Raw genomic sequence first — 57671 nt, 5'->3', positions numbered from 1 at the left:
GCAATTTTATCAGCAATGTTTCTCACGAACTGAGAACACCTTTGTTTAATATCAAATCTTTTATAGAAACTCTCTATGAGTACGGAGAAGACCTTCAAGAAAGCGAGCGCAGGGAATTTCTGGAAATTGCCAATCGAGAAACCGATCGACTAACTCGTTTAGTTAACGACGTGTTAGACTTGTCCCGACTGGAATCCTGCCGAGTTTATCAGTTGGAAGCTGTTGACCTCCTGCAAGCTGTGGAACAAACCCTGCGGACTTATCAGTTGAATGCTAAGGATAAAGGTATTGAATTAGAGCAAGAAGTTGACCCGTATTTGCCGCCTGCTTTAGGTCATTACGATTTGCTGCTGCAAGTATTTGCCAATTTAGTAGGAAATGCCTTAAAATTTACGCAGTCCGGCGGCAAGGTAGCCATTCGAGCGTATTTGCTAGAGTCGGAGGCGCAGACTCACAAAGACGGCGCAGCCGGGAACCACAACTTGTCACCGGATGCCAAACATTTTCCGGTTGTGCGGATCGAAATTTCTGATACTGGGATTGGCATAGACCCCGAAGACCAACAAGCAATTTTCGATCGCTTTTTCCGGGTAGAAAACCGAGTTCACACTCTCGAAGGAACGGGATTAGGTCTTTCTATTGTCAGAAACATTATTGACAAGCACCACACTAAAATTAATTTAGTTAGCGAAGTTAATGTGGGTACAACTTTTTGGTTTGACTTGGCAGTTTATCAGCCGCAACAAACAGTAGAGATGGAAAATTCTTGGCCAGTGGAAGCAACAGTGGAAACTGAAACAATTTCGAGTCATGTTAAGTAAACAGGACTTATCCACAGCCTTCTACGTAGCGTGTTCTACGGGAAATCCCCCGTGGTTGCCCCTATTCATAGGATGGTTGCGTAAGTTCTGATAAATTAACCCAATTCAACGTCAAGCGCGATGGCTATTAGAACCCAGACTTCTTAAAGAATGCTGGGTTCTGGATGTTCTGTTTTTTTAGGCGTGTCTGCTGAGTTGTCATTGCATTTCAGGGTAAACAGTGCGATCGCACTCAACTCTCCCGTCTCCCGATTAATCAGCCTGACAAAATTCTGGCATCATCAGTGTTGATGATCCTTAGCTGTCGTATCTAAGCTCAATTTTACCGATAAAACTACATAGTAACACCAATAAGTACCAATCGCCAATAATCCCCCTTCTGTCATATTAGTCATTAGTATAAATGTTAATAGATACAAAGCCAAAGCTGACTCTGGAAAATTTTCTTTTATCAGGTACTTTATACCTCTAAATATATTATTAAAAAATGAAAAAATAAACAACAACAATCCGCCCCAACCCAGTTCGCAAAGTATATCAATAAAACCATTGTGGGAGTGGGGTGGCACAAAACCAGATTTAACATCTATAATTCCGTAAGCTGGGTCTTCTAAGCCCCGCCAAGATTGCCAAAATCCTGCCATTCCATAACCAAATATGGGACTGTTGTGATTAATTCTATCAATAATTAAAGGCCAAAAGTTTGTGCGACCCGTTAAAGTCATATCTTTTTTCAAACCATCCACAACAATAGCCTCTAAATTATTTAATACCACAATAGCAATACATATACTGCCCACCAAAAACAACAGAAAGCAGAGAAAAGCCCATTTTACAGGTAATCTTTTTAAGACGGACAAATAAACCCAAAAAGTGATTAATATCACTGTCAGAATTCTACTAGCACCACTACAACCTTTTTGCAATCCTACTAAAGCTATTAGAGTTATAAACAATGATAAGTATCGGTACTTTTTTTCTTTAGCAGCATATAAAATCCATAAAGAAGCAGTGTTAGCCATTTGAAAAGAAAAAGGATTTTTATGGCTTAAAATTCCCGTCCAACAGCCGTCCGACGATGGATTTGTTTGCACGACTCCCCATAAGGCTAATAAACAACTTAGCCATCTCAATAATCCATAAATTTCCAACCAACTATATTGTTTGCCTACATACATAGAAACCAGTGTTATTGCCCACATAGTCAAAATACCCCGATAACTAAGTTCAGGAGTTTGTGACCACAACCCAGATATAGTCATCATCAACAAAAATAAACAGAAAAAACCGTCTCCTAAAATCCATTTGATAGCTACATTAACTAGATTTTTTGTGGTTTTACTCAAGCGGGGAACTAAAATTATAATCATGCCGGAATAAATGGCAAGTTGACTGATAATAGTTGGCGCTGTAGTTTTTAAGTTAGAGAAAATGTTAGGATGGAGTTTTTGAAAAATCATGGGCGTAACTCCAGAGCTACTCGTGATAGTAAAAAAAAGTATGCCCACAAAAATTTTTTCTAATCGGGCAGCAAATTTGTGATGGCGGGCGACTAAAATATAAATAGTTACAAAGGCGATCGCCACCAAACAAAAAAGCATCAACGTAAACATCGGAACCCTTAAAATATCTTTCATCGCTTTACCTTTATCATCAAATTTGTTTTACTACCTATGAAATGGCTTACCCTTCCTGCCTTGCAAGTGCAACTGCTAATGCTGGTACTCACTCTCTCCTACCCTCAAACCAGCCTCGCTCAGTCCCCAGCCCCCACAATTAGCACTAATACTGACTATTATCTAGGTGGTGGAGATAATATTAGAATTGATATCTACGATGTACCCCAGCTTAGTGGGGAGTATCAAATTCCCGCTGGGGGAGCTATTCAAATGCCGATTATTGGTAGTATTTCCCTTCAAGGATTAACTTTAGAACAGGCAGCCCAAGTTATCACTAGAGCTTATGGCCGGATCGTCAAAAGACCTTTAGTTACCATCAGCTTACAAGCTGCCCGCCCGCTCAATATTTGGTTGTCTGGTGAAATAAGTCGTCCTGGCTCATACTTATTGCCCCTAGCTAATGGAGGTGGAACTAAACCGTCAGTTCAGTTTCCCACGCTGCCTCAAGCTTTAGAAAAAGCTGGGGGTATTCGAGCTAGCGCTGATATCCGCCGAGTAATTGTCCGACGTCGGCTCAATGCCAACCAAGAGATAACTATCACTTATAACCTGTGGGATTATTTACAAACTGGTCAGACGAGCCAAGATATCACGTTGCGAGATGGAGATCAAATCTTGGTTCCCCCTCAAGAAACAATTAATTTAGCAGAAACAAATCAACTTAGTGAATCTAATTTTTCTATACCAGCAGATCAACCCCGTACTGTCTCAGTATTCGGAGAGGTAAAGCGTCCCGGTAGATATGTAGCGATTGGTGGTGATACCCAAAATGGTGAAAGAACCAACGGACAGCCGACAATTATTCGTGCTCTACAACTAGCTGGGGGAATCACATCAATCGCCGATATTCGCCAAATCCAACTCCAACGTTATACTAGAAGTGGCAAACAACAAGTTAGAACTATTAACCTCTGGCAATATTTGCAAGAACAAGATACTTCTCAAGATACTATACTACAAGAAGGGGATATCATCTTTGTCCCGACAGCGACGGCGATCGACCCCGGAGAAGTTTCTGTTCTAGCTACTTCTAGCTTTGCTTCCGCGACTGTGCAAGTGAGTATTATCGGAGAAGTCAATACTCCGGGAGCATTGAAATTACCTCCTAATACTACCTTAAATCAAGCAATTATGAGTGCGGGGGGTTTCAGACCAAATCGCGCCAACTCTAGATTTGTGGAACTGATTAGGCTGAATCCTAATGGCACTATATCCCGCTCCCAAATACCAATAAATTTGAATCAGGGAATCGATTCTCAAACCAACCCACTTATTCAAGATAATGACATAATTATAGTGGCACGTTCTAGGACTGCTGTTTGGATAGACAACATTAACACTGTTTTCACACCAGCTAATGATATTATTGGTGGAATTCTCGTTCCCACCAGACTCATAGAGCTACTAAAACTTTTAGTTGATTAGGAATGAAATAACATTTGTCTTATGGATAAGAAACTGTTTTCTTCCCTCAAAAATGACCTTGACGGTCAATATCTGTCTGTTCCCTCCGCTAATTATTTAGCTAGTAGCCCAGAAGATGATGACCAAGTACTTGATATGAATTGGGTACTAGCTGTGCTCAAGCGTCGTGCTCTGGTGATGGTCATAGTATCTGCCGTCATAGCTACTTTGAGTGGTAGTTTCATTCTATGGAATGCCAAAAAAACTATTTCTGAATACCAAGGAAAATTTACGGTTTTAGTAGAACCGATTACGTCTGACGATCAGCTTGCAAAGCTCTTTGTCCAAGCTCAAGACAATAGTTTGGGTATCGCAGAACTGAGCAAAGTGAAATCCTCATCCCAAGAAAATTATTCGGTGGACTATCAAAGCTTAACGCGGGTTTTAAAAAGCCCTGAAGTGTTATTACCATTGTTTAAAAGAGTGCAAACAAAATATCCACGGTTTGATTATAAAAACCTTCTTAACAGCTTGGATGTCCAGCGGATTACTTTTGTACAAGATGGCAAAGAAGTGGGTACTAAACTATTAGAGATTAGTTACCGCGATCGCGACTCTAATCGCATCAAATATGTGTTAGAAGAAACTTTAAAATATTATATGGAATATATGCGCCAAGAGCGCTTAAGAATTAGCACTAAAGGGATTGATTTTATCGAAAAACAAATACCACAACTCCAGCAGAAAGTAGATAAATTACAAAATGAATTACAAGCATTAAGAATTAAGTATAACTTTAATCAGCCAGATGTAGGTAGCCGCCTGCTATCAGATCAGATAAATCACTTGGCTAATATTCGCATAGAAGTGGCAGCACAATCAGCAGAAAGTATGCGTCAATATGAAATATACAAACAACGCTCTGCAAAGGGTGATAATCGTTGGATTGTTGATATTAATCCTAAGTCTTATGAAGGTTTAATGGGAAAAGTAAATGAAATAGAGTCGCAATTAGCTTTAAGCTCTACTCAATTTTATGAAAATAGTCTTCCCATTCAATCTTTGCGGGAAAAGCAGCAAAGTTTGCGGGATTTAATGCAAAGAGAAGCTACATCTGTTCTGTTGCAGATGAAAGCACAAATACAACAGTTAGAAGCTCGCGAGAAGGTGCTAGCTAATAACCAAAAATCTCTGCAAGACAAAATAAATGAAATGCCCCAAGCTCAACGTCGCTATGACGAAATACAATTAGAACTAGAACTAGCTAAAGATAATCTTAAACTGTTCCTAGGTAAACAAAAAACTTTACAACTAGATGCCGGTCAAATTGATAGCGCTTGGAAAATTATAGCTAAACCAGAATTAGTCAGAGATGACAATGGTGCTCTCCATCCTGTAAAAGAAAAACCAACCCGCCGCCACTTAGCGATCTCGATCGTTATTAGCAGTTTACTAGGTATTGCTATAGGTTTCCTAGTAGAAGTTTTAAATACAGTTTTCCATACTCCAGAAGAAATTAAATCAGCAACTAAACGTCCTCTTTTGGGAGTAATTCCGATCGCCAAAGCAATGAAAATTAAATCCCGTAGAGGGGAAAGAGTTTCACCTAAATTTACTAGCGTCAGTTCAACTTCTAACAGTCCAAACTCAAGACGAATAATAGCGTCTAATTACCAAGATTTTCCTTTGATAGAGGCATTTCACTACTTATACACAAATATTCACTTATTGAGTGCTGAACATCCGATAAGTTCTATAACCATCACTTCGACTGTTAGAGGTGAGGGTAAGTCCACTGTAGCAGTTTATTTAGCTAAAACTTCTTCTGCTGTTGGTAAACGAGTATTATTAGTGGATGCTAATCTGCGTTTTCCTCAACTTCACACATACCTTGGGTTAGCAAATATTAAAGGTTTAAGTAATACTTTGACTTCTGATTTAAGCTTAAATGATGCCATCCAGCGATTGCCCGATAACGACAACCTTTTTGTCCTCACTGCTGGTACTATTACCCCCGATCCCATTAAATTACTTTCTTCCAGAAAGATGCACTATTTAATGGAACAATTCCTAGCCTTATTTGATTTAGTAATTTACGATACGCCACCTTTGATAGGTTTAGCTGACGGTCATTTACTAGCTTCTCAAACTGATGGTACAGTGCTGATAGTAAAAATCGAAAAAACCGATCGCGGGATGGTAAGCAAAGCTTTAGATCAACTAAATATAGCCGATTTTAAAGTATTGGGAGTAGTAGCTAATGGGGTTAAAGGACGATAAAATGGAGTTATACAGCCAAAGAAAGAAGTAAAAAGTTGATATCAAACGCCAGATAAATAAATTAACCTAATTAAATGTAAAACGATCGAGCTGTTAGATCCCCGACTTCTTTAAGAAGTCGGGGTGGTAATTATATCAATACTTAAGAAAGAGTCTTTCGAGCACGTTCCGATCGCTCTTCTGCGGTATCCATAACATCCGCCATTTTATCCACCATTTCCCCTGGATAATTTTCTAGTACCCGAGTAGAAAGCGAAATCCGACCCCTACCTTGATCGAGGTCAACCACCAGGGCTTTCAGGGGTTGACCGGGTGCAAAAAGCTTTCCAAGGTTATCAATATATTTTTGGCTGACTTGCTTGATGTGCAGCAAACCGCTAACTCCTTCTAAGTCCACAAACACGCCAAAAGGCTTAATGCTGCTGACTTTTCCTTCCACCAACTGACCGATTTGCAAATCTCTGAAGGCATTCGATTGAGTGGCCATCCGCTGGGAAAGTACGAGTTTTTCTCGATCGCGATCGACCTCCAAAAAATTAACGCTCAAAGATTGACCGATCAGCGATTCTATGTTATCGCGTTCCACTAAGTGCGATCGGGGAATAAAACCGCGCATTCCCTGAACATCTACAGTCACGCCGCCCTTATTCGCCCCAGAAACCCGCACTTGAAGAACTTTTCCAGTTTCCTGCAATTCAATTAAATCTTCCCAAGCTTGCTGAATTTGTAACTGCCGCAGAGACAAAGTAACTTGGCCATCTGCATCTTGTTCGCGGATAATCAAAAAGTCCCGTTCCTCATCCAGCGGAACCACTTCCGACAAATCAGTTACCGTTCTCAAAGCAGCCTCTTCGATCGGCAAAAAAGCCGAAGACTTGCCGCCGATATCAACATACGCGCCGTTTGAGTCGTACTCGAACACTTTGCCGCGCACTACTTGTCCCTTCTGGAACTCGTAATTGTGCTGTTCGAGGGCTTTAGCAAAATCATCCATTGAAAAGGATGGTTTTGCGCTTTGAGAACCTGTAGATTTGGAATTCATGTCAGTTTAGTTGTCAGTTGTCAGTAATTTAGTTGTCACTTGTCAGCAGAAAAAATTTTCCCACTCTCCCCATCTCCCACTCTCTAAGCTGGTTGAAGTTGCTGATGAAATAGCTGCTTCACCTGTATCCACGAATCGGCTGCTGCGGTAGCGTCGTAACTGCCGCGGTGGTCGCAGAAGAAGCCGTGATCGGCATTGTAGCGGAAAATTCGGTGAGAAATATGGTGTTTTTGCAATTCTGCGGCGATTTGGTCAACTTGTTCTAAGGGAATGCTGGAGTCTTGAGTGCCGAAAAAGGCGTAGAGAGTGCCTTTAATGTCTGCTGTGCGGGCGATCGTGGGGGTTCCGCCCCCGGGGGTTAGAGTGGCAATACCTGCGCCGTAGAACGACGCTGTAGCCTTGATTTCGGGCAAAGTAGCGGCGAGGTAGGCGACGTGTCCCCCAAAGCAGAAACCGATGCAGCCAAAACCTTGCTGTTTGACAGAGGGTAGAGTTTTGAGGTAATCGACGGCGGCTTGGATGTCGCCCAGAAGTTCGGAAGCGGTGGTTTGTTCCTTGTATTCTCTGCCGATTTTGATGTCTTCGGGTGTGTAGCCGGTTTCAAAACCAGGGGCTTGACGTTGATAAATGGCTGGGGCGATCGCCACATATCCTTCTTTTGCTATTCTTTCAGTAACTTCGCGGATGTGCGAGTTGACGCCAAAGATTTCTTGAATCACAATAACTGCGGGAAATTGCCCTTCTGCTGCGGGTTGGGCTAGGTAAGCGGCGATTTGCAAATCTCCGTTGGGAACTGTGACGTTAGCTGTGCGAATTTCTGAGTTGGTCATAGCGATTTTTAGTGCAATTTTATTTCATTTGCGAACTAGATTTTTTTTACCGCAGAGGGCGCAGAGGGCGCAGAGAAATAAAAGAGAAGTTTTGGAGAGAGATTGTTGGTATTATACCCAGATTTCGGACTCAATAAACCCGGATCAGTATTTTTTTTCTCAAGCTTTTCTTCTCAAACTTCGCGGAGTTCGCGTCTTCGCGGTTCGTTAAAAATATCTCTATTAGTAACTAATCCTCAAATTTAGGAGAACGCATTACCCGGAAATCTCTGCTTTAAAACAGGCATTACCGGACAAGGTTTTTGCTCCTGCAAATTCTCCGGTTTGTTCCAAGTAAAAGGCCCTTTCTTCTCCGCAGCCATCCACAGCAAGCTTTTTGCTCGCGTCATCGCCACATACAGCAGTCGAAACTCTTCTGCTGTTTTCAAATAACCAGCTTGTTCCCATGCTTCGCCTAGATTTGGTAAAGGATATTTTTCGTGCAAACTTGCTCGAATTTGCGCTCTCGCTACCTCTGCTAAAGTGAAATCTCCTAAAAATCGGGCTTGGGGCAAAACGCGCAAATTTCCGGGGATGGTTTGTTCGTGTAAAAACGGCAAAAATACGCAATCCCAATCTAATCCTTTAGCTTTGTGCATGGTAATAATTGTTAGTTGACCTTTGCTGGTATAGCGTTCTTCTATTTTGTCGTCTGCATCCACAGGTTCAAATCTTTCGGAACTGACAATTTCGCTAAGTACGTCCAAAATATTCCGCATTGAATTGTTGCCGGCTGTTTGGATTGCTACCCGTTCTGCTAATTTGTCGGCGGTGGCTAATTCTGTTTGGTCGTATTGCAGCGCTAAGGCTAAAAATGAGATGATTTGGTAGGGCGGCAGTTCTAAGCTAGCTTGCAGCAAACCGCAGCAAAAATAGCGGCATTTGCGAACGGGGTCTGACTGCTGCGGGTCTAGCGGGCCTGGGTAAAGGAATTGCTCGGGGCTGGTAGCAAAAGCATTGTAGTCTTGTTTGGGGATGAGTTGCCGATCGCTCAAAATTTTTAATGCTGCTTTTAGGTAGTCTGGAGAGTGCGGGCGATCGAGAAATTGCAGCAGTGTTAAGATTTCCCAAGGTACTTGAGAATGTCTGTCCCGTTCTCCCACATCTTCAATTTTAATCCCATATTTGTGCAAATCAAAGCTTAATCCATGTTTGTGAGGATTTTCTAGCACTTCTTTGATAAACTTACCTTGTTTGTTTTCCCGTACCAAAATAGCCATCGATTTCAGATTGTCTAACGGCAATTTTGCACTCTTTTCTCCATCGCTAGCTTCACCGCCTGATTCGATATTGTTGCCATTCTTTCCCAATTCAAACTCTGCCGGTAAAAATTCTTCTACTAACTCAATTACCCGCTTGCCAATTAACTCAACTGTATGGTAAATGTCGCGGGGAGTATGCAATTCTAAGCCTCGACCAATGGGATTCGGATTGGCATTATGCTGCGGGTCATGGCTGGGTACTGGCTTAATAGTTTGGTCGCGAAAAGGCTTTTCATTTTTCGCTAATTCTGAGCCATTGACCCACTGCAAAATAAAGTTAGCGGCATCGATAATTACCTGGGTGCTGCGGCCTGCGCCGTCCATTGTCGCTAACTTATTCTCTACTTCGCACTCATCACAAAATTGGTTAAAATAAATCGGGTCTGCGGGTGTAAAAGTAGAATTAATTGCTTGATTTGGGTCGCCAACTCTGATAAAGTTGGGAGGTAAAGTAGGACGTTCTGGATCGATCGCCAATGTTTCCAAAAGCCGAGTCTGCAAAGGTGTAGAATCTTGAGCTTCGTCCTCGAAAACGGCAAATACTTGCTTTTGCTCGATCGCCCTCGCCCTCGGATTGTCCAACACCCGCAAAGCTGCTAAAATCATCTCGTCGTAATCGATGAATTCCCGACTCCTCAACAAAGCCTGATATTTTTGATATAAACCCCCAGCTACCGCTAAAATCTCATAACCGTCCCCAGTATCAAGAGCGCTCATTTCTAACAACTGTTCGGGCAATAAACCCGAAGATTTTGCCTCGTGAATCACTGTTTTAGCTACCTGCGGCAAAATTTCCGTCCGCAAAACCGATTGTCGCCGCAATCTCTCCGTTTCCTCTCCGTCGAATTGCTGTCCTTCCAACAAAACTTGGTATCGGCGGGGATTTTCCGCAATCCAAAGTTCTACACAGGTGCGAATTAATCGGTGACTTTGAGTGGGAGTAACTAAGGTTGAATTTTCTAAATTTAAACCAGACAAATCGGGATGGCGCATCGCAATATTCAAAGCTAAACCGTGCAAAGTGTGCACCGCAAAGCCGCCTTGAGATAAAGACAATTGGGCCAATCTTTCCCGAATTTTAGCTTTAATATTAGCAGCAGCCGATCGCGTAAATGTCACGACAATTAACTGGCGGCGGCTGTGAAGCCCGTTGCGGGCGATCGCAATTGCCGACGCAGCAGCCATTCCCGTAGACTTCCCGGCCCCGGGAACCGCCGAAACAGCAAGGGGGCCGCCTTGCCAATCCGCCATGTCCTGCTGCCCGGCACGCAAGCTTTCGCGAATTTTAAGGCAAGCTTGTTCTCGCAAAACGGCGGCAAACCCTGATTCTGAAAGCGCTGAGGCTACATCCGGGCGATCGGTATTGGTTGTCGATCGCATAAAATCAGTATCAAATTCATCTGTCATTCGATTTTAGATTTTAGATTTTAGATTTTAGATTAGAAAAATATTGGTCGCGTTGAGCCTTTTCAAACGGTATCAGAAACCGAGTTGCTTTAGTTGCGATCGTATGCGCAGAACCCGAACCGTCAATCGATTTTAGATTTTAGATTTTAGATTAAAGAATTGAATAAAGCGACCCCGCTCAGAAATCCGAGGGCTGGCGATGGGGAGCGAGGAGCTTTTTTCTCGCTCCACGGATGAATCCGGGGACTTGTGACTAAATTGTTTTCGGTCATCGCACCGATATTTATTGGCTTTCATCTGCGTTCATCTGCGTTTGTCTGCGGTTAAAAATCCCAAAGTATTCAACCTCTACCGTTTCCATTTCGGTATCGGCTAAACTAATGCTATCTATTGAAGCTTAAATTGAAACCAGCATAAAATTCAATACCCAAGCCTTTTTTAGAGGAGTCACCCACATGAAAACTCACCTCAAAATCAATTCCCCCCCGCCCAAGACAAACCCAAACTCAGCCAACAACAGCACAATTCGTTTTGCTGTGGCGGTATTCTTAACTTTATCTTCAGCCATTGCTTTGCCTAGCTGCGGAGGAGATGGATCGACCGGCAGCGCTCCACCCGGCGCAGGTTCATCCAGCAGCCGTGAAAACCAAGTTGCCGCATCGGCTCCACCACCCCCACCCGCACCAGCAGCCCAAAGGCCAAAAGCTCCTGCTTCATCAAAAAAAGCAGCAGAAACTCCAGCAACCCGTCCCCAACTGATTAAAAAAGCCCAACTCAGCGTAGTTGTCAAATCTATTGACGCCAGCACTAAATCTGTTACTAATATTGTCGAAAAACAGCAAGGCGATATCTTGGGTTTTCAAAATCAAAAGCCGCCGGATTCGAGTGTCCGCCAAACGGCGTCTGTGGAGATTCGCGTGCCTCAAGAACGTTTAGAAACTACTTTAGACGCTTTGGCAAAACTCGGAACTGTAGAGAACCGTTCTCTGACGGCTGAGGATGTTACCGATCAATTAGTTGACAGCGAGGCTAGGCTGCGGAACCTCCGCAAATCGGAGGAAATGGTGTTAAAAATTATGGAGCGATCGGGCTCTGTCGGCGACGTGCTTAAAGCTGCTCAAGAGTTGAGCAATATTCGGGAGTCGATCGAACGCATTGACGCTCAGTTAAAAAGTTTGCGAAATCAAGTAGCCTATTCAACTATTAGCTTAACTCTAGAAGCAGCAGTATCGGCTCAACAAACTCCGGAACCTTCTCTAGGTTTGCGGGTGCAGGAAACTTGGGGGAAAGCGACCCATTCTGTGGGTGAATTGACGCTCGGTTTGTTTGCTTTGGGTATTTGGCTGCTGGCTTACAGTCCTTATTTGCTGTTAATAGGGGCTGCGGTTTACGGCTTTAATCGATTTAAGAAACAGCATTCTGTTCCGACAATTCAAGAACCGAAACCGCCTCAGTAGTCAGTAATCAGTAGTCAGCAGTCAGTAGTCATTAGTCATTAGTCATTAGTCATTAGTCATCCCACCCACATAAAATTTATGTATTGTGGAACGACCGGAGAACCTGTTCTTAAAACCAACGACAACTGACAACCGTCAACCGTCAACCGTCAACCGTCAACTGACAACTGCCAACTGACTAATCATCAATTTGCCATCCATCTTTGGTATAGTCTTCATCCACAATCTTTTTCGGACGCATCACCAGCACAACTCGCCCCAAAATAGGAATATCTGGGGATTGTTCAAACCAGTACAATTCTAAATTGCCAGCGTTATCGGCGAGGAAATAACTGTCAGCATCCCACTGTCTTTGGGCTCGATCGGCAATAATCAAAACTTCTTCAACTTTGCCTTGCAGCGGTACCGGCAATCTATCGCTCATTTCCAAAACCGCCACCGGATCTTCAGCGTTCAAAATTACCTGCCATCCGGGAATCGCCACCCAAGCTCCGGCTCCGGAAAATTTTACCATTCGGAACGGCTCGATTTCCTCCGGCAAAGGCACTGCCAGCAAATCTGTCGTAGAAAGCGGCAATTTGCCCACAACCGGGACAATTCGGGGCAATTGTTCTTCGGTATCGAGTCGGTAGACGGGCAAGCGGGGCGCTTCCCGTCTCGGAACTACGGTAAAATCGACGAGCAACTGCTCGATTTGCGCCCTAGCGGTTTGGCTGCTAGCTAATTTTAAACCGCGAGCAATGAGGCGCGATCGCTCTTGCAAATCGCTTTTCTGTCTCGCCAATTGCCAGCACTGGTAAGCTACAGCATCCCCTGGAGTGTCTGTGAACCCCTGGGGGAGACTCCCGAAGTGCGAAAACTCCTTGATCGCTTTAGCAACTTGGCGAGCATCGTCAACATCCAAATTGTGTGCTAGCATCAAAGCCGCCGCCCCAGCCCGCTCTACTTGAGAGAGAATCCGAAACTCGTACAAAATATCGCTACCTTTGCGGAGGAAGTGCGATCGAACTTCTTCTGAAGCCCCAGCATTTACCATGCTGGTGTAAACTTGGGCTGCGACACTCACTTGATTTTGCTGAATAGGTTCAAAACCAGTTTCTTCAAAAATCCTTTGAGTGTTGTAACCAGCTTTTAGCAGTGCTGTGCAGGCCTGTCCCCACTCTACCCAAGTGCCTTCTTTTCGGCGGAGCGATCGAATTAACTTTTCAACATCCACAGCATTTGTGGAGGGTGCAGATGCAGGAGGGGAGGAATCTTGCGGTGTATCAGTCATAATTGAATCAAAAACTAGCGCTAAGTTATGTGTGATTGGATACCGGCAAGGCTCGTGTCGCGGCAGAGCGATAGATTAATAGTAAGTGAGTTATGAGACTATTGTTACAGAATAGTTGCTCGCCTAAATTTACAAAGGGGAGTTTATCGTATTGTTATGGATAATGCCATTTCAGAGCTCGATCAAATTAAACGCCAGCTCATGACCCTACACAAACCGAAAAAGCCCAAAATGCTGGTAGTAGACGACGAACCAGACAATCTGGATTTACTCTACCGCACTTTCCGACGAGATTTTAACGTGCTCAAAGCTGAGAGCGGAATTCGCGCCTTGGAAGTCCTCGGCATCGAAGGCGAGGTCGCCGTCATCATTTCCGATCAGCGGATGCCCGAAATGAAGGGAACGGAGTTTTTGAGCAAAACAGTGCCCCAGTTTCCGAATACGGTCAGAATTATCTTGACTGGTTTTACGGACATTGAAGACTTGGTAGATGCGATTAACTCAGGACAGGTTTACAAGTATATCACCAAGCCTTGGGACCCGAATGAATTGAAAATGGTGGTGCAAAAGGCTGCCGAGACATATGAAATTCTCAAGCAGCGTACTGAGGAATTGGATCGCGCCCAAACTCAAATACAACTGTTAGCAACAATAATGCAAACGGCTGTGGATTATCCGAGTTTGGAAGCAAGTTTAGACCCAATTGCTACTGCTATAAGTGATAATTTTTTGGCGGACTCTTGCATTTTGCAACTGGTGGAAGGAAATGTTTTAATACCAGTCCAAGGCACTCACACCACTGGTTCTACTGTGGAAAATTGGCTGGCAGATGACCCTCTGGTTCGAGAAGCAATTACCTCTCAAACTATTCAGGGTGCTGTGAATATTGGGCTCGACACAGGCTTAGCGAGCCTGCCGCACTATCAGAAATCCGGCATTCAAGCTCACCTGACAATCCCGGTGATTCACAAAGGTCGATCGATCGCCCTGATTTCCATGCAGTGGAAGCAACCTTGTTCCCTTCGCCCCGACGAACTCACAACAGTTCATCTCGCCGCTCAAGAAGTTGCTTTGGTACTGACGAGTTTTCAAGGTCATTAGTCATCAGTCATCAGTCATCAGTCATCAGTCATCAGTCATCAGTCATCAGTCATTAGTCATCAGTCGGCTCTCTGTCTTGAGTCTAAAATGATAGCAAACCAATGATTCTCGACAAAATATCACCGGTAGTTAATAAATAAAAAAGTATTAATGACTGGCGACAGCATGACCTGAATGCACGGATTAATTATTTTTTCCTGCTGACCAATTACCAATTATCAATCACCCATGAAAAATGACAAATGACTAATAACGCCGAACAAATTAAAACTATATTTAATCGAATTGCACCAGTTTACAACCAATTGAACGATTGGTTGAGCTTTGGACAACACCGGATTTGGAAGCAAATGGCGGTGCAATGGAGCAGTGCGGGCCCCGGAAATACTTGTTTAGACTTGTGCTGCGGTAGCGGGGATCTAGCTTTGTTGCTGGCCAAACAAGCAGGGCCGACCGGTTGCGTATTTGGAGTAGATTTTTCCGCCGAACAATTGGCCGTGGCGGCGAGGCGCGATCGACCTTTTCTTACCCCTGGCAGTCTCATTTCCTGGGTAGAAGCTGACGCCCTAAACTTGCCTTTTGCCGACAATTACTTCGACTGCGCCACCATGGGTTACGGCCTGCGTAACGTGACTGACATCCCCCGCAGTCTTCAGGAATTGCACCGCGTTCTCAAACCCGGTGCCAAAGCAGCTATTCTCGACCTCCACCGCCCCAGCAATTCCCTAATGCGGAGCTTTCAGCAGTTTTATCTAGACACTCTCGTAGTGCCCGTTGCTCAGCAATTTGGCATGACTCAAGAATATGCCTACATTAATCCTAGTTTAGAAAAATTCCCGACCGGCCAGCAGCAAGTCGCGATCGCCAACCAAGCCGGATTTGCTTCCGCCACCCACTACCCCATTGCCGGAGCTATGATGGGAGTATTGGTATTAGTAAAAGCAATTGAAAATTAAAAGTGGTTGCAGTTTCGGTCGATCGAATACCCCAGATCAAAATTTTAGACCAAGGTTCAACCCCCCAGATTCATCTGTGGAGTAAATCTAAAATCTAAAATCTAAAATCTAAAATCTTATGAATCCGTCTGACATTTGGCTGTTGTTGGCCCCACCAGTAGTGGGAGGAATTATTGGCTATTTCACTAACGATATAGCTATCAAAATGCTGTTCCGCCCCTATCGACCTATTTACATCAAAGGGCGGCAGTTGCCTTTCACTCCCGGCTTGATCCCCCGCAACCAAGAGCGCTTGGCAAAGCGAATTTCCGACACAATTATGGGTTCGCTGCTGACGCCGGAGGAACTGCAAAACTTGGCGCGCCGCCTCCTGCAAACTGAGCGGATGCAGTCGATAATTCTCTGGCTGTTGCAGTTGGCGCTGGATCAGGTAAAAGCAGACGCCGAGCAAAAAACCGCTAAAATTCTCGCTAACATTCTGCGAGATTTGCTGGGGGAATCTGTGCCGCGAATTCTCAAAGTTTTGGCGCGCCGGGAAGATTTTTTAGAAGCTCAGCTTAATCAAATTTTCGATCAAGTTTTGCTGGAGATTCAGCTAACGGAATCTCAGGCGGCTCAGCTTGCTGATTGGTTGTTGCAGGTAGTAATACCCCCGGAAGTGCTGCGGCAGGCTTTAATTGACTTTTTGACGGATCGCAATATTTCGATCATCGATGAAGGGTTTCGAGAAAAAACCAGCGGCACTTATTGGGTAGTAGCAAATTTGTTTGGTTTGCGGAACACTTTAACTCGGCTGCGGACTTTTTGTTTGGATGAGAGAGAAGCGACAAATCAGCGGTTAGCAGAGTTAACTGTTTCTTTGGGAATTCGCGGGCGCATTCAGGAATGGCTGCAAAATTTGTCGATGCAAAATTTACCGGTTTCGACTGTGAGACAGTTGCGAAAAACTATGCGCGACAGCGTTCGCAGCTACGTTCAGCAGCGGGGTGCAGAGGTACTTGAGGGGTTGAGCAAATCTATTGATTGGGAAAATATTTCGCGGTTGATTCTCAATCGCTTGCAAACTTCTGCGGTGATGAGCGCTTCCCTGGAAATTGTCAGCAAAGAACTGGCTTTGGTTTTAGAGCGCTATTTAGAGCGGGATTTAGAAAATATTGTAGCTCAGGCTATCCCGATTTTGAATATCGACCAGGTGATTGTCGATCGAGTCAAAGGTACTTCTCCTGAACAGTTGGAGTTAGCAATTCAGGGAATTGTCCAAAGCGAGTTGCAGGGAATTGTAAATTTAGGAGGTCTTTTGGGTGTTTTTGTCGGCTGTTTGCAGACAGTTGTGCTGTGGATTCAGCGGTGATTTATTTCGGCAGTTGTGAGATATTTGTTCTAGTCTAATATTCACTCGACTTGCGCCCACAGTACCAAAAACGCGGTTTTGCGGCCGTATTTGCCACCTCAGCCAGAGGGTTTTTGGTAGAAACTGGGTTTTTGTAGCCCCATCCTAATTTACCTATTTTCTAAATCTATGCCAGCCCCCAATTCGGACGATCGCACAAACATTCCAAAAAACCCCCGCAACCTCAGCCGCCAACAATACGAGCGTTTAACCGCAGAAATGTCAACTCCCTACCGGCCTCTGCGACAGTTTGTTTACGTAGCTTGTGGCGCTTCGGGCTTTATCGGCGGCTTGGTTTTCCTCGCTAAAATTGCCTCTGGCCGGGAAATAGGTTCTGCTTTGCCCAATTTTGCCCTCCAAGTCGGAGTTGTGGCCCTGATGGTGTTCCTGTTTCGCTGGGAACAGCGTGCCGAGGGCAGATCCCCGAAGTCGAAGTAACAAAAGTTTACAAATCGAGACAAAAATCTATATGAGGCAAAGAAAAGTTATAAATATAAAGAAATTATTATGAAATCCTGGTTTGTCAGCGATCCCTGTAATGATAATGATGTGGCTTCAATTGGGGTCAGCAAATTTAAAGGCCCTAATCATAAACCGCTTGTGATTCGTTCAAATGGGGTCAGCTTTCATAAAGACCCTAAATATATAAAATCAATTTAAGCCCAGCGCCAGCCTTCACTGATAGAAGAGCTGGCGTTCGGCATTTGGCGAGGATCGGGAGATTCGGAGATAGAATCAGTAGGGTGCGCTTAGCAAGCACTGAGAAGCCCGTACCAGCGCCGTGAACAGAGTTTTTTGCCTAGCATCCGGTATAGGTAATACCTGTTCCCAAAAATCATGCAACTCTAGGCCGATGCTGGAAACCACGACGATCGGTCATTTGCAAATCTAAAATCTAAAATCTAAAATCTAAAATCTAAAATGGTATAAGTGCTGGGGCGATCGAATAATTTGGCATTTCCCGAAGACCTTAGCCCGTGCAGTAACTGATGAGATGTGTCAAAGTCGAAGTAGAAAAAGATGTTGGGAGGTTTAATTATGGATCGATCGTTTTTCCAAGGGCGGTGGACTTTATTTTTAGCAGCGGGAGCGGGAATTGTATTTTACAGTAATGCTGCGGCTGCTGCCGAAAAGGTAGTGCTCAAATACAGTGCGATCCGAATGACTTTACCCGTCAGCGAATTAGAAATTTTTGCAGAAACTGGGCAAATGTCGCCCGCGTTAGAAATGTTGCTGGGAAAGGCAAAAAAAGAGCCGGAAGCTGTTCGCAGCAGTCTGACGAGACCGGTAAAAGTCAGTCAAAGGTTGTTGGATCAAACCCTCAACAGCAAGGTTGGGGAAATAATTCTCGATGAAGTGGGTCAGGTAATTCGCACTCCTTCTGGGAATGCAAATCGAGAAGCTTTGCGCGAAGCCTTGGTGCTGTCTGCAACTAATGATAACGAGATTACTATGCTGGAAGCGATGAAGAATTATCCGACTCCAGAAGTTTATGTTGAGGGCGATCGCTTAGTTGAAGCTTACGGAAAACTTGTAGCTTTGTCAGAACAATTGGGCGGCGTTTCAGAACGGCTGCAAGATCTTTTGAACAAGATTCGTCTGCCTAGATTGTAGTGAATTTTGTCCGGCGGGGTTGATTGCTTCGACATAGCACAAAATGTTATTTAACCTGCATAAATTACAGTCAAGTCACACTTTATTTGTGCAAAATTTGTCAGATATTAGCTTGGCTGTAAAATTAAGCTTCGCGATAAATGTTAGAGGGTTCACAAAAAGTTTGAATAAAATATTTATATTTTTACCAAGAAAACTATTTCAGACAAAAATGCAGGCCGTAGCTTCTGTATCCCCCATAAACTGAAATATGATTGGGTGGACATTGCAGATTATGTATTTTAAAATAGAGAAACGCTGTCAGAGTCAGGCGGTTGCGGAAAAACGGCCGGTCATGAGTAATCTTGTGCTATAACAGACGGCATGACACAACCTATTCGCCAAAACTATTGACTAAAAAAAGTTGAAAAAAAAAGGTGAGAGACTGCATTAATTATCAGCACCTCGAATTCAAATAAAACCCTACCTGTCAGGGTAGTACACTTTCACTCTATCAACCCTATTTACTGGGTAACACTAGCAACATGAACAACAATCCTATTCGTTCAAAAGACCGTTTCTTGGTTTTCGGTGCTCCGGCAATCGAAGATGCTGAAATTCAAGAAGTGGTATCAACCATGAAAACAGGTTGGTTGGGTACAGGCCCGAAAGTCATGAATTTTGAAAATGACTTCAAAGCTTACAAGGGTTCCGAGTACGCGATTGCAGTCAATTCCTGTACGGCGGCACTGCACTTAAGCATCCTCGCTGCTTCTTTAAAACCGGGGGATGAAGTCATTACTACTCCGATGACTTTTTGCGCTACAGTTAACGCGATCGTTCACGCAGGCGCAACACCGGTACTGGCGGATGTAGATCCGGTGACAATGAATATTGACCCCGCTCAAGTTGAAGCTAAAATAACTTCAAAAACTAAAGCAATTTTGCCGGTTCATTTCGCGGGTCGTCCCTGCGATATGGATGCGCTTTGCGAGATTGCTCGCCGTCACAACTTGAAGTTAATTGAAGACTGCGCTCACGCGATAGAAACAGAGTACAAGGGACGTAAAGCAGGCACATTTGGCGACTTTGGATGCTTCAGCTTTTATGTTACCAAAAACATTACGACCGGCGAAGGAGGAATGATTCTAGCGGCCAGTAAAGAAGACGCAGACAGACTCAAAATTTTAGCGCTGCACGGTATGAGCAAAGATGCTTGGAAGCGCTTCGGAGACTCGGGTTACAAGCATTACCAAGTGGTGGAAGTCGGTTTTAAATACAATATGATGGATCTGCAAGCTGCGATCGGCATTCATCAAATGAAACGAGTTGCCCCTTATTGGCAGCGGCGGGAGCAGATTTGGCAGCGCTACAACGAAGCATTTGCGGATTTGCCGATTACTTTGCCCGCCAACCCAGAACCGGATACAATTCATGCTTATCACCTGTACACCATTTTGGTAGATGAAGCCAAAACAGGAATCAGCCGCGACGAGTTTCTCAATGCTATCAATGCTGAAAATATCGGTGTAGGCGTACATTACATGAGTATGCCGGAACATCCTATCTATCAAGAAATGTTTGGATGGCAGCCGGAAGACTATCCGAATGCTAGCTACATCGGACTGCATACAATTAGCTTGCCGATTTCGGCAAAATTAACAGATGCAGATGTGGAAGATGTGATTGCTGCAGTTAAAAAATGTTTGGCGATCGGCAAAACTAAGAATCCAGTTTTGGCAACAGCAGACTAAAGTCCTGAAATAGGTTGTTATTAAAAAATCCTAGCTGTTTTTTAACAAAAGCAGCTAGGATTTTTTTTGAGTCCACAACGCCCTTTGCAAGGTAATGATACCAAATCCGGGTTTAATACCCGGTTAATGGAGTGGAAATTTTAGATTTTAGATTTTAATAAGTGATAACTGGCGGCGTGAAAACCCTGCGGGAAACTCAGACATGACTTACGCATCGGCCCCAGAAATCTGGTTTTTGACGCCCGCGTGCGGTCTACAATTCGTGTTTTCGTAAAAAAAACCGGTTTCTAACCAATCGTGCATCCAGGACTATCAGACATGGCTAATATTTGACCGACTTGTGTGAAAAAAAGATAGGTCAGCGCCAAATTTACACGCTTACTTATACAAAAAAATGTTATCTAAATTCTCTCAAACTCACTTCCTCTCGACAACTAACTCGCTCTCTGTTTTTAGTCATAAAAATTGTGTTCAACGGGGTCGAGCGAGCAGCAACCAGGCGAACGGCATGATTCCTAGCTATATTTGTCACCCGCCCAAGCACTGACATTTAATTTTTACGGCGCAGCAAGCACCTTACTGCGCACTTAGATTTAATTGGTAGCGTGCTTGCTGCGGCGTAGGCTAATAGAATTGTGTGCTTACATTTAATTGGTAGGATGCTTGCTAAGCGCACTTTAAAGATTACCTTTAAACCCGATCGCATTTACAATCGTCCACGCATCTACCAACAGCAGAAGCAGCGTACATAAAAGTAAAATAAGATACATCCAAGGCTGCGACAAAGGGCGGACATCTCTAGTATCAATACCTGTTTTTGCTTCCACCAAACCGACTAATTTAGCAAATCCAGCCACTCGCATCGGCAGCAAATAACCTTCTCCCGAATGACTCAAAAAATAGTAAACTAAACCTCCTTGACCGGTCGATCGAGGTTTGAGAGATTTTACCTCAGTCCAAGGTAGCGACCAACCCTTGCGAAACAAACGCGGAAACCAGTTGGGATATGTGACTTCAATCCCTTCTTCGCTGACAATTACCATTTCACCGAGCACGCCGTAGAGGCCCAAAGCGCCGACAACAATTCCCGCCCAGATTGCGGCGGGTGGAACCGGCGCTTTGGTTACTTCCGACAAAAACGGTAACGGAATTGTCAGGGCTGCGTACAAGCTCAACAGCGTGATTCTAATTAGGGGAGAAAGCCGGAATACCGCCGGCTCAAATACTGGGGCAGAAGATGGGGAAGAAGCGATCGGTTGTGCTGACATAGCTGAAATTCGAGAAGCTGTTTAATGATATTTTTGCACAGTTGTCGAACCCGCCAACAAAACTCAGGGAAATATGAAAAACCGGACAATCTTTGCAGTCGGAAGTTTTGATCTAAAATTCATTTCACAAACTTTGATTGTTAAGTGTTGAGTTTTTAACGCTTTGCTGAAGTAGGAATTTTGAGCGCGGAGTTATCAATTAACTGACAATTTATAACTCAAAACTCACAACTCCGATTAATCGACGGCTGTGAGGGCCGATACAGTCAAAGATTCTGAGATTTCTCGGGATTTGGGGCGGCCGGCAGTTGCTGTTCGATGGCCCTGAACTTCCCCTAGGGATCTGCTAGGATTGAGGTTTGAATAAGGGCCTTCGTTAATCTGCAAGCGATCGCAAGGGATTTTATCCGACAAAATTGCACTGGCCATCATCCCGGTGTGAATTTCCAATGCAGAGGTCCGTATCGCTTCAAACACTAAGCGCTGTCCGGGAAAAACCACTCGTTCAAAGTACCAGTTAGGAATGTTGGTGATGCGAGCAATTTGAATTTGACTGGTGGCGTTGACGTAGCAGCACAGAATCTTGCTGTCGCTGTCTAAGGGTACGGGGTCAAGAATTTGAGCCATAAATGCTGAGGGAGCCTTCCCTAAAAGTTTTAGTTATCTTATTAGGCTAACACTAGGCGATCCCACCTACTGTAAAGCCGACTACCAACTCCCTGGTACATTAGAGACCGATCGTACCAAAATTTAAGTTTAACCGGGAAAAAATATCGTTTTTGACTCCCAGCTTGGATTTTCAGTCAAAATACGCTGCATTTACTTAAAAATTAGCTTTTTCCTACTGCTGTCGCCCATCGACACCAACAAGCTCGGCCTTGAGCCAAATAGAAAAATTTAAGAATATTTAATGTCAAATTGCGAAAATTAGACATATTGTAAAGTTATATTAAAAGAATATTAACATAGCGGAAAAAGTTCCACTTTAGGATATGGCAATCATGGAAAACCGAGAAAACCGAGTCCTGTACGTTCGCCTCCCTTGCAATCCTATTTTCCCGATCGGAGTTGTGTATCTTTCGGATCACGTACACAAGCTGTTTCCCGATGTCGAACAGCGCATTTTCGATTTAGGTGCGGTACCCCCCCTGGATTTCGCCAAAGCTTTAGATGCCAGCATAGACGAGTTTAAGCCGACTCTGCTGGTTTTCTCTTGGCGGGACATTCAAATTTACGCGCCCGTGGGCGGCCGGGGCGGCAACCCGCTGCAAAATGCCTTCGAGTTTTACTACGCCAAAAATCTGCTAATTAAGTTCCGGGGAGCACTCGGAGGACTGCGTTTGGCCGCGTCTTACTACACCGAACTCTGGCGCAATTTGGGACTGATTAAGCGCGGATTGAAGCGGGCCCGGAAATACCGCCCCGAAGCTCGTGCAGTGGTCGGCGGCGGTGCTGTGAGCGTGTTTTACGAGCAGTTGGGACGCAGTTTGCCGGCAGGAACTGTGGTTTCGGTGGGGGAAGGCGAAGCTTTGCTAGAAAAGTTGATTAAAGGCGAAGATTTAGCCGAGGAAAGGTGTTATGTGGTGGGCGAAACTGTGCCGCGCGCCAAGCTAATTCACGAAAAGCCAGCCAACATCGAGAAAACTGCTTGCGATTATAACTACATCGAAACCATTTGGCCGGAATTTTCCTATTATCTACAGGATATGGACTTTTACGTCGGAGTCCAAACCAAGCGCGGCTGTCCTCACAATTGCTGTTACTGCATTTATACGGTGATTGAAGGGAAACAAGTGCGGATCAATCCGGCCGATGAGGTGGTGGCGGAGATGCGGCAATTGTACGATCGAGGTATCCGCAATTTCTGGTTTACCGACGCTCAATTTATCCCCGCACGCAAATTCATCGACGATGCAGTTGAATTATTGCAAAAAATCATCGCCGCCGGCATGGATGACATACACTGGGCCGCTTACATCCGTGCGGACAATCTCACACCCGAGTTGTGCGATTTGATGGTAAAAACGGGGATGAATTACTTTGAAATCGGCATCACCAGCGGTTCCCAGGAACTGGTTCGGAAAATGCGGATGGGCTACAACTTGCGAGTAGTTTTGGAAAATTGCCGCGATTTAAAAGCAGCAGGTTACAACGATGTGGTTTCCGTGAATTACTCGTTTAACGTAATTGACGAAACCTTTGAAACCATCAGGCAAACTATTGCTTATCACCGAGAATTAGAGCGGATTTTTGGAGCCGATAAAGTAGAACCAGCGATTTTCTTTATCGGGTTGCAACCGCACACAATTTTGGAAGAATACGCCTTTAAACAGGAGATTCTGCAACCTGGTTACGATCCGATGAGTTTGATGCCTTGGACAGCGCGCAAGTTGCTGTGGAATCCCGAGCCTTTGGGTTCGTTTTTCGGGCAAATTTGTTTAGAAGCTTGGCAGCGTAATTCCAATGATTTCGGCCGCGAAGTGATGGCTATTTTGGAGGAAAGACTCGGCTGTGCGGATTTGGAAGAGGCATTAACAGCGCCTGTGGAAGTCAAAAATAAACAGTTGGCAGCCGTTAATTAATTATCAGGTTCGCAGTCAGGAATTATGTCTTTAAAAAGGGGGAAGGGGAAAGAAAATGTATCTTTCCTTTCCCTTCTTATTGTTCAATAAATAGGTAAGCGCAAATCAACAATTACGGTGTAACAGACTCAGTTCGCGCTCGGGGGTCGAGAAACCCGGTTGCTACGAAAATAACAGTATGAAGAAACCCGGTTTCTCCGATCGGCGTTTACAAGTCATAAGAGCGTAAAACTGTCATAAATGCAAGCGCTTGCTTCCCTTCATCGCATAGAGATACTTATGTATTTTCACTGGTGTAGGGGGCTGCACGCGCACCTTACTTAAACCTAGGATGTACCGTACTCTCTTCGCACCTCACCTCTGACATTAAATATTATTAATCTCAAACAAATATGCCTTAAGATGTAATTATATAGGTAAAACCAGGAGTGACAAGATGTTTTGTAAAGATAGAGTTAAGGGCATTAAAGGATTAGGTCTAGTTATGGCTGGGATTAGTGCGATTCCCTTCTGGATAGCTTCGCTTCACGGCTTTTTGACAGCCTCAGCAAAAGCAACTCCACTAAATCAACCGATTGGCAACGTTGGGGCGCTCGCGCCGAACACTTTGGGCAATTATCAACCGCTGCAAATTGCCCAAGTAGAGGGATGTCCGAGGGCCCAAATGGTGCAATCTTTCGCAACAGCCAACTTTTCTATATACATTTGCAAAACCCAGGAAGGGGATATTTTTTACCGCGGACTCAGCAAAATAAATGGCACCCAAATCAATGTCATGCAAGTAACAACAGGTGACGACGGAACTTATGAAGCGACTAACGGCAATATTACCTATTCGATTAACCCCGAACGCCTGCAAGTCCGGCAGAATGGTAAGGTTATTTTGACCGAAGGTGTTATCAAGTAGCGCTAATTGTGATTCAAGGATCGCTCCTCTAAATTTAGGGTGTATTTTATTTAAGTGAAAAATTCAAGACTGGCAAAAATATATTGATTCCTTAATAATTAAAGAGAATCAGCGGTAACGGTTATAAAATTGACTAACTTTTATTCAAATACCTCTCAATCAGGACGATCGCCACAATATCGTCCACCGGTCTCGGCGGCGTCCGCATTCCCTTCGGAATCAAGCGGTCGAGTCCCGTCGGAGGGTACATTTGCCAGTAGCGTTCCCTCGCTTCTAAACTGCTGTACCTCTCGTCAACTTGAACAATTTTGAGCGCAGGCGACAAACTCTGCGTCAGTTTTTGTTTCCAACTTTTAGAAGTAGTTTGATCTCCAAGCACCAATAATTCAATCGAAAACTGTTCGCACACAGATTGAATAGTCGAAATTGCACTCTCGGAGGGTATCACTTGATGGTAGAAGACATTGTTATCTGTACTCATGACGGCGATACCGCACTTGTCTTTCCCCGGATCGAAACCTAAAATCATAGTCATATCAATTTAAAAAAGTCTAGCTACAATCTTCAATCTTATACCAATTATTAAAAATCACAGCGAACCTTAGGGACAAAGGCTTTTGCCGTGTCCTAGTCCCCGCGGCGGACAAAGGCTTTCGCCGTGTCCCTACACCTGCTCGCATACAATCTATCTGTATCACTACTTTGCAGAATAGGTATCAGTTACCAATTACCAATTACCAGTTACCAATTATCAATTACCACATTTATTTTTTAATTCTTAAGTCTCCTGGGCCTTGTTTTTGTTGTCCGGTGCGGAAAACAACGGCTCCGTTTTCAAGAGCCACTAAATCTATTTTAAGCGGGCCGGCGATGTAAGTGACATCTGCGGCGATCGCCTGAACGTCCAGCGGTTTCTGGTACTGCTGCAACCGATCGATAAAACCAGCTAAAGTTTCAATCTGACTGTCGGCAACTTGTACTCTACCGCCGACAACGCCGATCAGGCGAGCGCGAAATTGACACGCTTCTATCAATTGCAGCAACTGCTGCCGCACCTGTTCGTCGGTCAAAATCACCGGATCGACAGCAACCCCTGCAATCACATCTCCAGCGCGGAACACAACTCGATTGATTTCTGCTTCTGCAAATACCTTAATTACCTTTTCTTCCCGCAGGTAATTAGCGCCGGCGACAATTCGCACCACGTAGTCTTGACCGTCTTTAATCTGACTAATTAGTTGATCTATTTCTGCTTTAGTAATTTGAATAACCTGCTCTTTAACCTTCTTATTCTCCGGCTGCATCAGTCCGACGGTGGTTTTATTTGCTTCTTGCAAGAGTCGATCGATCGCGCGGCTCGCCATAGCGGGCTCGATAATGCGAACGACGCCAGCAGCTAAAATTTGACCGCGCCTGATGGCAACTGTACCCTCGCGGATTGCCTGAAAGTCCCGTTCCAAAACTTGCACTTGCTGCTGCAATAAAGCTTGTTGTTGTTCGAGTTGAGCTTGTTGCTGTGCCAAGGTTTCTAGGAGTGCTTCTCTCTCGGCAATTACTTTGTCGCGCTCGAGAATTGTTCGCTCGCGCTCGGCAAGATTTTGCACCCGCTGGGCAATTTCCTTATCTCGCTGGGCAATTAGTTCGTTGCGATCGACAATTTCTGTATCTCGCTGGGCAATTTCTCGCTCTCGCTTGGCAATTTCTGCGTCTCGCTGGGCAATTTCCTTGTCTCGCTGGCCAATTTGAGCTTTTACCTGCTCTCGCTGCTCGATTAACTGTTGGCGTTCTTCTTGCAATTGGGCGATTTCCGCTCCCAAAGTCGTTTTTTGAGCGGAAACTGTTTTCAATTGGTTCTCGGTGCGATCGAGCTGAGCTTTTGTAGTCGATCGGATCGTTTCAACCAATTTCAATTGTTCTTCGGTGCGGGATTTAGCCGCTTGCACGCTGCTGAGCTGTTCTTCTGTCTCGGATTTAGCCGCTTCTACCTGACTTAACTGCTGTTCAGTTTTAGACTTGGCTGCTTGCACGCTGTTGAGCTGAGCTCGCAGCGAGTTTAATTTTGTTTGCGTCCGAGCTTGCTCGGCATTAGCTGCTTGGAGGGATTGATTAATTTGCTCTAAATTGGCTCTAGCTTGGGCTTGAGCGGCTCTGGCTTGAGCTAATTCAGTTTCAACTCGATTTTTTTCTTGAGTGGCCTGGTTGATTTCTCTGCGGGCGTTGTTGAGCCTTTTTTGAATCTCGTCTATTCTAAAAACTCCCGTTCGCAGCGGCTTGCTAGTCGCAAACAAAATACCCAGAGTCAGTGCTGACAGGATGCTGCCGGCCATTACTGTCACAACAACAGCAGTATCGCGGGGGCGAAGTTTGAACAAGCTCAACCTTGCCTTGCCGACTTTCGTCCCAAGGCGATCGCTGACAGTGGCGATCACACCCCCCAACACTAAAATTACAAATACCAGGATGTATCCAGCAGTCATTCCGATTTTAGATTTTGGATTTTGGATTTTGGATTGAATCTAAAATCCAAAATCCAAAATCCCATACTTTCTCGGCATCAAGTGAATTGCTGGCTTAAAGCCACCGGGTTGTGGACTGTGATCTTTTTCTTGTGGATCGAGATCATGGTTTCTTGTCTGAGATCCCCGAGCAAACGAGTCACAGTTACCCGCGTCGAGCCGATCGCTTCGGCGATCGCCTGGTGGGACAGCTTCAAATCTATCGTAATCCCCTCTGTACCTGGCACGCCAAAATCCCGGCACAGAATCAGCAAAAAGCTGACGAGTCTCGAACCCATATCTCGGTGGGCCAGCGTTTCGATCATCATCTCGGTTTGCAAAATCCGAGACGACAGTCCCCGCAGCATCACCATCGACAATTCCGGGTCTTCCTTGAGCGCTTTCTCGACTTGTTCGATCGGCAGCGATATCAACTCTACCGGCGTAAAGGCTACCGCGTGGTAAAACCTGTCCGATCGGTGTCCCGTAATCAGAGACAGCACCCCAAATACGCTATTTTCGCGCAGGAGGGCGACTGTAATTTCTTCCCCTGCTTCGTACACCCTGGACAGCTTCACAGCACCTCTAATGAGAACATAGACGCGCTCAGCCGGGTCTCCAGGGAAAAAAATTGTCTTGCCCCGTTCAAAGGTTTCCACAATGGGTGGAAACGCCCCGCCGCTGATCTGGCGGAACACGGCTGCTAGCGGTCTATCATGCGTCACGACTCGATCCTTTGTACTAATCAATACTTTGTAACTTGCCGATTAACCTTATTGAGTAAATATACTTCCCAACCTCCAATATCCAAGGATTCTGTTACTTCCATCTAATGTTAAGGTAAAGACACGCTGTATGATTAAATCTAGCCCTTCTCTTAACTTTTTCAATTCCGCCCCCATGTAGCTCCACAGCAAAATTAATATCAATTGTGTCTCAATTGTGTCTCAATTGTGTCTGAATCAGTTAAATCTGAATCAGTTGTGTCTAAACTGGCGGGGTTGTCGCATAGAGCCAATGAGAACGGTGCAAGTTGCTTCTAGAAGAAATACAGATGATAGATTTGACCGGAAAAAATGCTCTTGTTACGGGCATTGCCAACAATCGCTCGATCGCCTGGGGCATAGCTCAGCAGCTACACAAAGCTGGGGCCAACCTCGGCATAACTTATTTGAAGGACGAGAAAGGCAAGCACGAGCGCAAAGTCGCGGAACTGGTGGAACCGCTCAATCCCAGTCTGTATTTGCCCTGCAATGTCCAAGACGAGAGCGAAATTGAGTCTACTTTTCAAACCATCGCCGACAAGTGGGGCAAGTTAGATGTCCTGATCCACTGTCTGGCTTTTGCTGGCAAGGACGAACTTTCGGGAGACTTCACCAACACTTCGCGCCAAGGTTTCTCCAATGCTTTGGATATTAGCGCTTACTCGCTGGTGCGGCTTTGTGCCGCTGCTAAACCCCTGATGGCAAGCGGCGGCAGCATTGTGACGCTGACTTATTTGGGCGGCGTCCGGGTAGTTCCTAATTATAATGTGATGGGAATTGCTAAAGCAGCTTTGGAAATGAATGTTCGTTATCTGGCTGCTGAACTGGGCCCGTTAAATATTCGGGTAAATGCCATTTCTTCTGGCCCGATTCGGACTCTGGCTTCGTCAGCAGTTGGCGGTATTCTGGACATGATCCACCACGTTGAGGAAGTGGCCCCGCTGCGGCGGACGGTGACTCAGCAGGAAGTGGGAAATGCTGCGGCTTTTCTGTGCAGCAATCTCGCTAGCGGGATTACGGGTCAAGTTTTGTATGTCGATGCCGGTTACGAAATCATGGGAATGTAACAGTTGTCGAGAATTGTGAGTTATGGACGGGCGGGTTGAGACAATAAACTTTAACTTTAACAAGTAAGTTTGATCTGGCATCTTCTTGCACCATTTTCAAGAACTTGTAGGGGCGGGTTCACCAAAAACTTTCTCCTGTGACAGACAGGTTAAATAAACCCGCCCCCACCCACTCGCATCTTCTTGCACCATTTTCAAGAACTTGTAGGGACGGGTTCACCAAAAACTTTCTCCGGTGACAGGCAGGTTAAATAAATCCGCCCCCACCCACCCAAAATCCCTTGATTGACATTGGTGTCTGATGTCAGTTGCATACAGAACCAGCCCCTCGCTTGAGACTCAACACTAAAAAAATCCCGTTCTCAAATTACTAATTATCTATAACTAATGAATGACCAATTGCGAATTATGGAGATAATCGATCGCCCTTCTGTGCCTCCTGCAAGTTCTGTTCAACCAGCTAGGGCCGCCTTGGTGAAACGCACGACACTGGAAACGGATGTCACTGCCAGCCTCAATCTCGACGGTGTGGGAACTTGCAAGGCGTCTACGGGGATTCCGTTTTTAGACCATATGTTGCACCAGATTGCTTCTCACGGATTGATAGATTTGGACGTGCAGGCGATCGGGGATTTGGAGATTGACGACCACCACACGAACGAGGATGTGGGAATTACCTTAGGCCAAGCGCTGGCAAAAGCTGTCGGGGATCGATCGGGCATTTCTCGCTTCGGACATTTCATCGCACCTTTGGATGAAGCTTTAATTGAAGTAGTGCTAGATTTTTCGGGACGGCCTCACTTAAGCTACAATTTGCAAATTCCCAACCAGCGGATCGGCACTTACGATACTGAATTAGTGAAAGAGTTTTTTTCGGCTGTTGTGAACCACACTCAGATGACACTGCACATTAGACAGTTGCAGGGCGGAAATTCTCATCACATTGTGGAAGCGGCGTTTAAGGCATTTGCGCGAGCTCTGCGGATGGCGGTAGAAATCGATCCGCGGCGCGCCACTCGAATTCCGAGTTCTAAAGGAGTTTTGTAGTATGGGGTTTGTAGTAGCGTTTGGGCGCTACTACGAATTAAGTAGGTAGGTGCAAATAAACTTTGGTATGTTACAGAAGGTAAAGCTCTCATAACACCTGCCATTGTTGAGTTTCACAGAGTGACCCTCGCTGCCCACATTTGTGTATTTTCCAACCAATCTACTTATCTGTCGCGATTTCCTGCAATTGTTTGCAGCGTAAGTCAGTCAACTCCAAAAACTCTATGTTATCTGCGGCTTAATACCCTTTAAACCGTTACAATCTAATATTTTTTATATGAATAAAATTAGTATTTTTACTGCTATTCGTCGTCACCTATGGGGTATTTTACTCGCTTTAATAACAGTATTTGCACTAATTAAATTTAGCTCACTTCATATCAAAACCAAAGTAGTATCAGCCTCTCAAATCGTTATCAGCAGTCCTGCAATCCCCAAAACCTTTAACCCAGCTCTAAATCAGGAGTTACCCTACATTTCAGACTACACTCACGAAGGGCTAATTAGCGAAAATTACCAAGGGAAAATTGAACCTGCCCTTGCCGAGTCTTGGAAAATATCTAAAGACAAGAAACGGATTATTTTTAGTCTTAGGAAAGGACTTAAATGGTCAGATGGACAGCCAATTACTACAGATGATGTGGTTTTTACTTATAACGAAGTTTTCCTGGGTAAAGACATGCCTAATAATGCAAAAGACTTATTTAGAGTTGGTAACAATCGTGTTTTTCCCACTGTACGAAAAATAGATCGACTGCGATTTGAATTTATTATACCTCAACCATTTGTCCCATTCCTTCGGCTGGCAAAACTACCAATATTACCAGTCCACGCATTGCGGGAAGCAGTCAACACAAAAGATCGAGAAGGTAAGCCTAAATTTCTATCAACTTGGGGTACTAATACTCCACCCAAAGAAATTATTGCGAATGGTCCTTATACGATAGAAGCTTATACTCCAGGTGAGCGGGTTATTTTCCGGAAAAATCCTTATTACTGGCGAAAAGACGCTCAAGGTCACACCCAGCCTTATATCGAGCGTATGATTTTGCAAATAGTTGACAATAGCGATACCTCTTTAATACAATTCCGCTCTGGAGGATTGGATTACATTAATGTTTCTCCTCAAAATTTTTCATTATTGAAACGGGAAGAAAAGCGAGGGCAATTTACCATTTACAACGGTGGTCCTTCTAGGGAAACTACGTATATTAGTTTTAATCTCAACAAAGGAAGCAGAAACGGTCAACCTTTGGTCAATCCAATCAAGTCTCGCTGGTTTAATACAGTGGAATTTAGACAAGCTGTTGCCTATGGGATTGACCGCAGGGGATTGCTCAATAACATATATAGAGGATTGGGTGAATTGCCAACTTCATATCTTCCTAAACAAAGCCCTTATTATCTTTCTTCTAAAGAAGGTTTAAAAGATTATGAATACAATCCTCTAAAAGCGAAACAATTACTGGTAAAAGCCGGCTTTGAATACAATAATCAAGGACAGTTATTAGATTTTCAGGGAAATTTGGTGCAGTTTACCCTCCTGACAAATTCTAGCAATAAATTTCTCGATATAATCGCAGTACAAATTAAAGAAAATTTAAACGAACTTGGCATTCAAGTTGATTTTAATCCTGTAAGTTATAACCTTTTTATAGACAAAATTCTTAACTCTTTTAATTGGGAGTGTCGTTTGGGGACGATTAATCTTAGTGTAGAACCAAATGACAATGCTAGTTTGTTCTTGCCTGAAGGTAGTTTCCATATATATAATCAGGAACCTAAGAAAGGTCAGACTCCGATAACAGGACGAGAGGTGGCCGACTGGGAACGGAAGGTTGGCAACCTTTATCTTCAGGCAGTAGAAGAATTTGATGAAGCAAAGCGCAAAGCTATCTATGCAGAAGCTCAACGCATCGATCAGGAGTATCTACCATATATTTATTTAACTAAGCCTTTCACGATGGCAGCAGTGCGAAATTATATCCAAGGTATTAAGTACTCTGCCTTAAGAGGAGTATTTTGGAACATTTACGAACTGAAACTGAGCGATCGGAAATAGCGCGATCGCCCTCGCCACAAAACTAGAGACTTGATGGCCGATAAAAACATACCCCTAATTAACGAATTACCGATCCAAGCCAGTAAAAACATTCAAAACATCCCATCAAGCATTTCAGTAACGTCTTGTTGGTCGCGCCCCCGCTTGTCGTCATATATCATTAACGTATTCAAGTTCCTATGCCTGCTGAGTTTCTGAACCTTCCGCACATCCCCGTCTGTTGCTTCCAGTGCCGCCGTGATAGCTGAGTGTCGGATGCGGTGAGGAGACATCTGTTTTTTGATACCAGCATTTTTGCTATGGCCGACAACAATCTTGGGGATACCGTCGCCGATTAACCGATGTCCCGGTTAGAAAAATAAAGCGCTGTGAATAAGGGGTCAGTTTCCCCGGCTCAAATTGGTTTAAGTTCCAGCCAATCGGCGATCCCTTGAACAGTCACAAAAAATGAATTAGCCGGAAAAATGTTTGAGGATGAATTAGAGCTGGCTTATGCTGTAATTCATGGGATAAAAGTTAGAGCAGAAAGAGGAAACTATACTACAGAACGTGTTAAACTTAACTCCAATCAGGTTACTTAATCCTTCGTTACATACTTGTAAATATTTCCACCGACTTACTTAAGCGTTACTGAATTCACTGCGGGTTCAGGACGTAGGCAGCTTTTCGCTCGGCTTTCCCAAATAAAGAATACCGAGAGCAATGGTAGCTCCCGGTATCAACTTTTCCAGTTTCGTTGTCGCGCCAGTAAATCCAATCAGGCTCAATTTGAGAAAATTTGCCTCACTCGATTAAGCACAGCCGATCGTTATTGGTTAGCCTGTTCCAAAGCGGGATTCGTTGAAGCTCCAGCAATTTCGGCTAAATTAATCTTGACGACTTTATTGCGAGCTTCAGTCACTTTGGGTAGAGTTAACGTTAGAATGCCATCTTTGCATTCAGCTTGCACAGAGTCGTTTTGAATGTGTGCTGGCAAGGGAATTACCCGGTGGAATTTGCCATAGCGGAATTCAGAGCGGACGTAGCCAGATTTCTCGTCTGTGTTTTCGTAGCGGCGTTCCCCAGAGATAGAAATTGCTTCGCGAGTGACTTGAACGTCAATGTCTTTGGGGTCAATTCCAGGCAGTTGCGCTTTTAATACGAAGTTGTCACCAACATCAGCCAATTCCAGAGCGGGCATCCAAGTGGCTTCTGAGTTATCTCTCGTTGGTGCCAGTTGATCAAAAACTTTATCGAGTTGCTGGCGGATGGTTTCAATTTCCGTGAATGGTTGCCAAGAGCGCATCAACATAATCTGTCACCTCAAAGATTGGTAAAACTTTATAAGGAAAGTTTGGGTTGAAGCTCATCGCTTACAGTTATTATGATGCCGCTTTATAAGTGAGAGGAACAGTCAGGAGAACCCAACCCTGTTAGTCGTATTTGCCCGAATAAGTGCGAAAGAATCAGCAGTAATTGGCAGTAAAGAAAACCGTACCAAGCTATTCCTAGAAACCGAAAAGGCTGTGTCAACGCCATGATGACCCTGCCGAGCGAACTCTCCACCGCGCGAGCGTCGGGGGAAGTATCGCTGGTGTTAACCGTACCAAAAACAGGGTGCGGGTGATGTGTCGCAGGGTAAGGACGTGATTTGTAGGCGTGAGCTGCTTTCCCACAGCCATCGCTCGCACTCGTGAGGGATCTCGCATAATCCCGGCGTTGCTGGGCGTTACTGATTTACGGTATGAAAGGCTAAATATGCAAGTCATAGAAACCAGTATCCACAAAGCTTGAGGATTTTCAACTTATTTTTTTCATACCCTGATTAAGCAACGCCCGAGTTCTACTAAACTTACTGTCTGAAATCCTGCTTTTTCTAGACCTAAATCTAAACCGCATGCTCCAGCAAAGAGACTAATAGGTATCGGTTGGTTGTTAATCACAGGTTTTTGCCTCAAGAACAGCTTGGATCGTTGCTCAAAATTAAGTTGATGAGAATTTATTTTAATGAACTGCATAGGGCGCAGAGGAAGCTGAGGCAGAAAAGAGAGATAATATAAGAGAAGACAGGACTTACGGAGAACCTCTATATTAAGGTGTGCACTGCACACCTTACCGCTAAAAGCTCAAACCGGAATTGCCGCTCAATCTATCCAAACTTCGTCAAAAATCGGAAAGCATCAAGTACGTGACTCGCGCAAACGTAAGGCGAAGTATTGTAAAAAGCTTGCCAAGCCGCCGCTTTATCTTCGTCGTATTTATCCGCTCTTTCCGGGTATTTTCCTCGCCAATTCAGGCGCACGGCGTGACCGACTAACACATCTAAAACGATGTATTCTTCTACCTTTAATTCGGGGTTGCGCTGGGCAATAGCTGCCAACTCCATCAGCGCCTCTATATTGACTTGTCGGTATTCTGGCGCCACAATTTTATTCAGTAAATGCTCGATTTGTAGCGCAAAATTCTTTTCTCCTGGCGTCATTTCCGATAATATAATATGGCTATCTAACCGATTGCGCCGCTCTAATTTGTCGCCAATTATCAAGCCTTTGCAGTGCCGCAGCAGTCCCCAAACACTCGGATAAAAATCCTTCGGTACGCGATTGACTGCACCTTCCATTTGCCGCTTCCGGCGCCATCCTCCCGCAGGCATTGTTGGTTCTTCGGAAACTGGCGCTACTACCCATTCAATATCTTTTTCCGGCTGTTTGACGCGCAGGGATTCTTGCTGTTTGAGGATTTGATTCATTTCCTCGTATTCTGTCAACACTTGGCGCAGGCGATTTTTGATTTCAAAAGGGCTTAGCTGCATTAAATGTTCGTAAGCTTCATTCTGCGTAACTCCTAATTCGCGGGCTAATTCGCTTGTTAAAAGCAGAATAAAGTAGCTAACTCTCAGTGTCAGCAGACCTTTAAATAACTGCGGTTCTGCTTTAATTAGGACGCTGAGATAAATTAGAATTTCTTGGGTAAGAACTCGATCGCGAATGTCTTCTCCGCAGAATTGGCGAATTTTGTCCATCACTTCCGTGTAAGATCCCGGTCGCGAAATTATCGAATCTTCGCTGTAAGCTTTCCCTACAGCAATCTGTTTTTGTCGCACCAAAATGTCTGTCACCGCATCGGACAAGCTGATATCAACTTTGTCCAGCAAACCTGCGGCATGGCGGATGACTGCCCATTGGATTTTTGATTGCGAACTTTCTCCAGCTTTTGTATAAACTTCGTTGAGCAAATCCACTACTTTAACTGTTTGTTCTGCACCTCCAAATCCTGTATCAAAATTTAATCCTTTGAGTCGAACTAACGTGTGCAGCAACTCAATTTGTTCGTACAAATTTTCTGAATCGCGCAGGCTAGTTAGCAAAAATTGAGTATTAGTTTCGCACTCTAATTTAAATTCTTGCGTGTGACCCAGAGGCCAAGTTTTTTCAGAACTGTAAGTTAGATAGCTGCGCGTTTCTACTGCACCTGTCACCGGAGATTCGGTAAATTCAAAATCGTGGATGAAATCAATTCTTTCGGTGCCAGCGGTCAGCATTAACTGCTTGAGATTTCCGAGTTTAACTGGCGTGTTGTTGCAGTGTCCGTCCCGGAATTCCTTCATTAATTCCAGCAGCGCTTCCCGCCCGGTTTCCAGCATTGTATGAGTCAACATCAGCGTTACCGTGGGGCGTCCCAACTGATACCAGTGGCGGTGAATGTGAGCTATTTCGCTTTTGATTTTAGATACTAAAAAATGGTAATCTAGAGTTAGGTAAAATTCTTGTCTGTCCAAAAATGAGGGGAGAAAGACGATCGCCTCTTCGCGAATTTTAAACACCCGAGAAGTTGTCAAACTCCGCAGACGCCGCACGGGGCGGCCGGTTAAACCTAATGGGTCGTTGCGTCCAATTTGCGTGTAAATAGCTGATAATTCTTTTGTCTGGCGGACTTGAATTGGTTCTACCTGTTTAGGGGTTTGCGCCGCAATGCCGTTAGCGGCTAATTCTGCTTGCAAATCTTCGTCTTCAGCTAACAGTGCAATTTGTACTAAAGGTTCTCTGTGGGGGCCCACTGACAAATGCCTTCCCAGCGGGTCGATGTCGCCAACTGCGATTAATCCTTCATTTAGCAATTGACCGAGAAAATACAAACTTTGCGCCCAAACGAGGGGAATATTTTCATTGGGTAAGCGCTGCTGGCTGCGGGGATTTAACTTTTCTGCTTCTATATTTTCGGCGGGGACGTAGTACAATTCGGGTAGTAGCGGCAAACCAGAGCGATCGACTGCCAGAGATTCCAAACGCTGCTGGTACTCTTGCACTTGAGCTTGATTTCCCTGAAATATGCCGTCCAAAAATAAATAAGTAAAAAATAGCGGCCACTCGCATTCAATGTGCTCGAACTGCTTTAATTCTGTGGGTTCGTAGTGCAGGCGATCGGCATCTTCCAAAACAGTTTGGTGTCCGTCCCGCAGAAACCGCTTGCAGCCGTAATTTCCTTGCAATTTGTCAATAATCTTATTCCGAGTCCGTTCTATTAATTCTCGGTCTTCCACAGCAAAAGCCGGAAAACTAATCACGCTCAATAAAGCCGCATCTACTTCTTTTGAACTGGATTCGCGAGGCAAAAGCGATTCCAAAGTAATGCGACTTCTGGCAATTTCGTCTGGCAAAACGTGAATAACTGATGCTTGAGAGCCTTTAATCCCGAACAAATCCAACCCATTTATTGCTTCCAGGGCTGCTTTTGCCATGCCAACTGAACTGGCGTTCAATTCTGCATTACCGCGATTGATTTTATGGCCTCTTTCCCAAATTCCGTAATCGGGCGTGCGGTAAGCTCTACCGATGTAGTAAACTAAATTCTGCACAAAATTGACTTCATCTATTGTAAAAACTACGTGCAACCCCGCCGCCGTCATTTGAGCAAGAATTAACAAATATATAGATGTAGCGTCTAACTGTAAATGTCCCCATTGGTCATCGCCGACAACAATACTTCCAGTTTGAGTATTGTATTTAGCGTGCAAGGCATCTAGCGGCAACTGAGTATTTTTAAAACGTTCTACTTTGCTCGATTGCTGCATCATCGCAAACAGCAAGCCTCGCATTAGTTTGACTGTGCTGTGTTCGAGTTCAAATGTTCGGCCGCGATCGCCATCAATTTTGCGGTAAGCTAAACCCAAACCCCAAACCGCGAGAATGCTGTACACGTTGTCGCGTACCCAAGCATCGGTGTAGTCGCCGTGGGCGTTAACTGCGGTACTCGCCGGCAGCAAACCCGTAATTGGGTTCTGGCGCTTGAGAATGACGGTTTTGATTTGCTGGTAGTAATAGTCTAACCTCGTTTGCCGCTGAGTTGTTGCGATCGCCATTTCGTTTTCCTTGTTTTTCCTGATGCGAGCCGAATTGGGGTGAATAGACTTTTAAATATATCAGAGTTCAGATTATTTCTCAAGTTTTGCAAACACAACAAGGTGATTGCCATGTCTAGCCGCAACAACAATAACAACAGCGTTCCTTTCTTGAAAGTTGTCTACTCTACAGTGAAAATTAATGGTAAAATTGAACTCGTACCGATGGAATGGTACGCCGACGGTTCTGTCAAAAAAATCGAATACTAATGCTCGATCGCACTTGGCAGCCTAACTCTAATGGACTTGCGCGCCGCGTACAAAAAACCCGGTTTCTAGACCACGGAATGATGACTTAACAGAATTTATGTGGCACAAACCGGGTTTTTTGCGTCCAAAAGTAGTCTAGCATCGATCGCCAATCTAAGCTAATTTAAATAACTAGGTGTGTAGGAATCTCAAAGAAAAAAATATGGATCGATCGCAGCCGCAATTTTCTGTGCTGGGACTACCAGTTCACATATTAGATGATTATGCAGGTTGGCTGATGCAGCGCCTGCATCAAGGGTTGGGAAGTCACGTCGTGACGCTGAATGCTGAAATGGCGATGCAAGCCGAGCAAAATCAGGCTTTAGCAGATGTAATCCGCAAAGCGGAACTGGTGATTCCCGACGGTTCAGGAGTGGTGCTGTACTTGCGAATGCGCGGCAAACCGGCGCAGCGCTATCCGGGGATTGAATTAGCAGAATCGCTGCTGCAAGCAGCAGGAAAATTGCCGGATTCGCAACCAGTATTTTTCTATGGAGGTTCCCCCGGAGTAGCCGCTGCTGCTGCAGAAACTTGGCAGCAAAAAGTTAACGGATTGTCAATTGCTTCTCAACACGGTTATCTGGCCGCAGATGAAGAAAAAGACTTCCGTGAAAGCCTCAAAAAAATGCAGCCAAAACTGATTTTTGTAGGCTTGGGAGTACCGCGCCAAGAATTTTGGATTGCCGAACACCGACACCTTTGCCCTGATTCGATTTGGGTGGGAGTAGGCGGCAGTTTCGATATTTGGGCGGGAACAAAAACCCGCGCGCCGGCTTGGTTTTGCGACAATCATTTAGAATGGCTGTACCGGCTTTATCAAGAACCTTGGCGGTGGCGCAGGATGTTAGCTTTGCCGCAATTTGCATTGAAAGCTTTGGGGGATTTGCGAGGTTGAAAATTGGATTAATAGAGTAACCGCAGATTTAAGGCAGATTGACGCAGATCGACGCAGATGATTTTAAGATTGTTTGGGAATTAATGCAATCTTGTCTAGTCTTCGAGTTGGGTCGGGGCGGGTTTACGGATCTAGGGATGATATTACAGATAGTTGGTGAACCAGCCCCTAAAATAATTGTGGTTGATTTACTGGAAACAATCTTAGTAAATTAACAAAAGTAAAAGTAGGGCTAGTTTCAATAGACTTCTTGCACTCATTCGCCAAAAATCTGACAATTATCTGCGTTCATCTGCGTTTGTCTGCCTTACATCTGCGGTTTTCGTATCAATCAAATATCTGTGGCATCTTGTCTAGTGTTCGGGACTCGCTACACAATGTAAGGAGAATCGATCGCCTTTGCCCGATTAATCGCCACCAATGTCTGGTAAATCAAAACCGAAATCTCAGCGCGGGTAATATCCCGCTGCGGCGAAAGCCAATCGCGGGAAGGATAATTAACCACAATCTTCAAAGCAGTTGCTGTGGCGATCGCACTTAAAGCATAATTAGGAATTTGAGAACGATCGATGTAAACTTTCAAAGAATCAGGATTGCCGCCCTTGAGTTCCAAACCGTTAACCAAAGATACGATCGCCTCAGCCTTAGTCAAATTCTGATTCGGGCCGAACTTCAACCCCGGAAACCCCGCCAAAAATCCCCCCCGATTTGCCCGTTCGATCGCACTTCTCGCCCAAAAAGTAGCAGAAACATCAATAAAATTTGTAGCCGGCACCCTCGGAATCGGACTAAACGCACTCACCAACAGCGCCGCATATTGAGCTCGGTTTAAACTGTCATCAGGCCGAAAAGAACCGTCAGGAAAACCGCTAATTATATTCGCCGCCGCCAAAGCTTCAATAAACTTCTGTGCCCAATGTCCAGAAATATCGCTGAACACCAGACCCCCGATATTTGGATTGCCGCCGCCCTTTCTCACCGCAGCTTGCACAGCTTTAAAAGCATTCACTTTCCCGTAACCAAACCAATCGCTGCGACCGTTGTTAGGATCGTAATTTCCCATGCGATTGCCCAACTGGGGATCGGGATCGGGATCGACAATTTTCTCAGCAGTTTGTTCGAGAATTCCCCGCACTTCCCGCGCCGTCAAACGGGGGTTAGCCGAAAGTATCAACCCTGCAACCCCAGCGACTACTGGAGTGGCGCTGGAAGTACCCCCAAAGGTATTTGTGTAGTCCCCCGAATCGTAGCCGGCAAGCCCGACTCGATCGGCAGTAAACACCCCCAAACCCGGCAAATACTGCGTCACCTCCGGCGGCGTGCCGATAAATCCGGTTTCTGGCAACCAAGTTCCCGGCGGCGCGTTGTTGCTGGGGGCGCAAACCGAGATGCTGGTACCCCAATTGCTGTAAGCTGCTTTTTTGTTGAGGGAAGTGGAAGCGCTGACGGCAATTACGTCTGGGTGAACGGCAAATCCTGCCAGCCATCTAGTTTGACCGCCCAGGACGTTGTTGGGCCAGCCTTTCTCGTTAACAGTACCGTTGACTGGGCGGTTGGCATTGCCTGCAGCGAACAGAATGACGCAACCTCTGCCGCCCCGCCCTTGGGTTGCTGCTTTGGTGATGACGGCACTCTGCCGCAGGGAAAGGGGATAGTAAACTGCTGAAGGCCCCCAACTGCAAGAAATGACGGCTGCACCTTTTTCGATCGCCCAATTAAACATTTTTTCGACAGAATCGTCATCGAGAAAACCACTGGTACGGATGGGCATCAGGGCGCAGCCGGGGGCGACGCCGACAATGCCTTTGCCGTTTTCTTCTGCAACGGCGACGCCTGCACAACTTGTGCCGTGGTTGTCTGAGTCGGCGGCTGGCATCGGGGAAGTGTCGCCCTCTTTGAAATCGATGGGTGAGACGATTTTGCCTTGGCCTTGAAAATCTGGGTGGGTGATGTCAACTGAATCGTCGGCGATGGCAATTACGATCGATCGAACTCCGCGAGTCATGTCCCAAGCTGGTTCTGCATAAATTTGAGCGCCGCCGACAAGTTCCTTGCCGCCTTTGTTGTTGAGATACCACTGTTTGGGATAAAGCGGATCGCGGGGCGTGTAATGCTGCTGCGTCTCTACTAAAATGTTGGGTTCTGCTACGAGAACTTCTGCATATCTTGTCAGGCGGTTGGCAATTTTGACCGGGTTTTCTGTTGCTTGTTTTGTGACGAAGCAGACAAAAGTGTTGGGAATTCCTTCTACTGGTCGGACTATTTTTAAAGCTGCTGCATTGGCGATCGCCTTTCGCGATTGTTCGTCTACTTGTTCGCCAAATTGAATGGTAATTTGGTCGGTTAAATAAAAGAGTGTACTCGGATTGTTCGCGGGGCAATAGACGTGGCTGGCAAAAGCTACAGCATCGCTGGCGCGGGCTGCTTGCATTGCTGCTTCTAGGCGATCGGGCGCAACGAGATATTCTTCGAGATTGGTTTGGCCGATGCGGCGGTTGAGTTTTGCCCCAGTTGTTGCAGCCCAATCGTTTGAGGCTGATGCTGTTGGTGAGGGCCGGACTGTAAAGCGATCGTCGGCTTTTAACAGCAGCAATTCATCGCCGCCGCGCTGCAAAATCACTGCCAGACTTTCATCGGGGACTCCAATTCCTTGATAATTTTGGAGAGTGTCGGAGGTCGGTTTGCTTGGTTGTACCATCAGAAATGTTCCTGTTTGATTTTGATTCAGTTTAACCAAACATATTTATAAACTATTAGGGATGTTTCTACCATGCGGGGTTTGAAGCTGTAACTAACAGCGGTAGTTTTTCCATCAGTCCGCGTCGGACTTAGTTTGTGCGATCGCGTTACTAGCGGTTGAAACCGCCGAGTTTTTTTCTAGATCGGCGAGTTTTTCAGATAAACACGCTCAAATAAACACGCTAGGATTAACATTAAAAAATTCTCCTAGCGCCTTAGCTTGCGCCTTGCTAATCGCCCGCTTCCCATTCACCACCTCAGAGACTACTCCTTTGGAACCAATCACGCCCACTAAATCGGCTTGTTTGAGTTCGCGAACTTCCATGAAATGCAATAGAACATCCCGGGGAGTCACTTCTGGATCTGGGTAATATTTTGATTCGTATTCTTCGATCAACAGCCCCCAGAGACTCAGTAAAGTTTCTTCTTCTACTGTTAATTCTTCCTTAGACATCAGAAAATCGACTTCTGCGAGCGCAATATCATTATCTTCTTCGTTCAGGATTGGCTTAGGCTGAGATTTAGCCAGCAGTTGACCGTAAGCTGTTCTTTCAATTGGGATATTCATAGTTCGTTCGATTGTTGAATTAGATCGGGACTTACCCATCAAAACCAAAGAAACTGGGTTTTCCACCATTTTTAAACACTCAAAGGCAGTATTTAGGTAAAAAAACCCGGTTTCTGGGTCCAGGACTAGATTGCCGGGATCTGTCCAATCCCCCGCGATTTCCTTGTTCAATCCAAAATCTAAAATCCAAAATCTAAAATCCAAAATCGATCGCGCACCCTTTGACATTTCAACAAATTTGGTTTACACTTAGCCGGTTGCGATCGCCAATGGTAAGATCGGCTCAAGCTAAATATTTTTTTAAAGCGCACAGGCGCAAAGTAATTTCATGGTATACTCTGGAACTGTTTGCTGGCTTCGCTCCACTGCCCGGATTACGATCGGGGCGATCGCAGCTTTTACCCTGTTGCAACCGCTCCAAGTCCAAGCACAACAACCTTCTGGGCCAGAGAACCAACCGCAAGTCGAACCTGCTGACGACCCCACAGACCCTAACAATCTCCGCCCTCTGACGCAAGACAGCAGCTTGCTGAGCGTCCAAGGAGGTCAGCGTTTGATGACAGAAGCCAGCAGTGCTATTTCCAATCAGAATTACGCACTCGCCAGTCAAAAACTCCAAGAATCCCGCCAGATTTTCAATCAACTCTCCAACTTCTACCAACAACTGGGTAGCAGTTTTGCCGGAATTGACATCCGATTGGCCGAAAGCCACCGCACCAAAGCTGTAGAAACAGCCCAAATGCGCGACGAAGCTACCTATAGGCTGGCTTTGGTACACCGGGCCCAAAATAAGCCCGAACTGGCTGTGCCCCTGCTGATTCAGATTATTCGATCGCAGCAGCCAACTCGCGATTTGGGCAAGAAAGCTTACCAGCAGTTACTGGAATTGGGTTTTGTGGATGCACCCTTTCCCCGGCCTGCCAGCAGTCAACCGAGCTCATCGACAAAGTAGTTCCACTAAAATCTAAATTACAGCCGTTTATCAGAGAAACCAATGGTTACACCGTCTCAAGTAGCAGAAATGATTAAGGCAGGGTTGCCCGACGCTAAAATACAAGTTGACGATTTGACTGGCGGCGGCGACCACTACCAGGCGAGAGTAGTCTCTGCCGCTTTTGAAGGAAAAAGCCGAGTACAGCAGCACCAACTGGTTTACGGCGCTCTCAAACAGGCAATGGCTAGTGAAGCCATCCACGCTTTGGGCTTGGAAACCTTAACTCCGGCAGAATGGGAAGCTAAAAATCAAGTTGCTTAATTGTTGACTTGCAAGTGGGCTCGCAAGTTGGTGCTGGTGTCAAGAGTTGGTTGAAATACAACTGCTCTACTTAGGCACAAAAACCACAAGAACCCGGTTTTTTTACCGGAATCTATGGCTCTAACGAAAGATTTTTGTAAAAAACGCGGTTTCTGCGTCAGTCAACGTTTAAAAAGTTTCAAACAATATTAGGACCTACAATGAGTACAACAGCACATCAAAGAATTGACGAGTTGGTTAAGCAAAACAAAATCATGGTGTTTATGAAGGGCAATAAGTTAATGCCCCAGTGCGGTTTTTCTAATACTGTGGTGCAAATTCTCAATACTTTGGGAGTGCCTTACGAAACTCTTGATGTTTTGGCCGACCAGGAAATTCGTCAAGGCGTTAAAGAGTATTCCAACTGGCCGACAATTCCCCAAGTTTATATCAACGGCGAGTTTATTGGCGGCTCGGATATTATGATCGAGATGTATCAAAAGGGCGAATTGCAAGAAATTGTAGAAGTCGCTTTGGCTTCTTAAATAAAACGAAGGGAAAGGACAAAGAAAGTTTTGAGTTTTGAGTGTTAAATTGTCAGTTTCAAATTGTGAGTTACAGACTTAAAAAATTTGAGTTCCGAACTCAAAACTTTCCCAAAATTCTAACTTTAACAACAGTAGGGCGGACACGGCCCGCCCTACTAAAAATCAATTTTGAAACTACAGCTTGCCACTCCCTGAGTGACTATTGTACCAAAACCGGATTTTCTGACCCCTTCAGTCATTCGGGTAGTAGCTGTTATGTTAGTATCAAAAAATGCAATTACCAATTACCCAATAATCAGCAGATGTATTAAACCGAAGTTGGTATTAATAGTAGTCTGATTCAGTTTGTGTCTGTGGCATTGTAAAATTGGAGGGGTCGTGAATGTAACGCGCTGCTTCTTCCTCTAGTCTGTGAATCAGATAGGGTTCCAGACCGTTGGAATGTCGCAGGGCTGCTAAATAGCCATCTAAGTAAAGCCGCAGGTCATCGAAACGATAACCTCTATTCCACATTTCGACGAGGGCGTCGGTGAGTTTTTGGTAGTGCCGGATTGTTTGGGTGTCTTGTAGCATGGTGTGAGGTTGAAATCCTTTGTGGTTTGTATAATGACGGCGGGATTTAGGAAAGGCCTCGATTGATGCTGAGTGGCTCAGCTTGAGGCTATTTCTAAATAAAAGTTTTTACCCTGCTCAACAGGCTACCCTCCATAAAAAATTTCACTCGTGGCAATGCAGTTGCTCGACTTTTTGCGCGCACCTAGATAATTCGCTGTGCGTTTAATTGAGTCGGGATGTTGCTGAATTTTGCGGTCACAGTGGCTGAGTATTCCGGCTACCGAGCGAACGGTTGGAGGAATTCTAGTTTCACTTGCGCGATTTGTCAACCTCCTGGGAGTAGGGGCTGGGTCGGGGGGTTCGGTTTTGGCAGGCGGTTGGGGCATGGGGTCGATCGGCTGTACACTGTCTTACTTTCATTGTAAGATCATCGCCCGAATGATTTAACCTTTCTGCGGGCTGAGCATCCCAAATTGACCAAATCTGTCAAATTATTACTCTCGATGTATTCACCCCTTGAAATGGAGCTAATGCTTGAGTAGCAATGGTTACAAAACCTTGACAAAAGCTCTGTTAACCTGGTAGCCATTAGTGATAAGGGAAGCTCGCCTCTGTGGGATCTGCAAGTATTTCAATTGTTGAAGGGAATCCGCACCTGCGATCGCTCTTGGGCTGGCATCTACAGCAAGTCGGTCACTGGGTGCACCAGTCAGCGGATATCAGTCACGCTAGGGAAATATTTTTCACCCGCCAGCCAACCCTAGTGATTCTGGATGCCCAATTGCCGGATGGGGACGGTTTGGAATTTTGCCGCTGGCTGCAACAGCAGCAGCAGTCGCTGATTTTGATGCTGTCGGCGCGAAATTCGGAATCGGATATTGTTGAAGGTTTGAACGCGGGGGCAGACGATTACCTGACTAAACCGTTTGGGATGCAAGAGTTTATGGCTAGGGTGGAGGCTCTGATGCGCCGCAACCGCACGATGATACCCCCGGCGACGCTCGATTGCGGACTGCTGAAAATTGATTTAGTCCACCGCCGAGTGAGATTGCACGAGGAACATATCGAGTTGACTCCCCAGGAATTCAGCCTGCTGTACGTGCTGGCTCAAGCTGGAGGAGTGCCGCTGTCGCGCTCGGATTTGCTGCTGCGGGCCTGGCCCGATGCTATTGATAACCCCCGGACGATCGACACTCACGTACTCTCTCTGCGTAAAAAAATAGAAATCGACCCGCGACAGCCGAGCCTAATTCAAACTGTACGGAATGTCGGCTACCGGCTGAATCTGGAGTTGTTGAAGGCGAATCAAAGGTATTCACCGCTGGTACCGGGAGCTGTAAGTTCTTAAACTATTATCGGCTGATAAGTCTGATTTTATGTTGGGAATTGATTGGCGATCGCATCTGTTTTCGCAGCCATAATAAAATCATTGCGGTGCAGTCCAGAAATCGCGTGAGTCCACCAAGTAACGGTAACTTTCCCCCACTCGGTTAACAGTGCGGGGTGATGTCCTTCAGTTTCTGCAGCTTCGCCGACGCTGTTTGTAAAGGCGATCGCACTTTTGAAATCCGGGAATTTGTAGGTGCGTTCTAATTGGGGAATGCCATTTTTTTCGATAAAATCCCAGTCGGGAATTTGAGATTTGAGGTGGACAATTTCGTAAGCTGTGACGCGGGGAGAGTTTGGGTGGCAGGCGGCACAGCGTTCTTTTGATAAAGGTTCCATAAATGATGGCTTTTTATCGAGAAGATGCTAAAACATATTATAGACATTTCTAATGTGAATTATTTGGAAGGGGCAACAGTCCTTTAAGACCAACGTAGAGATTGCGCTAGAAATCGTTCATAAAACAGATGAGCAATTCTTGAAAATTTCGGGAAATTCTCGTTCACCGTGGAATAGCTGAACCGATAATATCAGGAAGGGGGCGGGTTGATTTGGCTATCTCGCTTATATTGTAAACGCTAGCGAACCCGCCCCTCCAAGTGCGATCGCTCAACTGATAATTTTCTTAATCAAATCTAACTTGCCTTTATAGGGAGCGTAGCGCCATTTCAAGTCAAGTAAAAATGACTTTTGCAGCACGCTTTTGTAATGAGAAAAAGTGTCAAAACTTGCTTTGCCGTGATAGGTGCCGATGCCGCTGTCGCCAACTCCGCCAAAAGGTAAATCTGTTACTCCTACTTGCATAACTGTGTCGTTTATGCAAACTCCTCCCGAAGAAGTTTCTTGCAAAACTCGCTGTTGTTTCTCTTTATTTTTAGAGAACAAATACAAAGCTAAAGGTTTGGGACGCGCGTTAATTTGAGCGATCGCCTCCCCGAAATCCTCATACTCCAAAACTGGCAATATCGGCCCGAAAATCTCATCCTGCATCACCGGGGAATCCCAGGAAACATTATCTATAACCGTCGGTGCAATATATCTATCTTCCGGCTTAACTTGCCCGCCGACAACAATTTCTCCGTCTTGAATAAACGCACTCAAACGTTCTAATTGCCGCTGATTGATAATCCGCGAATAGTCGGGACTTTTTTGCGGGTCGTCTCCGTAAAATTCCTGAATAGTTGTTTTAATTGCTGCCATCAAATCTGGCTTAACTTTTCGATCGACTAACAGGTAATCTGGAGCAATGCAAGTTTGTCCTGCATTGAGGAATTTGCCCCAAGCAATGCGTTTTGCGGTGTATTCAAGGTGAATGTCGGAGTCTACAATGCAAGGACTTTTACCGCCTAATTCCAAGGTAACAGGTGTCAGGTTTTTAGCGGCAGATTCCATCACAATTCGACCGATTTTAGTGCCGCCTGTAAAGAAGATGTGGTCGAATTTTTCGGCTAGCAATTGTTGGCTGATTTCCACGCCTCCTTCGACGGCGGCTACATAGGCGGGATCGAAGGTTTTGGATATCATGTCGGCGATAACTTCGGAGGTGTGTGAGGCGATTTCCGAAGGTTTGAGAAATGCACAGTTGCCGGCGGCGATCGCCCCGGCCAAAGGTGATATCATTAGCTGAAATGGGTAATTCCAAGGCCCGATGATTAAAACTACGCCCAAAGGTTCTGGGTAAATGCGGGCTGATGCTGGGAATTGATCTATCGAAGTAGGCACTTTTTTCGGCTTGGCCCACGATTTAACGTTTTTGATGGCATAATTAACTTCTGCGATCGCAGCAATTTCAAAATAAGCCTCGTACTCCGGCCTGTTCAAATCAGCCTTGACAGCATCCACAATCCGTGATTGATTGGAAGCGATCGCACTTTTAAGTTTTTTCAGTTGTTCGATCCGAAAATCCACATCCTTAGTTTTCCCAGTCGCAAAAAATTGCCGCTGCTGCTGGATAATATCGCTGACGCTGATTACCATTTTTTGTCCTCCATGTCTATAAATAAATGTTACAACAACAAAACCGAACTTGGGTAAAGTGCGATCGGTGTTCGATCCCCGACTTCTTCAATAAGTCGGGGATCTTGGGTTTACAAATCATTGAGAAATGCTATAAATTAGAAGCTAATAATTGTGGAACTAACAACGGAGTTCGCTTATGAAAATATCTAAGAACGATTTTTTTTTCTGTTCCTGCTGGCTGCTTTGTTTGTTTGCAGCAGCAGGATGTACCTCTAGTTCCGAAAAGCAAGTTGTCATCTGCTCGAAAGACTTTACCGAACAAGTCATTCTCGCAGAAATTTTAGCACGCCATATCGAAGCTAAAACAGATATCAAAGTAGAACGCGAACTGAATCTCGGAGGCTCGCTTTGCCATCAATCTCTAACAGCAGGTAAAATCGACTTGTACGTCGAATATACGGGCACAGGTTTTACCAATATTCTCAAACAAAAGCCGATTTCTGACCCCAAAAAAGTCCTCGATTATCTCAAGCAAGAATATCCCAAACAGTTTAAAGCAGAATGGACAGAACCGCTCGGGTTTAATAACAGTTTTGCGATTATTATGCGGGGAGACGAGGCGAAAACACTCAATTTACAAACTCTCTCGCAACTAGGCAAAGCAGCACCAAAATTGCGCGCTGGTTTCGGCCCAGAATTCAAAGACAGAGAAGATGGATTTCCCGGATTAGCTAAAACTTACGGGATTCAATTTGCGGAAGAACCGAAGGAGTTGCTGTTAGGATTGCTTTATCAAGCGCTGCAACAAAAAGAAGTAGATGTGATTGCTGGCAATACGACTGATGGTTTGATTCAAAGTTTGGGTTTAGTAGTGCTCAAAGATGACAAAAACTATTTCCCGCCCTACGAAGCAGTTCCGGTTGTGCGATCGCAAATTTTGGAAAAATACCCGGAATTGCGTCAAGTTCTCGCAGAATTGGGCGGCAAAATCTCTGAGGAAGATATGCGGAAACTCAACTATCAAGTTGACGGGAAACAGCAGGAAGCCGGACAAGTGGCGCGGGAGTTTTTGCAGCAAAAGTTGGGCGATGCAAAGCCAGTCACTCCGGCGAAATAAAGGGTTTCATTGTTCTACCTGTTTGCGGAACTGTATTGTGGTTAGCTATAGTATTAGTTAGACTCATATAAATAAATGAATGTATAAAGTTATAACAACTGTCAAAACTGCTATCTCATTGCCAGCATCTTTATTTCAACAAGCCTAAACATTAGCTGGCGAAATGCAAATTTCGCAGACTTTTTCGATGGAAATAGCGCTTGAAAAATTTATCCGCCGCCGCGAAAATCAACAACTGTTAGAAAAAATTAATGCTGCTTGCAAAGCACCTCGCTCTGAAGAAGAACAAGTTTTGCTTCGCAAGATGAGTCGCTCTCATCGCAGGCTGGTGGAAGGCGAATGGTAATAAATCAAGGTGATATTTTTTGGATAGAACTTGATGAGCCTTCTGGTTCAGAACCCGGTTATCTCCATCCCCATGCAATCATTCAGAACAATTTATTCAATCGTTCCCGCATTAATACGGTTGTTGTTTGTGTGCTGACTTCAAATCTCAGACGGGCTAATTCACCAGGAAATGTCCTGTTAGAAGCAGGAAAAGCTGATTTACCAGAACAGAGTGTTGTTAACGTCGGGCAGATTTTGACGATCGATAAATCTCAGTTAGGTGAGAAAATTGGCACACTCTCAGATGAGCGAGTTCGTCAAATTCTTGATGGAATTATGCTGGTAGTTGAACCTCGCGAAGCTGAGTAAAACATTCCTTAGCCTTTTAAATTTTATCTGGCTTAATGTCTTGGCAGCGAACGATCGGGTGCGCTGGGCGCACCCTAAAATACAGTTAGGCTGTCCTCCTAATTCACTTCACTCAGCCTGCGCAAATTCAAAATATCGCTCATCTTTTTAATTTGCATACAAGTCCGCTCGAACTGTTCCTTATCCTCAATATCCATGCACAAGTCAATTAATGCGGGCAAACCGGGATAAGTTTTTACTTGAGCGCTGCGGACGTTCACTTTGTTGTCCTTCAAATGCGATAAAACATCATTGAGAACTCCGACTCGATCGAGGGCTTCAATTTGAATGTTGACAGCATAAGTATTCGGGCGGCTACCGTTGCGATCGCTGGAATTCCAACTCACGGGAACCAACCGATCTCCAGGCACGCTTTCAACATTTGCACACCCTTGGCGGTGAATCGAAATTCCGCGAGTGCGAGTCACAACTCCAATAATTGCTTCCCCGGGAATCGGACAGCAACAGCCGGCTAAATGGTACAGCAATCCCTCTACACCTGCGATCGGCGATTTGCTCGGAGACGAACTCGGTACTGGTTTCGGTGTCGTAGATGCAGGTATTAGCTGGGGCAATTCCTGTCCTCCTCCGGGAGCAGCTTCAATTTTTTGCTGCACTTTTACTAAATCTCGCAGTCGATTTACTACGAGATTTAGGGTGACTTCGCCGTAGCCCAAACCGGCGATTAAATCTTCGACGCTGTGGTAGTTGCAGCGCTGAGCCACCGACTGCATTGGTTCAGATTTCAGCAAAGATTCTAAGCCGTTTTTACCTAATTCTTTTTCCAGCAATTCCCGCCCGCGAGCGAGGTTTTCATCTCGGTGCGATCGCTTCAACCACTGGCGAATTCGGTTTTTTGCTCCGTTTGTCTTGACAAAATTCAGCCAGTCGGAACTCGGATGACCATTTTTTTGGGTCAAGATTTCTACAATGTCGCCGTTCTTTAAAACCTTGTCTAGAGTCACCATCCGCCCGTTGACTCTAGCACCGGTGCAGTGATTGCCAATTTCTGTGTGAATGCGGTAAGCAAAATCTACGGGAGTTGACCCGCTATTGAGAGCAATTACGTCTCCGTTAGGAGTAAAAACGTAAATATCTTCGTCGAATAAGTTGTCCTTAATGCTTTGTAAATATTCGCGATCGTCTTTGAGGTCGCTTTGCCATTCTAGGAGTTGGCGCAGCCAAGTAAATTTTTCGTCGTCGCCGATAACTTTTGTGTTAGAACCGCCAGTTTCTTTGTATTTCCAGTGCGCGGCAATGCCGTATTCTGCAATGTGGTGCATGGCTACGGTGCGAATTTGCACTTCGATGGGGCGGCCGCTGGTTCCGATTACTCCCGTGTGCAATGATTGATAGCGATTCGCTTTTGGTAAACCGATATAATCTTTAAAGCGGCCGGGAATCGGGCGGAAAGAATCGTGGACGATCGCCAAAGCCCGATAACAGTCGTCATTGGTTTCTACAATTATCCGCACCGCAGCAATATCGTACACTTGGTTAAACCCTTTTTGTCGGCGCTGCATCTTCCCATAAATCCCGTACAAATGTTTGGGACGACCGCTGACTTCGTAGCATTTAATGCCTAATTTGTCAAGCCTTTCTCGCAAACTATCTGTCACTTCTGCGAGTTGAGTTTCTCGATCGGCTCGCTTCACCGCCACCAAGTCCTGGATTTCGCGGTAAGCCTCAGGTTCCAGGTATTTAAACGCTAAATCTTCCAATTCCCACTTAAAGCGTCCGATACCCAAACGGTTTGCTAGAGGAGCAAAAATCTCTCGGGTTTCTAGGGCAATACTGCGCTGCTTTTCTTCGGACAAATGCTCCAAAGTCCTCATGTTGTGCAGCCGATCTGCCAGTTTGACGACTATGACGCGAATATCTTTAGCCATTGCTAGGAACATTCGGCGGAAATTTTCAGCAAGGCGCTCTGTTTTGCTGGAAAAATTAAACTTAGAAAGCTTGGTGACACCTTCAACCAACTGTCGCACTTCCGGGCCGAACCGCTGTTCTATTTCTTCGAGAGTAATATCTGTATCTTCAACAATGTCGTGAAGGAAACCGGCGGCAATCATGGCGCTGTTGCCGCCCATATACCGGAGGATTCCAGCGACCGCTACCGGATGGCAAATATAAGGTTCTCCGGATTTGCGGTACTGTCCTTCGTGCAAGTCGCGGGCAAATTCAAAGGCCCGACAAATTAAGCTGTTGTCAGTCGAACAATTCGGATTAGAACCCGCATCAGGCTGCGATGGAGCATTCAGGCATTCTTGCAGCCAATCGGGAACTACAGCAGGATCGATCGAAGGAGAGGGAGTCAGAGTGTTCGTCTTCATGGGGTACACCTTTAAAACTTAGAAATACAAATGGTTAAAAGCCGGTTTTCGGTGGAATTGCCGAAATTATGTGTTTAGCTATACTAAACTAATTGAATGCCACAATTTGCAATTCAAAAAAATAGTCGATTTTTTTGTTAACTATACCTATCTAATTCCGAGTCGCCCCCCCTCTCCGGTAGGAAAATATAGTGACACCACTGCCGCGGCCGCAGTCGGTCGCTCTGGTAAAATAAGCATATTTTGGCGGTAGCATTTGAGGTAGCGGGCGATCGGCATTCACAGGCAACGCTAAACTAAAAGCATGAGCCAGAAGGGTTTAATCAAGGCACTCTATCAGAAAACGTTCTCACAAAACAGGGAATTGCTCCAAAAACGCACGACTTCCCTTAATATGAGCAAACCTTAAGCAAGTATCTACTTTGATTATAAATACAAATTTGTTTACAAAATCATGATATTGTCCGAAGACCGCCGCCAATGCTACCAAGAATTACAGCAAGCACTAGAACAACTACAAAGAACTGCTGCACGGGATAATCTGGATCGGGCCGCGCTGGCGATCGAATACAGAAAAGTGCAACAATTTTTCGGAAACCAAATTATGAGAGCCCACAGCGGTGAGTTAGACGCCTCAGAAACACCCCCAGAGCAGTCCTATTTGACGGAAATTCACAAGCAACTGCGGTTATTGGGGACAGATGTCACGTTTTTGCAAGCGTCGCGCCAGCCAGCGACAGCAGAGGCGAGGCAAACTGCGGCGATCGCGCGGCTTAACACGCTAATCGGCTACTGCGGCGCGCTGCTGCAAAAAAATTCTGGTTCTTCAGGGCCCGCCCAGATACAGAATAAATAATTGAATTAACAGGGAATTGAGAAGGCAAGGAGAAATAAAGCGGTGGAATGTCCAAAATGCAAACATCCCAACTTAGAAGGCGGCACCTTAGCCGGCAGCATGTCGGTGCAGTGGTGTCCGAACTGTTACGGTATCTGGATTCCAGGCAGAGAATACGAAGCTTGGCAGAAAGAGCAGAACCAGTGGTACAACAAATCTCAGAAGCCAGAGGCGACGACAGGGACTCTCGGCATAGAATTCACGCCGTCTCCCTACGACAGCAAAGCAGCGCTGTGTCCCGAAGACGGTCACTATCTGTCCCGGGCGAAAGTTCCCTTCAGCAGAGTGCCCTTTTACATAGAGCGCTGTATGTTGTGCGGGGGCATTTGGTGCGATAACGGCGAGTGGGACATTCTCGAAAGTCTCGGATTCTACACCGAGATTGACAAGATGTTTTCTCCCAATTGGCAAGCAAAGGCCCGCGTGCAAGAACTCGCCTCTCGGGAACGTCAAGTGCTGACTGAGAAACTCGGGCCCGATATCGCCGGATATGTGTTGGAACTGGCGGAAGTTTTAGCAGACCATCCTCACGCAGATTGTGCGGCTACTTACATACTGCGGAGAGCTGAGTTGAAGCGAAGGGAAATTTAGTCAGTTGGCTGTTGACAGTTGACTGTTGACGGTTGACTGTTAACGGTTGACTGTTGACTTTTGTTAGTAAGCGATTGGTCGGTTAATGATGTAGCGATCAAATCTTTGTTTGTAGCAATTTCTATTGGTATTTACAAACATCATATCGGTCTCTTGCCAATAACTAATAAGTCCGGAACAATACTAATAACTAACAACTAACAGCCAGTATATTGATAAATAATAAATAACAACAGATCGCTGACAACAGACCGCTGACCACTGACTAAGGACTAAGGACTAATGACTAATGACTAATCACTCTTCTCTATTTTCCGTTGAAAATCTGCGAGTAGCTTATCCTCAGCGACCGGGCCAATCCGGTTGGGCAGTTGACGGGGTTTCGCTGACGCTGCAACCGGGGGAAAAGCTCGGATTAGTTGGGGAGTCTGGGTGCGGTAAGTCAACTTTGGGAAGGGCAGCGATGCGGTTGTTGCCGGATTCGACGCAGATTGAGGGGCGAGTTAGTTTTGCTGGAGAGTCGGTGTTTGAGATGAATGCCTCTCGACTCAGACAGTTTCGGGGCGAAGCTGTGGCATTGATTTTTCAAGATCCGATGACTCGTCTCGATCCTTTGATGACTGTCGGGGAACACTGCATCGAGACTTTGCAAGCTCACAGACCCAATTTAGATCGCAAGCAAGCTAAGAAACGGGCGATCGAAACTCTGGAAGCTGTGAAAATTCCGGCGTCTCGCTGGTCGCAATTTCCCCACGAATTTAGCGGCGGAATGCGGCAAAGAGTAGCAATTGCTTTGGCTCTTTTGCTCGATCCCAAATTAATTGTGGCCGACGAACCGACTACGAGTTTGGACGTAACTGTAGCAGCCCAGATTTTGCAGGAATTAACCAGACTTTGCGAGGAACGGGGAACGGCTATTTTGTTGATTTCTCACGATTTGGCGATGGTGGCTGAGTATTGCGATCGCATTGCGGTGATGTACGGCGGTAAAGTCGTAGAAACAGGGCCGGTGAAAAACGTTTTTGAAAAGCCGCAGCACGAATATACTCGATCGCTCCTCAAAGCAGCTTTGCACATTCAAGCCGATTCTGACAAAGGGTTAGCATTCGAGGAAATCAGGACAGAAGTCGTTACTGCAAACTTAACAAGTTCTCCTCTTTTGACAGTGAAAAATTTGCAGCAACACTACAGTTTAGAAAGCAATTTATTAGATCGGTTATTTTCCAGGAATCGCCAGGTAATTAAAGCAGTAGACGGCGTTAGTTTAGAGCTAGAACGGGGAGAAATCCTAGGGCTGGTAGGGGAGTCCGGCTGCGGAAAAAGTACCTTGTCACGCACCATTTTGCAGCTCATTCCCGCGACAGGCGGGGCAGTTCAATTTCAAGGAATAGATATAACTGCCCTGAACAGGGATGCTGTGAGGAAGCACCGCCGCGAAATGCAAATGATCTTTCAAGACCCCCACGCTTGCCTGAATCCGATGATGACTGTCGGGCAAAGTATTGCTGACCCTTTATTTATTCACAAATTAGCTAATGCCAGCGAAGCTAAAAAACAAGTAATCCAAATGTTAGAGCGGGTGGGTTTAACTCCAGGGGAGGATTTCTTTCGCCGCTATCCGGGGGAACTGTCGGGAGGACAGCAGCAGCGAGTTTCGATCGCCCGCGCTTTAATTACTCGCCCGCAACTGATAATTTGCGACGAACCCGTGAGTATGCTGGATGCCAGCGTGCAGACTCAAGTTTTAGAGCTGATGTTGGAGTTGAAGCAGGAATTTAATTTGACTTATCTGTTTATTACGCACGATTTGTGGGTGGCGAGATTTTTTTGCGATCGCATTGCGGTAATGAATGCTGGAAAAATTGTTGAAATCGGCAAGACTAGGGATATTTTTGCTAATCCGCAGCACCCTTATACTCAGCAATTATTGCAGGCAGCTCCTTTACTGGCTCGGACTCAATAAAAAGGTCTAAAATTGGGGCCAACAGATACTAAAATTGGGGCCAACAGATACCAACCACTAAAATCACTCACCGCCTTCTAGATGGATTTCGGAAATTTCGGGTTAAATTGGTTAAAGTTAAGGGATACTTTTCAAATCATCCCACCGACACCAAGCACCATATGGCAGAATCTGACCTAGGCAGTTTTGCGGTGGCACCCGAAGCCTCATTCGCAATCGCAGAGGATGAGGACACCGAGATTGATCGTCCGAAGGTAACTCGCTCCTCAGCATACAACAACTGGTCTGCCGACGATCCCGTGGGAGCTCTGTTCAAGGAAATGGCTCGGTATCCTCTACTGACAGCAGCCGAAGAAGTAGAGTTGGCGCGCCGCGTTCAAGAATTGGTAGCCCTGGATGAACTAGAACAGCGTTTGCAGCAGGAATTGGACAGAGTGCCGACAAAAGCTGAACTCGCGGCGGCTGTAGGAGTGAGCGAAACTCAACTGCAACAGCTTCGCCACCAGTGTCAGTCGGCGAAACGGAAAATGATCAGCTCGAATTTGCGCTTGGTAGTTTCGATTGCCAAACGCTATCTCAATCGGGGCGTGCCTTTTCTCGATTTAATTCAGGAAGGATCTTTGGGTTTGAATCGGGCAGCCGAAAAGTTCGATCCGGAGAAGGGTTACAAGTTTTCTACTTATGCCTATTGGTGGATTCGCCAAGGAATTACCCGGACAATTGCCAATCAAGGACGGACGATTCGCTTGCCTGTTCACATTGTCGAACAGTTAAATAAGCTCAAAAAAGTTTATCGGGATTTGAAGCGTTCTCTTCAACGAAATCCAACTGAAACTGAACTTGCTAGAGAAATGCAAGTTACTTGCGAACAGCTTCGCTACCTCCAGCAAGTACGCCGGCAATCTTTGTCTCTCAACCACCGCATCGGCTCAGAAGAAAGTTCGGAACTTTTGGATGTTCTCGAAGATAACGCGACGCAATCTCCAGAAGCTCAGATGAATGAGATGATGATGCGCCAAGATATTTTGGAGGTGTTGGACAGTATTTTGACTGAGCGGGAAAAAGAGATAGTTGCTATGCGTTACGGTTTGCTGACCGGCGAACCTTACACTTTAGAAGAGGTCAGCAGTTTGTTCAATTTGTCCCGCGAACGAGTCCGTCAAATTCAAAATAAGGCAATGCGGAAACTGCGGCGGCCTCAAGTGACGGAACGATTGAAGGGCTGGTTGAAATAAGCTAAAAAACATTGAGTTTGCATTTTGAAAAATTGTAAAATTATTATGGGTGGGAACTCCGACGTTGTAAATATGCTTGTTCAAGGTGAAAAAGCTTAATTAAAAATTACAAATTAAAAATGTCTTGATGTGGTATTTTTAATTGTTGATTGTCGCGTACTGCTTACTTTTTTATGTCTTCTGAGGTAATTTTGCGCCCAGCTACCCGCGCCGACGTGCCGGTGCTGTTTGATTTGATTAAAGCTTTAGCTGAGTACGAAAAATTATCTCATGCCGTTACTGGCAACGCCGTTGATTTGGAACATCATTTGTTTGGCGATCGACCTTTTGCGGAAGCGATTTTAGCCGAGTGCGAAGGTCGAGTTGTGGGCTGGGCGCTGTTTTTTTACAATTATTCTACTTTTTTGACTCAGCCGGGAATTTATTTGGAAGATTTGTTCGTGGTGCCTGAGTTTCGAGGGCGGGGGATTGGCAAATCTTTGATAGTTTATTTAGCGCAGTTGACAGTAGAAAGGGGCTGCGGGCGTTTGGAATGGAGTGTTTTGGATTGGAATGAATTGGCGATCGGATTTTACAAGGGTATCGGTGCGGATGTGATGCCCGACTGGCGGATTTGCCGGGTTGCGGGCGAGTCTTTGGCAACTTTGGCATCGAAGTAATTCAGGCGGGATCGGGTGCCAAACCCCTACTCCCCACAAAAAATTCATCTGTTGTGGAACAGGCATCTTGCCTGTATGTGGAACAGGCATCTTGCCTGTATGTGGAACAGGCATCTTGCCTGTATGTGGAACAGGCATCTTGCCTGTATGTGG

The 57671-nt window shown here is 45.3% G+C and carries 48 protein-coding genes (1 of these 48 cut by a window edge); 29 read left to right on the top strand and 19 right to left on the bottom strand.

What is annotated here, in order from left to right; translation table 11 throughout:
• On the top strand, positions 1–821 hold the final stretch of the coding sequence (locus QUA80_RS09875; protein WP_333423682.1) for an ATP-binding protein. The gene continues 1348 nt to the left of window position 1, outside the view; 821 of the gene's 2169 nt are visible here — the last part of the coding sequence; its start codon lies beyond the left edge, outside the window; its stop codon occupies positions 819–821.
• Positions 822–1102: 281 nt separating this feature from the next.
• On the opposite strand, the gene QUA80_RS09870 is transcribed toward QUA80_RS09875, so the two are convergent.
• Positions 1103–2458 carry an O-antigen ligase family protein gene (locus QUA80_RS09870; RefSeq protein ID WP_333423681.1) on the bottom strand — a complete coding sequence of 452 codons (1356 nt, stop codon included), beginning with the start codon at positions 2456–2458 and terminating at the stop codon, positions 1103–1105.
• Between the two features lie 36 nt (positions 2459–2494).
• Here QUA80_RS09870 and QUA80_RS09865 point away from each other — a divergent pair, with 36 nt between their 5' ends.
• Entirely contained in the window at positions 2495–3925 is a 1431-nt protein-coding gene (locus tag QUA80_RS09865; RefSeq protein WP_333423679.1) for an SLBB domain-containing protein, read from the top strand.
• A gap of 21 nt (positions 3926–3946) precedes the next feature.
• The gene (locus QUA80_RS09860) at positions 3947–6184 is read left to right on the top strand and encodes a polysaccharide biosynthesis tyrosine autokinase (RefSeq protein ID WP_333423678.1); all 2238 of its coding nucleotides are present in this window, start codon (positions 3947–3949) and stop codon (positions 6182–6184) included.
• Between the two features lie 142 nt (positions 6185–6326).
• On the opposite strand, the gene QUA80_RS09855 is transcribed toward QUA80_RS09860, so the two are convergent.
• The 3 genes from QUA80_RS09855 to QUA80_RS09845 all read right to left on the bottom strand — a co-directional run bounded on the left by QUA80_RS09855 (position 6327) and on the right by QUA80_RS09845 (position 10764).
• Positions 6327–7226 carry a S1 RNA-binding domain-containing protein gene (locus QUA80_RS09855; protein WP_333423676.1) on the bottom strand — a complete coding sequence of 300 codons (900 nt, stop codon included), beginning with the start codon at positions 7224–7226 and terminating at the stop codon, positions 6327–6329.
• 83 nt (positions 7227–7309) lie between these two features.
• Complete coding sequence (locus QUA80_RS09850) at positions 7310–8056, bottom strand: dienelactone hydrolase family protein (RefSeq protein WP_333423674.1); 747 nt, start codon at positions 8054–8056, stop codon at positions 7310–7312.
• Between the two features lie 242 nt (positions 8057–8298).
• Complete coding sequence (locus QUA80_RS09845) at positions 8299–10764, bottom strand: ATP-dependent helicase (protein WP_333423672.1); 2466 nt, start codon at positions 10762–10764, stop codon at positions 8299–8301.
• Between the two features lie 455 nt (positions 10765–11219).
• On the opposite strand from QUA80_RS09845, the gene QUA80_RS09840 reads away from it, so the two are divergent.
• The gene (locus QUA80_RS09840; RefSeq protein WP_333423670.1) at positions 11220–12221 is read left to right on the top strand and encodes a DUF4349 domain-containing protein; all 1002 of its coding nucleotides are present in this window, start codon (positions 11220–11222) and stop codon (positions 12219–12221) included.
• A gap of 178 nt (positions 12222–12399) precedes the next feature.
• On the opposite strand, the gene QUA80_RS09835 is transcribed toward QUA80_RS09840, so the two are convergent.
• Positions 12400–13494, bottom strand: a complete 1095-nt coding sequence (locus QUA80_RS09835) for a RuBisCO accumulation factor 1 (protein ID WP_333423668.1) — start codon at positions 13492–13494, stop codon at positions 12400–12402.
• 156 nt (positions 13495–13650) lie between these two features.
• Between QUA80_RS09835 and QUA80_RS09830 the strand changes: the two genes are divergently transcribed.
• The 6 genes from QUA80_RS09830 (at position 13651) to QUA80_RS09805 (ending at position 20288) form a co-directional block, all read left to right on the top strand.
• Positions 13651–14595 (top strand): response regulator, encoded by a 945-nt coding sequence (locus QUA80_RS09830; protein WP_333423667.1) that lies wholly within the window; start codon positions 13651–13653, stop codon positions 14593–14595.
• 242 nt (positions 14596–14837) lie between these two features.
• Positions 14838–15551: a bifunctional demethylmenaquinone methyltransferase/2-methoxy-6-polyprenyl-1,4-benzoquinol methylase UbiE gene (gene ubiE, locus QUA80_RS09825; RefSeq protein WP_333423665.1), complete on the top strand. Its 714-nt coding sequence runs from the start codon at positions 14838–14840 to the stop codon at positions 15549–15551.
• 118 nt (positions 15552–15669) lie between these two features.
• The gene (locus QUA80_RS09820) at positions 15670–16902 is read left to right on the top strand and encodes a DUF445 family protein (protein ID WP_333423663.1); all 1233 of its coding nucleotides are present in this window, start codon (positions 15670–15672) and stop codon (positions 16900–16902) included.
• Positions 16903–17070: 168 nt separating this feature from the next.
• The gene (locus tag QUA80_RS09815) at positions 17071–17379 is read left to right on the top strand and encodes a DUF3493 domain-containing protein (RefSeq protein WP_333423661.1); all 309 of its coding nucleotides are present in this window, start codon (positions 17071–17073) and stop codon (positions 17377–17379) included.
• A 600-nt stretch (positions 17380–17979) separates the two neighbouring features.
• Positions 17980–18555, top strand: coding sequence for an alpha/beta hydrolase (locus tag QUA80_RS09810; protein ID WP_333423659.1), 576 nt, complete (start codon positions 17980–17982; stop codon positions 18553–18555).
• A gap of 524 nt (positions 18556–19079) precedes the next feature.
• Positions 19080–20288, top strand: coding sequence for a DegT/DnrJ/EryC1/StrS family aminotransferase (locus QUA80_RS09805; RefSeq protein ID WP_333423656.1), 1209 nt, complete (start codon positions 19080–19082; stop codon positions 20286–20288).
• A 677-nt stretch (positions 20289–20965) separates the two neighbouring features.
• Here the strand turns inward: QUA80_RS09805 and QUA80_RS09800 are convergent.
• Together QUA80_RS09800 and QUA80_RS09795 are read right to left on the bottom strand one after the other, a co-directional pair.
• Positions 20966–21556 carry a hypothetical protein gene (locus QUA80_RS09800; RefSeq protein ID WP_333423655.1) on the bottom strand — a complete coding sequence of 197 codons (591 nt, stop codon included), beginning with the start codon at positions 21554–21556 and terminating at the stop codon, positions 20966–20968.
• Positions 21557–21793: 237 nt separating this feature from the next.
• Entirely contained in the window at positions 21794–22183 is a 390-nt protein-coding gene (locus QUA80_RS09795) for a DUF1830 domain-containing protein (RefSeq protein ID WP_333423653.1), read from the bottom strand.
• Positions 22184–22557: 374 nt separating this feature from the next.
• Here QUA80_RS09795 and QUA80_RS09790 point away from each other — a divergent pair, with 374 nt between their 5' ends.
• Together QUA80_RS09790 and QUA80_RS09785 are read left to right on the top strand one after the other, a co-directional pair.
• Positions 22558–24138, top strand: a complete 1581-nt coding sequence (locus tag QUA80_RS09790; RefSeq protein ID WP_333423651.1) for a photosystem II high light acclimation radical SAM protein — start codon at positions 22558–22560, stop codon at positions 24136–24138.
• A gap of 436 nt (positions 24139–24574) precedes the next feature.
• A complete protein-coding gene (locus QUA80_RS09785; RefSeq protein WP_333423649.1) occupies positions 24575–25045 on the top strand; it encodes a hypothetical protein in 471 nt (156 codons plus the stop codon).
• 133 nt (positions 25046–25178) lie between these two features.
• Here QUA80_RS09785 and QUA80_RS09780 read toward each other — a convergent pair whose 3' ends face one another.
• The 3 genes from QUA80_RS09780 to ntcA form a co-directional block, all read right to left on the bottom strand.
• Positions 25179–25574 (bottom strand): pre-16S rRNA-processing nuclease YqgF, encoded by a 396-nt coding sequence (locus tag QUA80_RS09780; protein ID WP_333423764.1) that lies wholly within the window; start codon positions 25572–25574, stop codon positions 25179–25181.
• A gap of 235 nt (positions 25575–25809) precedes the next feature.
• Positions 25810–27522 carry a DUF3084 domain-containing protein gene (locus QUA80_RS09775; protein ID WP_333423647.1) on the bottom strand — a complete coding sequence of 571 codons (1713 nt, stop codon included), beginning with the start codon at positions 27520–27522 and terminating at the stop codon, positions 25810–25812.
• Between the two features lie 77 nt (positions 27523–27599).
• The gene (gene ntcA / locus QUA80_RS09770; RefSeq protein ID WP_006634020.1) at positions 27600–28265 is read right to left on the bottom strand and encodes a global nitrogen regulator NtcA; all 666 of its coding nucleotides are present in this window, start codon (positions 28263–28265) and stop codon (positions 27600–27602) included.
• A gap of 329 nt (positions 28266–28594) precedes the next feature.
• Here ntcA and fabI point away from each other — a divergent pair, with 329 nt between their 5' ends.
• The 3 genes from fabI to QUA80_RS09755 all read left to right on the top strand — a co-directional run bounded on the left by fabI (position 28595) and on the right by QUA80_RS09755 (position 32480).
• Positions 28595–29371, top strand: coding sequence for an enoyl-ACP reductase FabI (fabI, locus tag QUA80_RS09765; RefSeq protein WP_333239827.1), 777 nt, complete (start codon positions 28595–28597; stop codon positions 29369–29371).
• 408 nt (positions 29372–29779) lie between these two features.
• On the top strand, positions 29780–30418 hold the full coding sequence (gene hisB / locus QUA80_RS09760; RefSeq protein ID WP_445302226.1) for an imidazoleglycerol-phosphate dehydratase HisB: 639 nt from the start codon (positions 29780–29782) through the stop codon (positions 30416–30418).
• A 277-nt stretch (positions 30419–30695) separates the two neighbouring features.
• Entirely contained in the window at positions 30696–32480 is a 1785-nt protein-coding gene (locus QUA80_RS09755; RefSeq protein WP_333423643.1) for an ABC transporter substrate-binding protein, read from the top strand.
• Between the two features lie 92 nt (positions 32481–32572).
• On the opposite strand, the gene QUA80_RS09750 is transcribed toward QUA80_RS09755, so the two are convergent.
• From QUA80_RS09750 to QUA80_RS09740, 3 genes are all read right to left on the bottom strand, one after another.
• Positions 32573–32752: a tyrosine-type recombinase/integrase gene (locus QUA80_RS09750; protein ID WP_333423641.1), complete on the bottom strand. Its 180-nt coding sequence runs from the start codon at positions 32750–32752 to the stop codon at positions 32573–32575.
• Positions 32753–33288: 536 nt separating this feature from the next.
• A complete protein-coding gene (locus QUA80_RS09745; RefSeq protein ID WP_333423639.1) occupies positions 33289–33771 on the bottom strand; it encodes an Hsp20/alpha crystallin family protein in 483 nt (160 codons plus the stop codon).
• Between the two features lie 837 nt (positions 33772–34608).
• Entirely contained in the window at positions 34609–37818 is a 3210-nt protein-coding gene (locus tag QUA80_RS09740) for a glycoside hydrolase family 15 protein (protein ID WP_333423638.1), read from the bottom strand.
• A 111-nt stretch (positions 37819–37929) separates the two neighbouring features.
• Between QUA80_RS09740 and QUA80_RS09735 the strand changes: the two genes are divergently transcribed.
• Both QUA80_RS09735 and QUA80_RS09730 read left to right on the top strand, forming a co-directional pair.
• Complete coding sequence (locus QUA80_RS09735; protein ID WP_333423636.1) at positions 37930–38067, top strand: hypothetical protein; 138 nt, start codon at positions 37930–37932, stop codon at positions 38065–38067.
• Between the two features lie 202 nt (positions 38068–38269).
• Positions 38270–39001 (top strand): WecB/TagA/CpsF family glycosyltransferase, encoded by a 732-nt coding sequence (locus QUA80_RS09730; protein ID WP_333423634.1) that lies wholly within the window; start codon positions 38270–38272, stop codon positions 38999–39001.
• Positions 39002–39371: 370 nt separating this feature from the next.
• Here QUA80_RS09730 and QUA80_RS09725 read toward each other — a convergent pair whose 3' ends face one another.
• Both QUA80_RS09725 and QUA80_RS09720 read right to left on the bottom strand, forming a co-directional pair.
• On the bottom strand, positions 39372–41699 hold the full coding sequence (locus QUA80_RS09725) for a S8 family serine peptidase (protein WP_333423632.1): 2328 nt from the start codon (positions 41697–41699) through the stop codon (positions 39372–39374).
• Between the two features lie 210 nt (positions 41700–41909).
• Positions 41910–42308, bottom strand: coding sequence for a transcriptional regulator (locus QUA80_RS09720; RefSeq protein ID WP_333423630.1), 399 nt, complete (start codon positions 42306–42308; stop codon positions 41910–41912).
• A gap of 328 nt (positions 42309–42636) precedes the next feature.
• On the opposite strand from QUA80_RS09720, the gene QUA80_RS09715 reads away from it, so the two are divergent.
• The 3 genes from QUA80_RS09715 (at position 42637) to grxD (ending at position 44087) form a co-directional block, all read left to right on the top strand.
• Complete coding sequence (locus tag QUA80_RS09715) at positions 42637–43260, top strand: hypothetical protein (RefSeq protein WP_333423628.1); 624 nt, start codon at positions 42637–42639, stop codon at positions 43258–43260.
• Positions 43261–43302: 42 nt separating this feature from the next.
• Positions 43303–43563 (top strand): BolA family protein, encoded by a 261-nt coding sequence (locus QUA80_RS09710; RefSeq protein WP_006634035.1) that lies wholly within the window; start codon positions 43303–43305, stop codon positions 43561–43563.
• Between the two features lie 200 nt (positions 43564–43763).
• Complete coding sequence (grxD, locus tag QUA80_RS09705) at positions 43764–44087, top strand: Grx4 family monothiol glutaredoxin (protein ID WP_333423626.1); 324 nt, start codon at positions 43764–43766, stop codon at positions 44085–44087.
• A gap of 327 nt (positions 44088–44414) precedes the next feature.
• On the opposite strand, the gene QUA80_RS09700 is transcribed toward grxD, so the two are convergent.
• Positions 44415–44663, bottom strand: a complete 249-nt coding sequence (locus QUA80_RS09700; protein WP_333423624.1) for a DUF6761 family protein — start codon at positions 44661–44663, stop codon at positions 44415–44417.
• Between the two features lie 595 nt (positions 44664–45258).
• Between QUA80_RS09700 and QUA80_RS09695 the strand changes: the two genes are divergently transcribed.
• Complete coding sequence (locus tag QUA80_RS09695) at positions 45259–45993, top strand: response regulator transcription factor (protein WP_333423622.1); 735 nt, start codon at positions 45259–45261, stop codon at positions 45991–45993.
• A gap of 26 nt (positions 45994–46019) precedes the next feature.
• On the opposite strand, the gene QUA80_RS09690 is transcribed toward QUA80_RS09695, so the two are convergent.
• Positions 46020–46370 carry a 4a-hydroxytetrahydrobiopterin dehydratase gene (locus QUA80_RS09690; RefSeq protein ID WP_333423621.1) on the bottom strand — a complete coding sequence of 117 codons (351 nt, stop codon included), beginning with the start codon at positions 46368–46370 and terminating at the stop codon, positions 46020–46022.
• A 270-nt stretch (positions 46371–46640) separates the two neighbouring features.
• Positions 46641–48008, bottom strand: coding sequence for an aldehyde dehydrogenase (locus QUA80_RS09685; protein ID WP_333423619.1), 1368 nt, complete (start codon positions 48006–48008; stop codon positions 46641–46643).
• A 178-nt stretch (positions 48009–48186) separates the two neighbouring features.
• On the opposite strand from QUA80_RS09685, the gene QUA80_RS09680 reads away from it, so the two are divergent.
• The 3 genes from QUA80_RS09680 (at position 48187) to QUA80_RS09670 (ending at position 49803) form a co-directional block, all read left to right on the top strand.
• Complete coding sequence (locus tag QUA80_RS09680) at positions 48187–49107, top strand: glycine betaine ABC transporter substrate-binding protein (protein WP_333423617.1); 921 nt, start codon at positions 48187–48189, stop codon at positions 49105–49107.
• Positions 49108–49270: 163 nt separating this feature from the next.
• Positions 49271–49453 carry a hypothetical protein gene (locus tag QUA80_RS09675; protein ID WP_333423615.1) on the top strand — a complete coding sequence of 61 codons (183 nt, stop codon included), beginning with the start codon at positions 49271–49273 and terminating at the stop codon, positions 49451–49453.
• The gene (locus QUA80_RS09670; protein ID WP_333423613.1) at positions 49447–49803 is read left to right on the top strand and encodes a type II toxin-antitoxin system PemK/MazF family toxin; all 357 of its coding nucleotides are present in this window, start codon (positions 49447–49449) and stop codon (positions 49801–49803) included. Before QUA80_RS09675 ends, QUA80_RS09670 begins: the two co-directional genes overlap by 7 nt.
• A 98-nt stretch (positions 49804–49901) precedes the next feature.
• Here QUA80_RS09670 and QUA80_RS09665 read toward each other — a convergent pair whose 3' ends face one another.
• The gene (locus QUA80_RS09665) at positions 49902–52175 is read right to left on the bottom strand and encodes a bifunctional (p)ppGpp synthetase/guanosine-3',5'-bis(diphosphate) 3'-pyrophosphohydrolase (protein WP_333423611.1); all 2274 of its coding nucleotides are present in this window, start codon (positions 52173–52175) and stop codon (positions 49902–49904) included.
• A gap of 454 nt (positions 52176–52629) precedes the next feature.
• Here QUA80_RS09665 and patD point away from each other — a divergent pair, with 454 nt between their 5' ends.
• The 5 genes from patD (at position 52630) to QUA80_RS09640 (ending at position 57518) form a co-directional block, all read left to right on the top strand.
• A complete protein-coding gene (patD, locus tag QUA80_RS09660; protein WP_333423609.1) occupies positions 52630–53031 on the top strand; it encodes a heterocyst frequency control protein PatD in 402 nt (133 codons plus the stop codon).
• Between the two features lie 42 nt (positions 53032–53073).
• Positions 53074–53661 (top strand): zf-TFIIB domain-containing protein, encoded by a 588-nt coding sequence (locus QUA80_RS09655; RefSeq protein ID WP_333423607.1) that lies wholly within the window; start codon positions 53074–53076, stop codon positions 53659–53661.
• Between the two features lie 289 nt (positions 53662–53950).
• Positions 53951–55624, top strand: coding sequence for an ABC transporter ATP-binding protein (locus QUA80_RS09650; RefSeq protein ID WP_333423605.1), 1674 nt, complete (start codon positions 53951–53953; stop codon positions 55622–55624).
• A 161-nt stretch (positions 55625–55785) separates the two neighbouring features.
• Positions 55786–56859, top strand: coding sequence for an RNA polymerase sigma factor, RpoD/SigA family (locus tag QUA80_RS09645; protein ID WP_333423604.1), 1074 nt, complete (start codon positions 55786–55788; stop codon positions 56857–56859).
• A gap of 173 nt (positions 56860–57032) precedes the next feature.
• A complete protein-coding gene (locus QUA80_RS09640; RefSeq protein WP_333423602.1) occupies positions 57033–57518 on the top strand; it encodes a GNAT family N-acetyltransferase in 486 nt (161 codons plus the stop codon).
• Positions 57519–57671 lie beyond the last annotated feature (153 nt).

The organism is Microcoleus sp. F4-D5, assembly GCF_036704885.1.
Taxonomy (GTDB): domain Bacteria; phylum Cyanobacteriota; class Cyanobacteriia; order Cyanobacteriales; family Microcoleaceae; genus Microcoleus.
Note: the sequence above shows the minus strand (reverse complement) of the source record. Positions and strands in the feature narration are given on the sequence as shown.

Coding starts and splice junctions, on each gene's coding strand:
- QUA80_RS09730 (WP_333423634.1), top strand. CDS start 38,270: ATGGATCGATCGCAGCCGCAATTTTCTGTGCTGGGACTACCAGTTCAC.
- QUA80_RS09670 (WP_333423613.1), top strand. CDS start 49,447: ATGGTAATAAATCAAGGTGATATTTTTTGGATAGAACTTGATGAGCCT.
- QUA80_RS09740 (WP_333423638.1), bottom strand. CDS start 37,818: ATGGCGATCGCAACAACTCAGCGGCAAACGAGGTTAGACTATTACTAC.
- QUA80_RS09810 (WP_333423659.1), top strand. CDS start 17,980: ATGGATCGATCGTTTTTCCAAGGGCGGTGGACTTTATTTTTAGCAGCG.
- QUA80_RS09745 (WP_333423639.1), bottom strand. CDS start 33,771: ATGTTGATGCGCTCTTGGCAACCATTCACGGAAATTGAAACCATCCGC.
- patD (WP_333423609.1), top strand. CDS start 52,630: ATGATATTGTCCGAAGACCGCCGCCAATGCTACCAAGAATTACAGCAA.
- QUA80_RS09830 (WP_333423667.1), top strand. CDS start 13,651: ATGGATAATGCCATTTCAGAGCTCGATCAAATTAAACGCCAGCTCATG.
- QUA80_RS09840 (WP_333423670.1), top strand. CDS start 11,220: ATGAAAACTCACCTCAAAATCAATTCCCCCCCGCCCAAGACAAACCCA.
- QUA80_RS09800 (WP_333423655.1), bottom strand. CDS start 21,556: ATGTCAGCACAACCGATCGCTTCTTCCCCATCTTCTGCCCCAGTATTT.
- QUA80_RS09775 (WP_333423647.1), bottom strand. CDS start 27,522: ATGACTGCTGGATACATCCTGGTATTTGTAATTTTAGTGTTGGGGGGT.
- fabI (WP_333239827.1), top strand. CDS start 28,595: ATGATAGATTTGACCGGAAAAAATGCTCTTGTTACGGGCATTGCCAAC.
- QUA80_RS09860 (WP_333423678.1), top strand. CDS start 3,947: ATGGATAAGAAACTGTTTTCTTCCCTCAAAAATGACCTTGACGGTCAA.
- QUA80_RS09820 (WP_333423663.1), top strand. CDS start 15,670: ATGAATCCGTCTGACATTTGGCTGTTGTTGGCCCCACCAGTAGTGGGA.
- QUA80_RS09780 (WP_333423764.1), bottom strand. CDS start 25,574: ATGATTTTAGGTTTCGATCCGGGGAAAGACAAGTGCGGTATCGCCGTC.
- QUA80_RS09835 (WP_333423668.1), bottom strand. CDS start 13,494: ATGACTGATACACCGCAAGATTCCTCCCCTCCTGCATCTGCACCCTCC.
- QUA80_RS09845 (WP_333423672.1), bottom strand. CDS start 10,764: ATGACAGATGAATTTGATACTGATTTTATGCGATCGACAACCAATACC.
- QUA80_RS09785 (WP_333423649.1), top strand. CDS start 24,575: ATGTTTTGTAAAGATAGAGTTAAGGGCATTAAAGGATTAGGTCTAGTT.
- QUA80_RS09750 (WP_333423641.1), bottom strand. CDS start 32,752: ATGTCTCCTCACCGCATCCGACACTCAGCTATCACGGCGGCACTGGAA.
- QUA80_RS09815 (WP_333423661.1), top strand. CDS start 17,071: ATGCCAGCCCCCAATTCGGACGATCGCACAAACATTCCAAAAAACCCC.
- ubiE (WP_333423665.1), top strand. CDS start 14,838: ATGACTAATAACGCCGAACAAATTAAAACTATATTTAATCGAATTGCA.
- QUA80_RS09690 (WP_333423621.1), bottom strand. CDS start 46,370: ATGGAACCTTTATCAAAAGAACGCTGTGCCGCCTGCCACCCAAACTCT.
- QUA80_RS09710 (WP_006634035.1), top strand. CDS start 43,303: ATGGTTACACCGTCTCAAGTAGCAGAAATGATTAAGGCAGGGTTGCCC.
- QUA80_RS09850 (WP_333423674.1), bottom strand. CDS start 8,056: ATGACCAACTCAGAAATTCGCACAGCTAACGTCACAGTTCCCAACGGA.
- QUA80_RS09870 (WP_333423681.1), bottom strand. CDS start 2,458: ATGAAAGATATTTTAAGGGTTCCGATGTTTACGTTGATGCTTTTTTGT.
- QUA80_RS09685 (WP_333423619.1), bottom strand. CDS start 48,008: ATGGTAATCAGCGTCAGCGATATTATCCAGCAGCAGCGGCAATTTTTT.
- grxD (WP_333423626.1), top strand. CDS start 43,764: ATGAGTACAACAGCACATCAAAGAATTGACGAGTTGGTTAAGCAAAAC.
- QUA80_RS09865 (WP_333423679.1), top strand. CDS start 2,495: ATGAAATGGCTTACCCTTCCTGCCTTGCAAGTGCAACTGCTAATGCTG.
- QUA80_RS09715 (WP_333423628.1), top strand. CDS start 42,637: ATGGTATACTCTGGAACTGTTTGCTGGCTTCGCTCCACTGCCCGGATT.
- QUA80_RS09720 (WP_333423630.1), bottom strand. CDS start 42,308: ATGAATATCCCAATTGAAAGAACAGCTTACGGTCAACTGCTGGCTAAA.
- QUA80_RS09855 (WP_333423676.1), bottom strand. CDS start 7,226: ATGAATTCCAAATCTACAGGTTCTCAAAGCGCAAAACCATCCTTTTCA.
- QUA80_RS09640 (WP_333423602.1), top strand. CDS start 57,033: ATGTCTTCTGAGGTAATTTTGCGCCCAGCTACCCGCGCCGACGTGCCG.
- QUA80_RS09805 (WP_333423656.1), top strand. CDS start 19,080: ATGAACAACAATCCTATTCGTTCAAAAGACCGTTTCTTGGTTTTCGGT.
- QUA80_RS09735 (WP_333423636.1), top strand. CDS start 37,930: ATGTCTAGCCGCAACAACAATAACAACAGCGTTCCTTTCTTGAAAGTT.
- QUA80_RS09725 (WP_333423632.1), bottom strand. CDS start 41,699: ATGGTACAACCAAGCAAACCGACCTCCGACACTCTCCAAAATTATCAA.
- QUA80_RS09645 (WP_333423604.1), top strand. CDS start 55,786: ATGGCAGAATCTGACCTAGGCAGTTTTGCGGTGGCACCCGAAGCCTCA.
- QUA80_RS09675 (WP_333423615.1), top strand. CDS start 49,271: ATGCAAATTTCGCAGACTTTTTCGATGGAAATAGCGCTTGAAAAATTT.
- QUA80_RS09755 (WP_333423643.1), top strand. CDS start 30,696: ATGAATAAAATTAGTATTTTTACTGCTATTCGTCGTCACCTATGGGGT.
- QUA80_RS09680 (WP_333423617.1), top strand. CDS start 48,187: ATGAAAATATCTAAGAACGATTTTTTTTTCTGTTCCTGCTGGCTGCTT.
- QUA80_RS09650 (WP_333423605.1), top strand. CDS start 53,951: ATGACTAATCACTCTTCTCTATTTTCCGTTGAAAATCTGCGAGTAGCT.
- QUA80_RS09665 (WP_333423611.1), bottom strand. CDS start 52,175: ATGAAGACGAACACTCTGACTCCCTCTCCTTCGATCGATCCTGCTGTA.
- QUA80_RS09790 (WP_333423651.1), top strand. CDS start 22,558: ATGGAAAACCGAGAAAACCGAGTCCTGTACGTTCGCCTCCCTTGCAAT.
- hisB (WP_445302226.1), top strand. CDS start 29,780: ATGGAGATAATCGATCGCCCTTCTGTGCCTCCTGCAAGTTCTGTTCAA.
- QUA80_RS09795 (WP_333423653.1), bottom strand. CDS start 22,183: ATGGCTCAAATTCTTGACCCCGTACCCTTAGACAGCGACAGCAAGATT.
- QUA80_RS09700 (WP_333423624.1), bottom strand. CDS start 44,663: ATGCTACAAGACACCCAAACAATCCGGCACTACCAAAAACTCACCGAC.